Here is a 42,842-nt window from a genome sequence, read left to right as displayed (position 1 = left end):
GTGATCTTCGCAATCACCGGACTTACCATGACCGCTCCAGCCTCTCAGGCTTTTGCAGAACCTTCCGCACACTACCGTGAAAAGTAACGCAAAGCTCGGGCGTAACGCGCCGCGAGAATGCGGAGTACATCCTTTCCTCATCCTCCATCGTCATGCCCGCGAAGGCGGGCATCCAATAATCCGCGGCGTCTGAGCGTAAGCACTACCGTCTCTGGAATACCGGATCGTCCGCCGGAGCCTGTCATCGGGCGGCGCTACGCGCCGACCCGGTGGCGGACGATGACAGTGGAGAGCTGTTTGACATTTGAATCAGAGCCTCTCCTCCCGTCGTCCCGGGCTTGCCCCGGGACCCATAACCACAGGCCGTTGTCGTGTGCTCCGCCGCAACTGCTTGCTCGCGCCACAACACTTCCCTGTGGTTATGGGTCCCCGCCTTCGCGACGCCTTCGCGGGGACGACACCGTAGCGACGTTGGGAGAATCGTGGGATGGGTAGGGCGGCGCGAAACCCATCATTCACGCCGCGTGCACTATGGCGATGGGTTTCGCTCCGCTCTGCCCATCCTACGGCACGGCTCCCTCAGGCGCGCATCGCCTGCAGGCCCTTGAAGGTCAGGCGCTTGGGGTCCTTGACGCCGGCGAGGTAGAAGCGGCGGATGAAGGCAACGGCGGCGTCGCGGTCGCAATCTGTCAGCGCCACGAGGGCATCGACGGCAATTCGCTGGGCGTCCATGGGCTTCCTCTTGCTATCAGCAGCCACAGGCCGTGCAGCGTAGGGTATCTCGGTTAATCCGGGGTTAACCGTCGCAGCAGAATGGCTGATTCGGCGGGAAGCCCGAATCCGCAAAACTACCCATGGGGCGTTAAGGCGCAGGTTTCGCCGAGAACAGCGAGGATTGTCACGAATACTGCATCACGCCGTCATCCACCTTGCCATAGCGCAGGGAGACGATGTCGAGCGCATAGTTCTGGTAGAGCCGCCACGGCCGCTTCGAGCCCTGCTTCGGCAATTTTGCGATCGAGCGCTGGACATAGCCGGACGAGAAATCCAGCGCCGGCAGCGCCTCGATCGAGGGATCGAGATTATGCGCCACGCACTGCCGAAAGCCGTGCCGGTCCATGTAATTGATCAGACGGCAGGCATATTCGCAGGTGAGGTCGCATTTCAGCGTCCACGACGCGTTGGTGTAGCCGAGCGTCGCCGCGAGGTTCGGCACATCCGAATACATCATGCCCTTGTAGCTCAGCGTTTTCGCGAAATCGACGATGCGACCCTCGACGCTGACCTCGACGCCGCCGAGCACCTGCAGGACCAGCCCGGTAGCGGTGATGATGATGTCGGCCGGAAGCTCGCTGCCGTCCTTCAGGCGAATGCCGTTCCTGGTGAAGGTATCGATCTGGCTGGTGACGACGGAGGCGCGCTTCTCGCGGATCGATTTGAACAGGTCGCCGTCCGGCACGAGGCAGAGCCGCTGCTCCCACGGATTGTAGCGCGGCGTGAAATGCGTGCCGATGTCGTAATCCGGACCGAGCGCCATCTTGATGCCGCCGAGGATGAGCTGCTTGGCGCGCTCCGGCTTGCGGCGGCAGAGCTGGAAGAAATACATGCCGAGCAGCACGTTGCGCCAGCGGATCAGATGATAAGCGAGCCCCGCCGAGAGATTACGCCGGAGCTTGTTGGCGAGCGCATCCTCCGCCGGACGCGCCACCACGTAAGTCGGCGAGCGCTGCAGCATGGTGACATGCGCGGCCGTCTTGGCGAGCTCCGGCACCAGCGTCACCGCGGTCGCGCCTGAGCCGATCACGACCACGCGCTTGCCGGCGTAGTCGAGATGCTCGGGCCATTTCTGCGGATGAACGATCTGACCCTCGAAGTCGGCAACGCCTGCGAATTCCGGCGTGTAACCTTCCTCGTATCTGTAATAGCCCGAGCACATGAGGAGGAAATTGCAGGTGATGCGCACGATCTCGGCCGCGCCCTCGCCTGCCCTGCGCTCCGCCTCGACGGTCCAGCGCGCCTCGTCGGACGACCACGAGACACGCTTGACGCGATGGTTGAAGCGGATCTTGCGGTCGATCCCGTTCTGCGCCGCGGTCTCGCGTACATAGTTCAGGATGCGCGGCCCGTCCGCGATCGCCTTCGGTTCGGTCCACGGGCGGAACGAATAGCCGAGCGTGTACATGTCGCTGTCGGAGCGGATGCCGGGATAGCGGAACAGATCCCAGGTGCCGCCGATGCAGTCGCGGCCCTCGAGGATGACGTAGCTCTTGCTCGGGCACTTCTGCTGCAGATGATAGCCCGCCCCGATGCCGGACAGCCCGGCGCCGACGATCAGGACATCGAAATGCTCCATTGCCTCGGTCATGACGCTCTCCCTGCCGAAGTATTGAGCAGGCGGGAACCAATTTGCAACTCGCTTCGGTTGGCCGCGGCAAAGAAAAAGGCCCCGGACTGCGCCGGAGCCTTCCAATATCTCGCTCAGGAGAACCGGGGGTCAGTAGCGATAATGATCCGACTTGTACGGGCCTTCCTGCTTGACGCCGATATAGTCGGCCTGGTCCTTGCGCAGCTCGGTCAGCTTGACGCCGATCTTGGCGAGGTGCAGGCGGGCGACTTTCTCGTCCAGCGTCTTCGGCAGCACGTAGACCTTCTTCTCGTACTTGCCGTTCTTGTTGTTGGCGAACAGCTCGATCTGCGCCAGCGTCTGGTTGGTGAAGGAGGCCGACATCACGAAGGACGGATGGCCCATGGCGTTGCCGAGGTTTACGAGTCGACCTTCCGACAGCAGGATGATGCGGTGCTTGTCGGGGAATTCGATCTCGTCGACCTGCGGCTTGATGTTGGTCCATTTCAGATTGCGCAGCGACGCGATCTGGATCTCGTTGTCGAAGTGACCGATGTTGCAGACGATGGCACGATCCTTCATCGCGCGCATGTGCTCGATGGTGATGATGTCCTTGTTGCCGGTGGCGGTAACGAAGATGTCGGCGCGCGGCGCGGCATGTTCCATGGTCACGACCTCATAGCCTTCCATCGCCGCCTGCAGCGCGCAGATCGGATCGACCTCGGAGACCATCACGCGGCAGCCGGCCTGGCGCAGCGAAGCCGCCGAGCCCTTGCCGACGTCGCCGAAGCCCGCGACCATCGCGACCTTGCCCGACAACATCACGTCGGTGCCACGGCGGATGCCGTCGACCAGCGACTCGCGGCAGCCATAGAGGTTGTCGAACTTCGACTTGGTAACGCTGTCGTTGACGTTGATGGCCGGGAACAGCAGCGTGCCCTTGTTCGCCATTTCATAAAGGCGGTGGACGCCCGTCGTCGTCTCCTCGGAGACGCCCTTGATGTTCTTGGCGATCTCGGCGAACCAGCCCTTCGGCTTCTCCTTCAGAAGCCGCTTGATCAGCGCGTAGAAGATCTCCTCTTCCTCCGAGCCGGGCTTGTCGAGGAACGCAGTGTCGCCCTGCTCGGCGCGGTAGCCGGCATGCACCAGCATGGTGGCGTCGCCGCCGTCGTCGAGGATCATGTTGGGCGTGCCGCCGCCGTGCCAGTCGAACAGCTTGGCGGTGTAGTCCCAGTATTCGGTGAGGGTCTCGCCCTTCACCGCGAACACCGGAATGCCGGCAGCAGCGATCGCGGCCGCGGCGTGGTCCTGGGTCGAATAGATGTTGCAGGAGACCCAGCGGATGTCGGCGCCGAGCGCGGCCAGCGTCTCGATCAAGACAGCGGTCTGGATCGTCATGTGCAGGGAGCCGGCGATACGCGCGCCCTTCAGGGGCTGCTTGGGGCCGAACTCCTCGCGTGTCGCCATCAACCCGGGCATCTCGGTTTCTGCGAGCGAGATTTCCTTGCGGCCGAAGTCGGCGAGCGAGATGTCCTTGACGATATAGTCGGTGAAGCCAGGCTTTGTCGGGGCGTTCATCGCGAGATTCCTGTTGTTAAACTCGTCATTCCGGGGCGCCTCGAAGAGGCGAACCCGGAATCTCAAAATGATGGACAAGGATTCCGGGTTTGCTCGCTCTCGCGAGCGCCCCGGAATGACGTACGCTGCTTAGACTGCGCGCTTGAGCGGCTCGACGAGATCGGTCTTCTCCCAGGAGAAGCCGCCCTCATTGTCGGGCGTGCGGCCGAAATGACCGTAGGCCGAGGTCCGTGCGTAGATCGGACGGTTGAGGTCGAGATGGGTGCGGATGCCGCGCGGGGTCAGGTCCATCGCCTGCGCCACCGCCTTCTCGAGCTTGTCCTCCGGCACCTTACCGGTGCCATGGGTGTCGATGTAGATCGACAGCGGCCGCGCCACGCCGATCGCGTAAGCGAGCTGCAGGGTGCAGCGGTCGGCGAGACCGGCGGCGACGATGTTCTTGGCCACATAGCGCGCGGCATAGGCGGCCGAGCGGTCGACCTTGGTCGGATCCTTGCCGGAGAAAGCGCCGCCGCCATGCGGGGCCGCGCCGCCATAGGTGTCGACGATGATCTTGCGGCCGGTGAGACCGGAGTCACCATCGGGGCCGCCGATGAAGAACTTGCCGGTCGGGTTGATGTGCCAGATGGTCTTGCCGTTGATCCAATCCTTCGGCAGCGCCTCGCGCACATAGGGCTCGACGATGTCGCGAACCTGATTGGAGGAGAGGTCCTCGACCAGATGCTGGTGCGAGACCACGATCTCGCGCACGCCGACCGGCTTGCCGTTCTCGTACTGCACGGTCACCTGGCTCTTGGAGTCCGGCCCCAGCACCTTCTCGCGGCCGGAGTGACGCGCTTCGGAAATCAGCCGCAGGATCTTGTGGGCATAGAAGATCGGCGCCGGCATCAGGTCCGGCGTCTCATTAGTGGCGTAACCGAACATGATGCCCTGGTCGCCCGCGCCCTCTTCCTTGGCGTCGCCCGGCTGCTGCCCATCGACGCCCTGCGCGATATCGGCCGACTGCGGATGCAGGAGGATCTCGATGTCGCAGTTCTTCCAGTGGAAGCCCTCCTGCTCGTAGCCGATGTCCTTGATCGCCTCGCGGACGGTGCTTTCGATCTGGTCGTTGGTCACCGACTGGGGCCCGCGGGTTTCGCCGGCGATCACCACCTTGTTGGTCGTGGCGAGCGTTTCGCAGGCGGCGCGGATCTGCCACGGGTCGATGCCGGCTTTCGGCCCTTCCCGATAGAACAGATCGACGATCTCGTCCGAGATCCGGTCGCAGACCTTGTCTGGATGCCCTTCGGAGACCGACTCGCTGGTGAACAGATAAGACGCGCGCATCAAGCAAACCCCTTGTTATGTCGACTTCCGACGTTTGTGTGAGTGTGTTCCTGACATGTCAGTCCCGGCGACGCGAGATGACGTAGGATTCGTCGTAGAACCAAAGCCCATTATGTTTGCGCAGAACGTCGCGGGTGGCTTCGAGAGTTCGGCCGCTTTCCGCCAACTCCGCCAACCGGTCATCTTCAACCTGGGCGACATACACCGCCGCGTTCCACGCTGCAAAGGCAGTCGAGGTTCCGATCGAGCCGGTGACCTCGTTAGGCAAGGCTTCCATATCATAGCGGAAGATCGAGCGGTTATCCGCGTATGCGTTAAAGTTAAGGTCGCGCCCGGCCGATCCCAGCTCGTATTTGACCGCGCGCAAGATCTCATGGCGGCTGACGGCGAAAGGATTTTCTCCGGGCCACACGGCCTGGATAATTTCCAAGCCCGGATCGTGGCCATGAGAGTGGATACCGATCAAGCGCCCACCGGCGCGCAAGGCCCGCGCCAGCGGCGCGATGATGCGCTTGGCGCGGAAATTCACAGACGATTTTGCCCGGTATGGCTGGGATGCGATGACAAGGTCGAAATTGGCCTCGGTCTTGCCGGCCCGCGGAATGATCGAATCGAGCAGGAACCGTTGGTCCTCCCGGTAGAGCACCAAAACCACCGGGCGCTCATAGATGGGCATCCCGGATCGTGGGCTGACGCGGGCACGCCAATTCTGCTCGAGAAACGGGCCGAGTTCCGCGATCTGGGCCTCGAATTCGCCCGACGAGCCGCCCCGCAGCGGTACCTCGTGCCAGAGCGTGCTGGCGGCCGCCACCGGGGATTTGGGGGTCAGCCAGGGCGCCTCGTCATAATACATGTTGGTCAGCACGAACACGGTCGAAGGGTGCTCGAACAGCCGGTCCGGCACCTTGTCGAGGGTCAGCCGGACGTCCTCCAGACTGAGTTCCTTGCCAGCCACGTAGAACGGCAGATGAGGAAAGCGGCTATGCATGGCGCGCAGCACCCGCGCCAGCACCGTGCCATCGCCGACGCCGGCGTCGAATACCCGCAGCGCCGGCGGCCGGGGATGGATGGCGGAAAGCTCCAGCGCTACCCGCTGTGCGATCACCCGCTTCTCGCCGCAGGTATGGACGAACAGCAAATACCGCTGCCGGTTCTCGAAAAAACGGAAATTCTGTCGCGGATCGCGCTTCTCCAGCGGCACCACCAGCCCCCGCGGCGGCGCCACGCCGCCCGGCGTCGAGGTGGCAATGAAGGCCTGGATGCGGTCCAGCGTGTCGATAGTGATCTTTTTGCCCTCCCGCAGCCGGTGCACCAGCTTGCCGTCATTGACCGCACGCCGGCCGAACGTGGACTCGGCCATGTCGGCCCCCCGGCAGAAGTCAGTGATCTGGCTCAGGATTTGGTCGTTCTTCATTGGGCCAAAGAGTGGGACAGCAGTGGGCAGCGATAGAGCGTCATCTCCTCCTAGCACAAGTTTCCCACTCTTTGAACCCCCCTAGCCTCTCCCGCCACAGGGCAACTGGAATGCGCAATCGCGCGCAGCTCGGTCCGCTCAACACCGCGAGGTGGAGCAGATGCTGACCACCGCTACCAAGAGAGTTCTACCCTGCGGAGAAGTGATCTGCTTGACCCGTCATTGCGAGCCGACGGGTCGCAATGACAAGGGAGAAAGCGGTGCCCGCAATGACGTTGGGGATAGACTACCTCCCCCACACCTCTTCGGCGACTTCCACCGCGAGCCTGAGCTTCGCCCATTGCTCGTCTTCGGAGAGGATGTTGCCTTCCTCGGTCGAGGCGAAGCCGCATTGCGGCGAGAGCGCGAGCTGGTCGAGCGGCGCAAATTTGGAAGCTTCCTCCAGACGTCGCTTGATGGCGTCCCTGCTCTCGAGCTCGCCGAATTTGGAAGTAATGACGCCGACCACCACGATCTTGTTGCCCTTTGGCAAATAGCGCAGCGGCTCGAAACCGCCGGCACGGTCGGAATCATATTCGAGGAAATAGCCATCGTAGTTCGTGCCGCCGAGCAGCGTTTCCGCCACCGGCTCGTAGCCGCCGGACGAAATCCAGGTGGAGCGGAAATTGCCGCGGCAGACATGGGTCGAGATCACCATGTCGGACGGACGGTCCGCGATCGCGTAGTTGATGACGCGGGCGTAGATCTCCTGCAGGCCATCGGGATTGTCGCCGCGCTCGCGCGCCTTCTGCAATTCGTCCTGCGAGCAGAGATAGGCCCACACCGTGTCGTCGAACTGCAGATAGCGGCAGCCGGCGTCATAAAACGCCTTCACGGCCTTGCGGTAGGTCTTGCCGAGATCCTCGAAGAACGGTTCGAGGTCGGGATAGACCTCCTTCGAGATCAGGTTGCGGCCACCGCGGAAGTGCAGCACCGACGGCGCGGGGATCGTCATCTTCGCCGTGACATGAGCCTGGTCGGCGTATTTCTTCAGAAACCTGAAGTGATCGAGCATCGGATGGTCGTCGGGGAAATCCAATTTGTCGATCACGCGGATTGCGTCATGGCGCGTCTGCACGCCTGCGAACTGGATGCCGGCGTCCGGGTGGAACAGTTCGCAGCCGGTCAGCTTGGCGAGAAAGTCAAAGTGCCACCAGGAGCGACGGAATTCACCGTCGGTCGCGAGCTTCAGCCCGGTGGAGGCTTGGCGGTGCACGACCTTCTCGATCTCGATGTCCTCGATCTTGCGCAGATCCTCGGGCGTGATCTCGCCCTTTTCAAGCTTGGCGCGCGCCTCCTTGATCTTCGGTGGCCGCAGCAGGCTGCCGACCTCGTCGGCGCGGAAAGGAGGTTTTGTTCGTTGCATGGTTTCGACTCCCTAGGGACGGAATTAATGCGCTTTGGCGCGGGAGACCCCAAGATGCCGCTCGAGCACCGTGGGATCGGCTTTCAAGGCATCGCTTGCCGCATCGTGCACGATTGTGCCGCGTTCCAATATCACGACGCGGTCCGCGAGCCCCAGAACCTTTTGCGCGTGCTGTTCTACGATGATCGAGCAGATACCACCAGAGCGGGTGATCGTGCCGAGCGCTTTCAGCAATTCCTCAACGATGATCGGCGCCAGTCCCTCTGTCGGCTCGTCCAAGAGCAGCACCTTTGGGTTCAAGGTCAGCGCGCGGCCGATCGCCAACATCTGCTGCTCGCCACCGGAGAGCTGGTTGCCGAAATTGCCGCGCCGCTCCTTCAGCCGGGGGAACATCTGGTAGATCCTCTCCACCGTCCATGGTCCTGGCTGGGCCACTGCGGTCATGTTCTCCTCAACCGTGAGGGAGCGAAAGATATTGCGTTCCTGCGGCACCCAGCCGACCCCAGCGCGGGCCCGCTGATCCGGACGCAGCGCCGTGATGTCCTGCCCGGCCAGCGCAATGCGGCCGCCGAAACGGCGGGTGACGCCGACGATGGAATTGATTAGCGTGGTCTTGCCTGTGCCGTTGCGCCCGAGCAGCGCCAGCACCTGGCCTTCGGGGAGCGACAGCGTCATGCCCGGCAGCACCACCGCCTCGCCATAGCCAGCACGCAGGCCCTCGATCGCGAGCAGCTCAGGCATCGGCCGCCTCGCCGAGATAGACCGCCTTCACTTGCGGGTCGCGCGCCACGGCATCCGGCGGACCTTCGGTCAATAGCGCACCGTTGACCAGTACCGAAATGCGGTCGGCGAAGGAGAATACGAGATCCATGTCGTGCTCGATCAGGAGCACCGTTACCTCGCGCGGCAGCGCGGCGACAGTGGTCAGAATGTCGTGGCGCTCGATTTCGGGTACGCCGGCGGCCGGCTCGTCGAGCAGCAGCACGCGGGGTCTGGTGGCAATCGCGACCGCGATCTCGAGCAGGCGCTGCTTGCCATAGGGCAAAGTGACGGTGGGCTCGTTCATGACGTCGAGCAAATGAAACCGCGCCAGGATCTCGGCGATCTCGGCGTTGACGTCTACCCGCGTCCCCATCCGCCGCCACCAGTCGCCGCCGCGTCCCATCCGTTCGGAGACCGCGAGCCCAATGGTCTCCAGTGGGGTGAGATCGGGATAGAGCTGGTTGATCTGGAACGTACGCGACAGGCCACGCAGCACGCGCTTGTGCACCGGCAGGTTGGTGATGTCGTTGCCTTCGAGCAGGATGCGGCCGGCATTGGGCCGCAGGACCCCGGTGAGCAGGTTGATCACCGTGGTCTTGCCGGCCCCGTTCGGCCCGATCAAAGCGTGGCGGGCGCCCTGCTCGATCCGGAGCGAAAGGTCGCGCGTGACGCGCAAGCCGCCGAAGGTTTTTTCCAGTCCCCTGGTTTCCAGCGCGATCATCATGACGCATCGCTTTCGGGAACCACGACAACGGCCCGGCGACCGGTAAATTGCCGGATGATGAGGTTGGGCAGCCAAAGCGCCCAACGATGGATGCGGGCGCGGCCGACCAGAACGATCACGACCAGCACCAGCCCGATCCAGAACAGCCAGTATTGCGGCGTAATGGTCGAAAACAGCTCCTGCAGCATCTTGAACACGACGGCGCCGATCAGCCCGCCATAGAGATAGCCGGTGCCGCCGATGACCAGCATCAGCATCAAATCCGCCGAACGCTCGAACGAGAACACGTCGAGCGAAGCCAGCGCCGTGGTCTGCGTGAACAGCGCGCCGGCGACGCCGGCATAGAACGCCGAGACGGTATAGATCGCGATCAATCGGCGATTGACGGGAATACCGATCGCGGCGGCGCGCAGCGGGTTGTTCCTGATCGCGCGCAGCGACAGCCCGAACGGCGAATGCACGATCCGCCGCGCCAGCACGAACAGGAGGAACAGCACGATCAGCGAGTAGAAGAAGCCGGTCTGGCCGAAGATGTCGAACGCGAAGCGGCCGAGGATCGGCTGCATCTCGATGCCCTGCAATCCGTCGGTACCGCCGGTGATATCGGAGAAGCGTTCGGCGAGCGCCTCCAGGAGCAGCGCGATGCCGAGTGTGACCATCAGCCGCGTCAGATCGACGCCGCGGATGACAAGAAAGCTCGTGAAGAAGCCGAGCACCATGGCAGCAAGGCCTGCGACCACGAGCGCGACTACCGGCTCGCTGATGATACCGTGCAGCGCCAGCAGCCCCGCGGAATAGGCGCCGACGCCGAAGAATGCGGCATGCCCGAGCGAGACGATGCCGGCATAGCCAAGGATCAGGTCGAGCGACAGCGCGAACAAAGCGAGCCGCACGATCTCGGTCATGATCAGGTAGCGGGATGGAAACAGGAAGCCGCAGGCGACGACCACGATCCAGAAGGCAATCTCGCCCGGTCGCCAGCGGGCGCCGGCAACCACATGCGTGGAAACGTCGGGAAGCGTGCTCATCGCATCCCTCAGCGCGCGGCCGTGCGGCCGAACAGGCCGTTCGGACGCCAGATCAGGATCACGATCATGATCGTGTAGATCACGAAGGGTCCCATCTTCGGGACATAATATTTGCCGGCGACATCGCCGATTCCGAGCAAGAGCGAAGCCAGGAATGGCCCGGTGATCGAGGAGGAGCCGCCCACCGTCACCACGATCAGAAAGTAGATCATGAATTTGAGCGGGAAATAAGGATCAAGACCGAGGATCTCCGCGCTCAACGCGCCGCCGAGCCCGGCCAGCCCGCAACCGAAGGCGAAGGTGAAAGCGAAGACCTGCGGCACATTGATGCCGAGCCCGATCGCGGCACGGGGATCATCGACCGCCGCGCGCAGGCGGCTGCCGAAGCGCGTCCGCGCCAGGATCAATTGCAGCGCGACCGTGAGCAAACCGCAGATCACGATGATCATCAGCCGGTAGCGACCGATGCCGACCCCGAAGACATCGAACTGCCCCTCGAGGGCCGCCGGCAATTTGATGAAGACCCGCGACGAGCCCATGGTGTAGTCGACCGCCGCGATCGACATGAAAACGAGGCCGATGGAGAACAGCACCTGGTCGAGATGGCTGCGCGCGTAGAGATGACGGTACAGCGTTCGCTCAAGGACCACGCCAATCGCGCCACTGCCGACGAAGGCGAGCGGCAGCGCCGCAAAGAACGGCCAGCCGGAATTATTCACCAGCACCGCGCAGATGTAGCCGCCGGCCATCGCGAAGGCGCCGTGCGCGAGATTGACGAAATTCATCAGTCCGAGCGTCACCGCGAGCCCGCAGGCGAGCACGAACAGCAGCATGCCGTAGGCAACGCCGTCGAACAGGATGGTGAAGAGCGAGGTCATTTCATCCCCGATCAGCCAATATTGAAGAGTGGCCCACGTCTAGCGACCGCGTCATGGCCGGGCCTGTCCCGGCCATCCGCGTCTTTCTCGCTGCAGAGAACAGCGTGGATGCCCGGGACAAGCCCGGGCATGACGCGGAGAGAACGCGGCGCGCACCCGATAATGACGAGCGCGGAGTCACTTCTTGGTCTTGCCGGGGTCCTTCACGGCTTCGAAGGTCGCGAATTCGACGTTGTAGAGTTCGCCGTCAACCTTCTCGACCTTGCGGATATAGATGTTCTGCACGATGTCGCGCGTCTCAGGGTCGATCGAGATCGGCCCCCGCGGGCTCTCCCACTTCATCCCCTTCATCGCCGCGATCAGCTTGTCGCCGGTCACGTCGCCGCCGGTCTTCTTCAGGGCTTCGTAGATCAGATGGATTCCATCATAGCCGCCCACCGCCATGAAGCCGGGACGATTGTTGAACGCCTTCTTGTAGGCGGCCACGAATTCCTTGTTGGTCTGCGAAGGATGTGCGGCGGAATAGAGATGCGCGGTGACCGCGCCGAGCGCGGCATCGCCCATATTATTGAGGAGATCGTCGTCCATGACGTCACCTGGGCCGATCACCCTGATGCCGCTCTTGTCCAGCCCGCGCTCGGCATATTGCTTCATGAAGTTGCCGCCCTGCCCGGCCGGCACGAACACGAACATGGCGTCCGGCTTGGAATCCTTCATCCGTTGCAGGAATGGCGCGAAGTCGGGATTGGCGAGCGGCACCTTGACCTCTTCGACGATCTCGCCGCCGCCGGCCACGAAATGCTCCTTGAAGGAAGCGAGCGCGTCGTTGCCGGGCGCGTAATCCGAGGTCAGCGTGGCCACCTTCTTGATGCCGTTCTTGACCGCCCAATCGCCGATGATGGTGGAAGACTGCGGCAGCGTGAAGCTGGTGCGGACGATATAGGGCGAGCGCTCGGTAATGATCGAGGTGCCGGCCGCCATCACGATTTCCGGAACTTTCGCCTGGGTCGCCAGGGGCGCCGCGGCGAGCGCGGCCGGGGTGACGCCGAAACCGGCAATGATGTTGACCTTCTCGTTGACGATCAGCTCCTGGGCGAGCCGCTTGGCGTTGTCGGGAACCGCGGCATCGTCCCTCAGGATGATCTCGATCTTCTTGCCGGCGACCGTGTCCCCCTTCTGCTGCATGTAGAGCTTGATCGCGTTGTCGATCTGTTTGCCGGTCGAGGCTTGCCCGCCGGTCATCGGCACGATCAGGCCGACCTTGACCGTTTCCTCCGCCCGGACGGGCACGACGGCCGCTGCGGCGGCAATGGCGCCTGCAGCCAGCAGCAATTGACGGCGAATGAACATGAACGCCTCTCCCCCTCATCGTTCTTGCAGATCGAACCGAGTCCCCGGCCCTGCCTCACCATAGCCCAGATTGTTCGGCGGTGTAGCGCGGCGAATGGCGTCGTCCGGCACCGGTTTGTCAAGCCGACGATGGCGCCCGTGCGCTGACTGCTGACAGCTTAGGGTTCTATAATACCTCCAACAAGACCTGATAAGGCTATCTTACCATTTCGAAACTAGGGTCTGCCGACCCGCGCCAAAGGTTGGCGCAATTCGATCCAAATCCTCAAGCCCACGACACCCCTGCATCGCGATGCCGACCAGTGCCCGCCCTCTCGCAACCCTTTTCGCCCTCGCCCTGACAGGCTGCGCCTTGGGCGGATGCGGTACCGTCAACGAGAAGCTGTCTGCCGGCGCGGCGGACTTCATTCCGGCCTGGGCGGGCGGGCTGCCCGCCGACGCCCCACCTCGGCCGGGGACCGCCAAATATGACGAATTCATGCGCGAGCGAGAACGCAAGCGGATGATGCCTGCGGCTGAGCGAGGCGACGAAAATAAGCCGGCACCGACCTCGCAGGACACCGCTCATTGAGGACTGACGAGCGCTACTGCGCTCAGTCGACGAACACCACCGTCTTGCGGCCGTTGGGGATCACGCGGTCCTCGAGATGGTAGCGGATCGCGCGGGCCAGCACCCGGCGCTCGATATCGCGGCCCTTGCGGACGAGATCGTCGGGCGTATCGCGGTGGCTGATGCGCTCGACGTCCTGGTCGATGATCGGCCCTTCGTCGAGGTCGCCGGTGACGTAATGCGCGGTGGCGCCGATCAGTTTGACGCCGCGCTCATGGGCCTGGTGGTAGGGGCGCGCACCCTTGAAGCCCGGCAGGAACGAATGGTGGATATTGATGCAGCGGCCGGCGAGCTTTGCCGACAATTCGTCCGACAGGATCTGCATGTAGCGCGCGAGCACGACGAGGTCGGTATTGGTGTCCTCCGCGAGCTTCCAGACCGCGGCTTCCTGCTCGCGTTTGGTCTCCCTGGTCACGGGCAGGTAGTGGAACGGGATATCACCGAAATCGAGGTGGTTGTAGGTCTCGCGGGGGTGGTTGGAGACGATCGCGGTCGGGATCATCTGCAATTCGCCGGTGCGCCAGCGATAGAGGATATCGACCAGGCAGTGATCGGACTTGGAGACCAGCAGCATCACACGGCGGCGGCTTGCGCGGTCGCGCATCTGCCAAACCATGCCGAAACGCTCGGCGATTGCGGCAAAGCCGGTCTGCAGCGCCGACAATTCGACCGCGAGGTCGGCGGCGGTGAAGACCACCCGCATGAAGAATTTCTTGGTTTCGATATCGTCGAACTGTTGGGCGTCCAGGATGTTCTGACCATTATGCGCGAGAAAGGTCGAGACCGCCGAGACGATACCGGGGCGGTCGGGGCAGGACAGAGTCAGGACAAATTGGGGGTCGGACATGGCGATGGATCGAGACTTGGCTGATTGGGGTTTGGCCGATGAGGGCTTGATTGATTAAGGCTTGGGCAGCCGCAGGAACCGCGGATTTGCGGACCCTGCTGTACCACCGCCGTCGCCCTTGCGCCAATCCCGCAGCAGGGGCCAAATTAAACTCTACGAGAGGCACATCATGGCTGACCGGCTGAACGGCTACCGCATCCTGATCCTGGAGACACGCGAGGAGGCGCAATTCTCCCGGCTGCTCACCGAACAGGGAGCCGACGTGCTGCAATGTCCGATGTTCGCGATCCACGATGCGCCGGATCCGGCGCCGATCGAAGCCTGGATCAGGCGCTGTATCGAAAAGCCATTCGATGATCTGGTGCTGATGACCGGCGAGGGCCTGCGGCGCTTGATGAAGGTCGTGCGCCGCGTCGGCGTCGAGCAGGAATTCATTGCAGCGCTGAGCAAGGCCCGCAAATTCGCCCGTGGCCCAAAGCCCGGCCGTGCGTTGCGCGAGATCGGGCTCGAGCCGCAGGTGACGACGGAGAAACCGACCTCGGAGGGCGTCATCGAGATGCTGTCCCGGATCGACCTGAAGGGCCATCGCCTCGGCCTCCAGCTCTATCCGGACAAGGATCACAGCGCATTGATCGGCGCGATCAAAGCCCAGGGCGCGGAGGTCGATACCGTGCTGCCCTATGTCTACGATCCCAAGGCTGCCGACGCCAACATCGTCGCCGCCATCGACGAGATGGCGGAGGGCCGGATCGATGCGATCGCGTTGACCAATCTCGGCCAGGTGCGCCGGCTGTTCGAAGCCGCGCGGGCGCGCGGCTCTGAGGACAGGTTGCGTCAGGGCCTAGACCGAACCTCGATCGCCTCGGTGGGGCCGGCGGTCTCGGGCGAACTCGCCTCGCACGGCCTGCGCACCGACATCGCGCCGGCGAACGACGCCTACTTCATGAAGCCGCTGATCTCGGCGATGGCGGTGGCACTCGGAAAACATCCGCCCCGGGTGGGGACGAGGTAACCACTCTCTTCTCCGTCATTGCGAGGAGCAAAGCGACGAAGCAATCCATGCCCCCGCACGTGGCGAGATGGATTGCTTCGCGGAGCCTGTCATCGGGCGCGCGTTCGCGCGACCCGTTGGCTCGCAATGACGGGCTGTGAGGCTGGGGCGCTATTCCGCCGCCTGCAGGGTCTCGCTCAGGTATGCCCGATAGGCGAGCCTGATGCCGTCTTCCAGCGAAGTCCTTGCTTGCCAGCCAAGCGCGGCCAGCCGGCTGACGTCGAGCAATTTGCGCGGCGTGCCGTCGGGCCGCGAGGTGTCATAGCTGATCTCGCCGTCATAGCCGACCGCCGCCGCGACGACGCGGGCGAATTCCGCGATCGTGATGTCCTTGCCCGTGCCGATATTGACCAAGCCGCTGTCGGAATAGACCTTCATCAGGTGGATGCAGGCGTCGGCGAGATCGTCGACATAGAGGAATTCGCGCCGCGGCGTGCCGGTGCCCCAGACCGCAACACTCTTCGCCCCCGACGCTTTCGCCTCATGGAAACGGCGGATCAAGGCCGCGACGACGTGGCTGTATTCGGGGTGATAATTATCACCGCGACCATACAGATTGGTGGGCATCACGCTGATGAAATCCGCGCCGTACTGGCTGCGATAGGTTTCCGCCATCTTGATGCCCGCGATCTTGGCAATCGCATAGGGCTCATTGGTCGGCTCCAGCGGCCCCGTCAGCATCGAGTCCTCGCGCAGCGGCTGTGGCGCCAAGCGAGGATAGATGCAGGAGGAGCCGAAGAACATCAGCTTCTCGGTTCCGTTGACGTGAGCCGCGTGGATCACGTTGGTTGCGATCGCCAGATTGTCGTAGAGGAACTCGGCGCGCAGCAGGTCGTTGGCGGCGATGCCACCGACTTTCGCCGCCGCCAGGAACACCACCTGCGGCCGCCTGGCGGCAAACCACCGGTTGACCGCGGCCTGGTCGCGCAGATCGACTTCGCCGTGCGGCACCGTCAGAACCTCGACATCCTCCTGTGCAAGCCGTCGCACCAGCGACGAGCCGACCATGCCACGATGGCCGGCGACAAAGACCGTCTTGCCTTTCAGCTCAAACGGCGTGCTTGCCATTGGCAGCCTCCTGCCTGGCCTCGGCGAGGTCGCTCGCGACCATCTCTTTCACGAGCTGGGCAAAGCTGGTCTTCGGCTTCCAGCCGAGCTTCTCGCGCGCCTTGCTGGCGTCGCCGATCAAGAGGTCGACCTCGGTCGGCCGGAAATAAGTCGGGTCGATACGGACCACGGTCTTGCCGGATTTTGTGTCGACCCCGATCTCGTCAACGCCCTTCCCGCGCCACTCGATTCCGCGGCCGGCTTCGGCAAACGCAAGTTCCACGAATTCGCGCACCGAGCGCGTCTCGCCAGTCGCCAGCACGAAATCGTCAGGAGCATCCGCCTGCAGGATCCTGTGCATACCCTCGACATAATCCCGCGCATGACCCCAGTCGCGCTTGGCCTCAAGATTGCCGAGATAGAGCGTGTCCTCGAGCCCGACCTCGATGCGGGCGACGCCGCGGGTGATCTTGCGGGTAACGAAGGTCTCGCCGCGAATCGGGCTCTCATGGTTGAACAGGATGCCGTTCGAAGCGTACATACCGTAGGCCTCGCGGTAGTTCACCGTGATCCAGTAGCCGTAAAGCTTCGCCACGCCATAAGGCGAACGCGGATAGAACGGCGTGGTTTCCCGCTGCGGCACTTCCTGAACCAGGCCGTAAAGCTCCGATGTCGAGGCCTGATAGAACCGCGTCTCCTTCTCCATGTTGAGGATGCGGATCGCCTCCAAGAGGCGCAGCACGCCGATGGCATCGGCATTCGCCGTATATTCCGGGCTTTCGAAACTGACCCCGACATGGCTTTGCGCGGCGAGGTTATAGATCTCGGTCGGCCTGATCTGCTGCATCAGCCGGATCAGGTTGGTCGAGTCCGTCATATCGCCATAGTGCAGCAGGAACGGCACGTTGCCGACATGGGGATCCTGGTAGAGATGATCGACGCGCGCCGTATTGAACGACGACGAGCGACGCTTGATGCCATGGACGGTGTAGCCAAGGCCGAGCAGATATTCAGCGAGGTAAGCGCCGTCCTGACCGGTGGCGCCCGTGATCAGCGCGACACGTCGCTTGGAGTCCTGAACCGGCATGTCCTCTCCGAGGGCGCGGAACTGCGCCAGGTTGCGAATGGTCCGGTCTGTAGCATCCGGCCTCCGCGAAGTCTAATGCCATAACCCCGTTTGGATTCAGGACGTTAGGCGCGAGCTTTCGGTCAAGCACTGCGCCGGGCCAGCCGGCTGGACTATTCGCCGTAGTGGCGGAGACGTTCGAGGTCAACGATGGTCACGCCGCCATATTCCAGCCGGAGGAGCCCCTCCTTCTCCAGCCGCTTCAGGCACTGGTTCGCATTCTGCCGCGAGATGCCGGAAAGCGCTCCGATTTCCTCCTGCGTGATCTCGAGATGGCGCGACAGCTCGGGGTAGAGAATTGGATTGAACAGGGAGGCGATGGAACGCGCCAGTCGCGCGGTCGCATCCAGGGTACGGCCATATTCCAGCAGCGCAATGAACTGGCCAAGCCGCTCGTTGAGCTGCGCCACCAGGAAACGGTTGAACGCCACGCTGTTCTCGAACAGCCAGACGAAGGTCTTGCGGTCCATCATGGCCAGCCGCGTGTCACGCAGCGCCACCACATCGTAACGCCGCGCTTCGTTCTTCAGCACCGACCCCTCGCCGAACCAGGCGCCGGCGGTCAATCCGGCGAAGCTTGCGGCCTTGCCGCCGCGGGAGACGATGCCCATCCGCGCCAGCCCCGTCACCACGCCGGTCCAATAGTCAAAACGGTCGCCGCGCATGAAGATGAATTCATTGGTGCCATAGGATTTCTCGGTAATGCCGCTGCGCGCGACCTCGATCTCGCGGTCATCCAGCTCACGCGACCAGGCCGCGATGCGCTTCAGGTAATCGGCAGCAATCATGATCCCGTTGACTGTCGTCCGTCTGATTATGTTGCGTCGCAACAATACACAGGCCGAACGAAATTTGGCGGCCAATTGTCGGGCACAAGACATTTCACCGTATCGCTTTGCCCTATGGAGGGCTACCGGCGCAATGTCATCTGCACGACGCGCGTGGAAGCGGACGGGGCAAAGTGCCGGCTGCGGCGTTACCGCGCACGAACGGTGGGGTCTGCAGCGGAACGAGGCACCATTAGTCGGATGGCTTAGCCGGAACGGCCGATGTAAGATTATCGCTGTCTTTGCAACAAGAGACAAAGAGCGCGTGAAGCGCCGCTTCTGGAGGGAATAGGTGGATTACACGTTGGAGGTGCGCGGGGTGTCGCTGCGCTTTGGTGGCGTCCGTGCGCTGACCGAAGTGAGCTTTGGCATCAAGCCCGGCGAATTGTTCTCCATCATCGGCCCCAACGGCGCCGGCAAGACCTCGATCGTCAACTGCATTTCCGGCCGCTACAAGCCGACCGAAGGTCAGCTTTTCTATCGCGGCAAGGATATCACGGGTCTCAATCCGAACGCCCGGCCCTCGCTCGGCATCGGCCGCACCTTCCAGAATCTCGCGCTGTTCCATCACATGAGCGTGCTCGACAACATCATGGTCGGCCGCCATCACCTGCTGAAGAACAATTTCATCACTGGATCGCTGTACTGGCTGACCGGCGCGCGGCGCGAGGAACTCGATCATCGCCGCAAGGTCGAGGAGATCATCGATTTCCTCGACCTGCAGTCAGTGCGCAAGGCGACCGCCGGCACGCTTCCCTACGGCCTGCGCAAGCGCGTGGAACTTGCCCGCGCGATGGCGCTCGAACCGCAATTGATCCTGCTGGACGAGCCGATGGCCGGCATGAACTTCGAAGAGAAGGAGGACATGACGCGCTACATCGTCGATCTCAACGAAGAGTTCGGCATGACCGTCGTGATGATCGAGCACGACATGGGCGTGGTGATGGACATCTCCCACCGCGTCATGGTGCTCGATTTCGGCCGCAAGATCGCCGAGGGCGATCCGGCGACCGTGCTCGCCGATCCCCATGTCAAGCGCGCCTATCTCGGCGAAGAGGATGAGGCGTTGGTCGATCCTGATCACGTGCCGCTAGCGCGGGAGAGCGTGGCATGATGGACTATGCCGGACGCGCCGCGCAGGCCGACACCTTCCCGAAGATATTACGGCTGAATGCGAGGGAGCATGGCCGCGAGATTGCGCTGCGCGAGAAGGATCTCGGCCTGTGGCGCGAATTCACCTGGGACGATTACCAGGCCCGCGTGCGCGATTTCGCGCTCGGCATGATCGAACTGGGGCTGGGCCACGGCGACGTGATCGGCATCATCGGCGACAACCGTCCGGACTGGGTGGCCGCCGAGATCGCCACCCACGCGATCGGCGGCATGAGCCTTGGACTTTACCGCGACGTGCTCGATGAGGAAGCGGCCTACCTGCTGAACTATGGCGAGGCGAAGCTGGTGTTCGCCGAGGACGAGGAGCAGGTCGACAAGCTCTTGGGGCTCGCCGACCGCGCGCCGCACTTGAAGCACATCATCTATTCCGATCCGCGCGGCATGCGGAAATATGACGACCCGCGCCTGATGGAAGCGAGCAAGCTTGCCGGCTTCGGCCGCGAGCGCGCCGCGTCCGAGCCGGGCCTCTATGATACGCTGGTCGATGCCACTGGCGGCGAGGATGTCGCGATCCTCTGCACGACATCCGGCACGACGGCCAATCCGAAGCTGGCGATGCTTGCGGCCGGCCGCGTGCTCAAGCACTGCGCGACCTATCTCTCCTTCGATCCGAAGGGACCGGACGATGAGTATGTGTCGGTGCTGCCGCTGCCCTGGATCATGGAGCAGGTCTACGCGCTCGGCAAAGGTCTGCTCTGCCGGATGAAGGTCAACTTCGTCGAAGAGCCCGACACCATGATGCACGATTTCCGCGAAATCGCGCCGACCTTCGTGCTGTTCGCGCCTCGGGTATGGGAGGCGATCGCGGCAGACGTGCGCGCCGACGTGATGGACTCGTCGCCGTTGAAGCAAAGGCTCTACGAGCTCGGTATGAAGACGGGACTTGCCGCGCTCGAGCAGGGCAAGCGCTCGGTGGTCGCCGACCAGCTTCTATTCCGCGCGCTCCGCGACCGGCTCGGGTTCACGCGGCTGCGTTCGGCGGCCACCGGCGGCGCCGCGCTCGGCCCCGACACCTTCAAATTCTTCCGGGCAATGGGCGTGCCGTTGCGTACGCTCTATGGCCAGACCGAATTGCTCGGCGCCTATACGCTGCATCCGCCCGGCGCAGTCGATCCCGATACCACGGGCATCGCGATGGCCGAGACGATCGAGATCCGGGTCGACAATCCCGATGTCAACGGCGTCGGCGAGATCGTGGTGCGCCACCCCAACATGTTCTTAGGGTATTACAAGAACGCGGAGGCATCTGTGGCGGACATCCAGGATGGCTGGATGCGCTCCGGTGATGCCGGCTATTTCAACGATAACAACCAGCTCGTGGTGATCGACCGTATCAAGGATCTCGCCGAGACCTCGCGCGGCGATCGCTTCTCGCCACAATATATCGAAAACAAGCTGAAGTTCTCGCCCTATATCGCGGAAGCGGTGGTGCTCGGCGCCGGCCGCGACGCGCTCGCCTCCATGATCTGTATCCGCTACTCCATCATCTCGAAATGGGCGGAGAAGAGCCGGATCTCGTTCACGACTTATAGCGACCTCTCCTCGCGTCCCGAGGTCTATGCGCTGTTGCGGAAGGAAGTCGAGACCGTCAACGCCTCGCTGCCGCCGGCCCAACGGGTTTCCCGCTTCCTGCTGCTCTATAAGGAACTCGACGCCGACGACGGCGAACTGACCCGCACCCGAAAAGTGCGCCGTGGCGTCATCAACGAGAAATACGCCGACATCATCGACGCGATCTATCGCGGCGACGCGAACATTCCGGTCGACACCGTGATCCGCTTCCAGGATGGCACGACCCAGCGCGTGCGGACCACGCTGAAGGTGGTGAACATGGTGGCTGCGGCGACTGCGGAGGCTGCGGAATGACTCGTTCACTTATCGCCACATATTCGATCGTCATGCGCGGGCTCGACCCGCGCATCCATCATCTTGGAAAGCGTCTCTTTGAGCGATGGATTGCCGGGTCAAGCCCGGCAATGACGAATCTGGCATTCACATGAACACCCAATTCCTGCTCCAGCTCCTGATCAACGGCCTCGTGGTCGGTACGCTCTACGGCGTGGTCGCGATGTCGTTCGTGCTGATCTACAAGGCGACGCAGGTCGTGAACTTCGCGCAAGGCGAACTGCTATTGATCGGCGCCTGGGTGTGCTGGGCACTGCTCGCCAAATACCAGGTGCCGTTCTGGCTCGGCATGCCGCTCACGCTGGTGTTCATGTTCATCTTCGGCATTGCGATCCAGATCGTGATTCTGCGGCCAATGATCGGCGAGCCAATCATCTCCGTCATCATGGTGACGATCGGGCTCTCCACGGTGTTCCAGGCCGCGCTGAAATGGATGTTCGGCGTCAATCCGCAGCCGTTCCCGCGTGTGTTCCAGAGCCAATCTGTCCACCTGTTCGGCCTCCAGATCCAGACCGTCTACGTGATGAGTCTCGTGGTTTCCATCGCGATGATGATCGGCATGGCCTGGTTCTTCCGCGCCTCCAAATACGGCTTGGCGATGCGGGCCACCGCCTACAATCAGCAGGTCGCGCAGTCGCTCGGCATTTCCGTGAAAAGCGTGTTCGCGATGGCCTGGGCGATTTCGGCGACCGTATCGGCGGTCGCGGGCGTCGTCGTGGCCGTCGTCAACGGCGTCTCTTCCGGCCTCTCCGCCTACGGCATCAAGGTATTTCCGGCGGCGATCCTCGGCGGGCTCGATTCGGTCGGCGGCGCAGTGCTCGGCGGCATCATCATCGGGCTGCTCGAGAATGTCGCGCAATATGTCGACAGCCAGTACCTGCACTGGGGTAATCTCTACGAGATCGCGCCGTTCTACGTCTTGATCATCATCCTCATGATCAAGCCCTACGGCCTGTTCGGCACCAAAGACATTGAGCGGGTCTGACCATGGCGACGCGTTCCCTAATCCCCTCCGGCGACTTCCGCACCACCTATGCGGCCGATACCACGATCTTTCCGACCATCACCAGCCGCAATTTCGCGATCGCCGGCATCGTGCTGGCTTGCCTTGCGCCTTATGTCTTCTCGAACTACTGGCTCAGCATCTCGATCCAGATCGGCATCTTCGCGATCGCGGCGCTCGGCCTCAACGTGCTGGTCGGCTTCACCGGGCAGATCTCGATCGGCCACGCAGCATTCTTCCTGCTTGGCGCGTTCACTTCAGCCTATATCTCGAACAACGCGCCGATCCCGGTGTTCTTCGCCATTCCACTTGCGGGTCTCGTCACCGCGCTGGTCGGCCTGATCTTCGGCGTGCCGGCGGCACGGCTCAAGGGGCTTTATCTCGCCATCGCCACGCTCGCCGCACAATACATCCTGCTCGATTTCTTCTCCCGCGCCGAATGGTTCTCCGGCGGCTCGGTGCCGGCGAGCGCCGAGCCATTTTCGATGTTCGGCTACACACTGCGCGGCGACCGCCAGTATTTTTATGTCGTGCTGGCTTACCTCATCGTCAGCTATCTTCTGGTCACCAATCTGATGCGCACGCGCGACGGCCGCGCGCTGATCGCGATCCGCGACCATTATCTTTCCGCTGAGATCATGGGCATCAACCTCACCAAATACCGAACGCTGTCGTTCGGTATTGCCGCGTTCTTCGCCGGCATCGCCGGCGCGCTCTATGCGCACTATCAGCTTGTCGTCTCGCAGGAAGGCTTCGGCATCGAGCGCTCCGTGCTGTTCCTGGCCATGGTTATCATCGGCGGCACCGGCTCGGTGATGGGCACGCTGATGGGCACGGCCTTTGTGGTGCTGCTGCCGGAGGCAATGGAGTGGCTCAGCCTGCAATTGAAGGGGAGCGCGATCGACAGGGCGCTGGAGCTCAACAACAACATCACGTTCCTGCGCGAGATCGCGATCGGGCTGATCATCATCGCGTTCCTGATGTTCGAGCCGGACGGGCTCGCGCACCGCTGGCGGCAGATCAAGGCATATTGGAAACTTTACCCGTTCTCGCATTAAGGTCGGGCAAGAATTACAAACCTATCAACGAATAACAGGAGGAAAGACCATGACGATTAGATCCCTTTTGAGCACGGCCTCGTTGGCACTGCTGATCGGCGGCGCATCGGTGGCTGCGCAGGCCCAGATTGCGATCGGCCACCTCGCCGATTATTCCGGCGGCACCTCTGATGTCGGCACGCCCTACGGCCAGGCCGTCGCTGACACCTTCGCCTGGGTCAACAAGAACGGCGGCATCGGCGGCAAGAAGCTCAATGTCGATACCAATGACTACGGCTATCAGGTGCCGCGCGCGATCGCGCTTTACAAGAAATGGTCGGCGCCCGACAGCAAGGTCGCGGCGATCATGGGCTGGGGCACCGCCGATACGGAGGCGCTGACCGGTTTCCTCGCCCAGGACAAGATCCCCGATATCTCCGGCTCCTATGCGGCAGCGTTGACTGATCCGGTAGGCAGCAGCGGCAAGGCCAAGCCCGCGCCCTATAATTTCTTCTATGGTCCGAGCTATTCGGATTCGCTGCGCGCCATGCTGATCTGGGCGGCGGATGATTGGAAAGCCAAGGGCAAGCCGGGCAAGCCCAAATTCGTCCATATGGGCGCCAACCACCCCTATCCGAACGCACCAAAGGCGGCCGGCGAAGCGATGGCCACCGAGCTCGGCTTCGAGGTGTTGCCGCCGCTGGTGTTCGCGCTCACCCCCGGCGACTACTCGGCGCAATGCCTCAGCCTGAAGAGCTCCGGCGCCAATTACGCCTATCTCGGCAATACGGCGGCCTCCAACATCTCCGTGCTGAAAGCCTGCAAGGCGGCCGGCGCCGACGTGCAGTTCCTCGGCAACGTCTGGGGCATGGATGAGAACGCGGCCAAGACCGCCGGCGATGCCGCCGACGGCGTGATCTTCCCGCTGCGCACCGCGGTCGGCTGGGGCGGCGATGCGCCCGGCATGAAGACGGTGATGGAAATCTCCAAGATGTCGGATCCCTCCGGCAAGATCTACCGTCCCGTGCACTACATCGCCGCGGTCTGCTCCGCTCTCTACATGAAGGAGGCCATCGAATGGGCCGACAAGAATGGCGGTGCAACCGGCGAGAACGTCGCGAAAGGCTTCCACCAGAAGAAGGACTGGGTGCCATCAGGCATGGAGGGCGTCTGCAACGCCTCGACCTGGACCGAGAAGGACCATCGCCCGACCACGAAGGTCGATCTCTACCGCTCCAAAGTCACAGGCTCGACTGACGGCGATCTCAACGACCTGATGGGCAAGGGCGTGATCAAGCTTGAGAAGGTCAAGACCGTGGAGCTGCCGCGCAAGCCGGAATGGCTGGGGTGGTAAACTTCATCCCCCATAAGCGAGCGTCATCCCCCGCGCAGGCGGGGGATCCAGTACGCCGTGGCATCGGATCTGATCGCAGGCGTCTCTGGAATACTGGGTCACCCGCCTTCGCGGGTGACGACAGTCTGAGGTGATCCCAATATGACCCAAACCGTCGAAGCAAATCACCCGGCACCGACTGCGGTCCCTGCGCCGCCCCTCCTCAGCGTCAACAACATCGAGGTCGTCTACGACGACGTCATCCTGGTGCTGCGAGGACTGAGCCTCGAGGTGCCCGCGGGTTCGATCGTGTCGCTGCTGGGGGCCAACGGCGCGGGCAAGTCGACCACGCTGAAGGCGATCTCGGGGCTGCTCAAGACCGAAGACGGCGAGGTGACGCGCGGCGAGATCATCTTCGACGGCGAGCGCATCAACGGCATCGATCCCGATAAGATCGTCCGCCGCGGCATCTTTCAAGTCATGGAGGGGCGCCGCATCATCGCCGACATGACGTCGCTGGAGAATCTGCGGCTTGGCGCCTTCACCCGCAGCGACGGCGAGGTCAATGCCGACATCGACATGGTCTTCAACTATTTCCCGCGCCTGAAGGAGCGCACGGGGCTCGCCGGCTATCTCTCCGGCGGCGAACAGCAGATGCTGGCGATCGGCCGCGCGCTGATGGCGCGCCCAAAGATGATCCTGATGGACGAGCCGTCCATGGGCCTGTCGCCGCTGCTGGTCAAGGAAGTGTTCGCCATCATCAAGGAGATCAACCGCGACCTCGGCGTTACCATCCTTCTGGTCGAGCAGAATGCGCGCGCGGCGCTTTCAGTGGCGAGCCACGGCTACATCATGGAACAGGGCAAGGTGGTGCTCGACGGAACCGCCGACGAATTGCGCGACAACGAGGACGTCAAGGAATTCTACCTCGGCGGCGCCGGCGACCAGCGCAAGAGTTTCAAGAACCTCAAGAGCTTCAAGCGGCGGAAGCGGTGGCTGTGAGTGTAGCCGGGTGCCTATTGCAGCACCTGCTCCGCTTCCGTAACCGCGCAAAGAACATGATAGAACGAAGACGCAGGGATGGTGTCGACCAGCGACTTGCCGTCGCGGTCGAACTGATCGTACCAGCCGCCCGCAACAGGGTGGCTCAGATAATGCCGCTCCAGGCGCGCCAATGCGGCGCGCGCCTCGTCGGCGGCAGCCGCCTCGCCGGCTTCGGCCTGCGCGATCCAGGCCTTGGCGATCTCGCTCTGCGGCCACAGGCGCCGAGAGTGACGCCGGATACGGCCCTCGACACTACCCTGGTCGGTGAGGCAGCCGGTCGCCTCGTCGCGGTAGCGCAGCGCCGACGCCAGCAATTCGCCGCGATAGCGCCCCGTCGGACAGCCCGTGATCCGTTCAAATCCCTTCAAGAGCCAGACCCATTCGGCCAAATGTCCGGGTTCGACGCTAACGGGCGGAATTTTGGACCAGTCGTCTTCAAAATATTCGCCAAGCACCTGGGTCTGCTTGTCATAGAGATTGGCAAGGAACAGCGCGAAAAACTCGCCGGCGCGTTGCTGGAACGCCAGATCATGCGTCGCGTCGAATACGGCGATCATCGCCTCGAACAGATGCATCTGCGGATTTTGCCGCCGCGGCAGGGACGCCGGCGCCCCCTCGAGAAAGCCGCCATTCGGCGAGCGCAGGTGCCCGTCGAGATAGGCGAGCAGCGCATCGATCTCCGAGCGCACCTGCGCGTCGCGATCAAGTCCGTAGACCGTGGCGAGCGCGAGCAGCACGAAGGCGTGGTCGTAGGTGTCGCGCCGCGCGTCCAGCACCCCGCCGTCGGCCGTCAACCTGTGGACAAAGCCTGGGCGGCCGTCCGGCGCCTTCGCCTTCGTCAACAGGTGATCGAGCCCCTTCAGGGCGATCTCGCGGCCTTCGGCGTACCAGCCCATCTGCGCGGCTTTGGCGTAGCAGTAGATCTGCCGGGCCTGAACGAATATGCGCCGCGGCGTCAGCCGATCGGCGCGGCCGTCGGGGTCGAGCCGGTCGACGAAGCCGCCTGCCGCACCGTCCCAGCCTGCCGTGCACCACAACGGCAGGCAGTGCTCGATGACGCGACGCTTCAGCCTGCCGACGACGTCGGCATCGGAAGGGCCGCTCGCCGCGGCGGTCTGCATGTCTGCCATAGCACTTCCCGGAGCATCGCCAGTTCGGCGGGAAGCCGTCTGATAGCACGTCGAAAGCGGAGCGCAATTGGCGCGAACCCGTGAGGATCACCCATGACGGATCACTATGACGCCCGCGAAACCCGCGATCCCGCCCAGCGCGAGGCGGAACTGTTCGCCCGCCTGCCGGAGGTCCTGCGGCGGGCCATGGCGGCTCCGGCCTATGCCGACCGCCTCAAAGACGTCGATCCCGCCACCATCACCAGCCGCGCCGCGCTGGCGCGCCTGCCGGTGCTGCGGAAGTCGGAACTCCCGGCCCTGCACAGGGCCGCCCCGCCCTTCGGCGGTTTCGTTGCCGGGCCGCCTGGATCGTTTGCGCGCCTGTTTACGTCGCCCGGACCGATCTTCGAGCCCGAGGCCGCCCAGGGCGACGCCTGGCGCGGGGCGCGGGCGCTGTTCGCGGCAGGCTTTCGTCCGGGCGACGTGGTGCTCAACACCTTCAGCTATCACCTCACCCCGGGCGGCTTCATCTTCGATACCTCCGCCCGGGCGCTCGGCTGCGCCGTGATCCCCGCGGGCCCCGGGAATACCGAGCAGCAATTCGAGCTGATCGAGGCCTACCGGCCGATCGGCTACAGTGGCACGCCCGATTTCCTGAAGATCCTGCTCGACGCAGCCGCGAGTGCCAGACGCGATGTGTCCTCGATCAAGCGGGCGCTGGTGTCGGGGGCGGCTTTTCCGAAGTCGCTGCAGGAGGAGATCAAGTCAGGCGGCATCGAGGCCTATCAGGCGTTCGGCACCGCCGATCTGGGCATGGTCGCATTCGAGACCGAGGCCCGCGACGGCATGGTGGTGAACGAGGAGCTGATCCTCGAGATCGTCAGGCCCGGCACCGGCGACCCCGTCGCGGAGGGGGACGTCGGCGAGATCGTGGTCACCTCCCTCGACCCGCACCACCCCTGGATCCGCCTCGCACTCGGCGATCTTACCGCGGAGCTGCCCGGCGCAAGCCCGTGCGGGCGCACCAACATGCGGATCAAGGGCTGGATGGGGCGCGCCGACCAAACGACCAAGGTCAAAGGCATGTTCGTGCGACCCGAACAGATCGCCGAGATCGGCAAGCGTCATCCGGAGCTCGGGCGGCTGCGCCTGGTCGTGACACGTTCCGGCGAGACCGACGTGATGACGCTGAAGGCAGAAGCAGTCGCGGCAAGCGCAGCCTTTCAGAGCGAGCTCGCGGCGACCCTGCGGACCGTGACCAAGCTCGGCGGCAATGTCGAATTAGTTCCCATTCGAACCCTTCCCAATGATGGAAGGGTTATTGCTGATGAACGCTGAGCGGATTGCGCTCACGTTGTTAAGTAAATTGGGTTCGTTCTGGCAAAAAGACTACGGCTGATTGTTGCTCCGGACTCTGCAAGCATCACTCCACCGGCAGCTGGCAAGCGAGCGGCCCGGCACACACGCCGCCCATCACCTTTTGCAGTGCTCGTCTGCGTCTCGTATGGGAATAACGTTCGTAGCGGTCGAGTGACGCCAGCCGACGCAACTTCTGCGTGTTTAACGACTCAATTTCGCGCCCCAGTACCATTTCTCTGCGGATCGCTTGGATCTTGAGAAGCTCGAATTGTGCGTTTGCGAACTCCACGGCCGACTCCCAATGCTTGTCGCAAGCGCCCTCGATCGTAAGCGCGCGCGCAATCGCATGGACCTTCGGCGAAGTGGCTAGACCACGCGGCGACGGGCACGACAAACCATGTCGGAACGCGTTACGGCTCGATACCAGCTTGCCCACGGCGGTCTTCGGGCCGGTGCTGCGCTTGGCATTGGCGCGGTTAGCCGCAATCTGCTTTTCCGTCGCCATGACTACCCCCTAACGGTCTTGTCCGCAGTGACCCGAGCAGGCGAAGATACATTGTCATTGATTGCCGTTCGCCGCTTCGCTTTTTCGGCTTTTCTTTTGCGCCGCTCATGCTCTTTGATGATGCCATTTCGGAGCGTCTCTCGGCTCGCAACCATACGATCTAGCGTTTGCAAGCCGAGACTGCGAATGTGCATTGCGTTGGCCTCGATTTGTTCAGAGGCGATTCCAAGCTGTGCCAGGAGTTTTTCCGCGCGGCGGACCTTTTCTGGAACGCCGCTGTAATAATTCTGAGCGGTCTCCAACGCATTTTCGAGATTTTCACCGTACTGAGGGGCCAATAACATGGCCAACGATTGCACCCTCGCACTTTCGATCAGTGCGGCCTGACTGCGTTTCAGTCTTCGCTCTTCCCAGATTTTATCTGTCAGGTCTTGAACCCTAATCCTATCAAAAATGCTCTTGGGATCCATTTCGCGCTCAACAGCGGCGCGCAACCTTTCATATTCGCTGGCGTCCTCGCTCCTTAAAAGTGCCGGTTTGCCAAGCAGATTTTCGAAGGGTTCGTCGATCGTGAGTCTCTCTCTTTTTATGGTCATCGGTTGCCCCCGCTCTGTTTCCAAGCAAGAATCGCGCTTGATTTCCTTTCAAATTCGCGGCGAGAGTAAGGCAAAAAATGGGGAAAGAAAAATCCAGAGGGCGGGAGTAGCTTGATGATGGTCATGCCCCGAGACGCTGTATCGTTCGGTCTCGATACATGGGTGTTGATGGACCACGCGCTTCGCCTTGGCAAACGCTCTGTCTACGACTGGTCATTTGAACTGAACAAGGATTCCATCGCCCTTTGCGAAGCCAACGAAAAATCGTCTAAAGCTGGCAGGATCCGGCTGTGTTTGAATTGGCCTACTAAGGATCAGAATCCTCCGACTGGGTTCGTAACTGTTTCACACCCTAACTGGCAAACTCTACCGCGCTTTGTACTAGTGGCCGGTATACCCAACAAGGACGGCGGATTGTTGTGGCGATTTTTGTGTCCGATTACGCGAAAGCTAGAGCAGGTCGTTTACTTCGATGAAAAGTCGCAACTGTTTGTCTCACGCGCAGCGCTCGGGCGCGAACAGCGAAAGTCGGATTTCCGCCGAATCGAGCGGAATTTGAGCCATCTTCTGAAACTCGAGCACAAGCACGGCGACCTTCAGGAAAAGCCTGCCGGGATGAGTGATCTCGCATTTCGGATGCTCAAGGAGGCGGCCGATTCGCTAAACTATGATTTTCTGCTTGCGGCGAGCGGCGTGCCAGAACCAGTATTAAATGATGATGGCTGGTTCGACGTCGTTGCGATGTCGAAGAAACCTGTCCGAAAAGCTTCGGTTGGAGGTAGCATATATTACCGTGACAAATCAGGTGCCCTCAAAATGAATGCCAGATCCAAAAAGCGCCTTGGTATATCGTGACGGTTTCGCGGGCGAGTTCCCCGCGCTGAGCCTTAGGTAGCGAGCTGACGAGCGGCATCCAAGGCACTATCGCCATGCTGAGCCCCCACTTTACTGACGCGACTGCAAACTCGACCGATTGAATTTTAATGCCGCTCCCGCTGCTCAGCTACGACCAGCTCCTCACGGCAAACTTTTTCGATTTCCGCCAGATCGTCTTGTGCAAGCTTCCAAAGCACATCGGGCGCAATGTGATCGTAAGCATGACGAAGAACATTACCGATCCCTGCTACTTTTGGCCACGGAATTTCGGTTCGTCGCTCCTTTATGTCGTCCGTGAGATGGCGACTCGCTTCGGAAATGATTTCAATTCCGCGCTCAACCAGCCAGCGCTTTTCCCAATTTTGTTCGAAAGCTTCGAGCGTCACGCCATCCAATACGCGACGAATGCGTTCGATTGCTTCAATGATATCAGCGAGACGTGGCGCGACGGTTCGTTCGGTCATCAAAAAATCAGCACGGCGGCGTCTTCGATCCGCTTTCTTAACCGGGGATGCAAACTGTTGCGCGTCATGATATCAGTCTTGCCGCCGAGGATGCTGGCGGCACGCTCCTTCACGTCCATCAGCTCGAACAGACCGAGCTTGCCTTTTTCATGATCAAAAAAAAGGTCGACGTCGGAATCGTTCCTGGCCTCGTCACGCGCGGTCGAGCCGAACATATAGAGATGTTTGACGCCTAACCGCTTTAAATCGGCTTCGTGCTGCTGCAATCGGCTTATGGCTTCGTCGGGTTTCATGATACAAGTATAGCAAACTGGACCCTTCGCTTCCACGACTTTCGCCTGACCGTCCTAGCGGTGAATCCGTCCGCGGGCGCTTGATCGTCGTAGCTCAAGTCCGACGCGACATTCCCCGGATCGGTTTATGTGCGGGGCTTTTCTTTTCCCGATTTTCGAAGCCTGACACCGGCACCACCGCCGTTCTCGTCGATGAACTCGACGCCGGCAGCTTCCAAGGCTCGGCGAACGGCGAGGTCGTTGGCGGCTGTCATAGAAGTCTCAGCATCAGTTAGCTCGGCGCGGCGGATGGTCGTTAGCCCAACTGAAGACGCGCGCGCGAGATCTTCCGCGCTCCAACGGATCAGAGCACGGCCGGCTCGCAGCTGAGCGCTGGTCAACGACGTTCGTTCAGGGGTTGACTTAATCATTCTATATGGTATTTTTCATTCCATAAGGATCTAAAACATCCAAAGTGAGTTTTTGGCCAGGTTAATTGGAGAAAGCCATGAGTCCCCCAAATTACGCAATATCTCAGTCGGACCGCCGCGCCTTCATCGGCGGCTCGGACGCCCGTATCATCATGGGCGATGACGAAACTGCCCTGCTCCGCCTTTGGCGGGAAAAACGTGGCGAGGCGGAGCCGGAAGACCTCACGAACAACCTGATTGTCCAGCTTGGCACCGTGACCGAGCATCTCAACCGGCACTGGTATGAGCGGAACACCGGGCAAGTTGTGATCAAGGTGCAGCGGCAGGTGTTTCATCCGGTGAAGCGCTGGATGGCGGCCACTCTCGATGGGATGGTCGAGGGGACCGGCGCCGTCTTCGAGGCCAAGTTCATGCTGCCATGGTCGTTTTCGGAGGAAGGGGCCGCCGAGAAGCACATGGCGCAGCTACAGCACAACATGTGGGTCACGGCCTCCCGGACGGCGGTGCTGTCAATCATTACCGGCGGCGGCAAATGGGTCGAAATGTCCATTCACGCCGATCCGCTGTACCAGCATCTTCTGATCACGGCCGAGAAGAAGTTTTGGCGTTGCGTGCAAAACGGCGAAACCCCTCGCCTCTTTGGCGTCGAGCCGCCGCGCCCGCGCTTGGAAGCGGTCCGGGTGGTCGATATGAGCGCCTCCAACTCCTGGGCGGAATTCGCCGCCGTGTACCGCCGAACCAGACCAGCATTCCAGGAGCACGAAGCCGCGAAGGCGGACCTCAAGAAATTGGTGCCAGAAGATGCCAAGGAAGCTGTCGGGCACGGAATTCGGGCCAAGCGGTCGAAAAGCGGTGCGGTCAGCTTCGACGTAATGGACGTGGAGGTGGTCGATGCACCGCTCTAGCGAAACCATCGGCGCGATCGCCGCGGCCTTGGCCAAGGCCCAAGGCGAGCTCACCAATCCCGAGAAATCTCTGAGTGCCACAATCCGGTCCCCATTTCCACGTGAGGGGGATCGGACCTTCCGCTATGCCTCATTGGCAAGTGGCCTCGATATTGTCCGCAAGAGCCTGGGCCAGCACGAAATCGCCACGATCCAGACCACGGCGATCGACCAACCCTCCGGGCAAATCCAGCTCACGACCCTTCTCGCACATGCCTCCGGCGAATGGATCGCATCGGACTGGCCGGTCTGCGCGGTCAGCGAGATGGCTGCACCCCATCGCATGGGGGCAGCCCTCACCTACGCCCGCCGTTACGCATTGTTCGCACTGGTGGGCATTGCGGGCGAAGACGACCTCGATGCTCCGGATGTTCTCGAAGAGCCATCTCCGACCATCAACACGCCGCCCGGCGCCAGTCACAGCGGCCATACTAGCGGGCGTCCCGCCAACGGGACCGTCCATGGGCCACGACATGCAAAGCCCGAGCTCCCGCCCGCGCAATCAGCTGGCTTGCGGGATGAACTACTCGCGGAAATGGCGGACCTCAAGGACGGCGAAGCGCTTGCTGCGTGGGCGCATCGACGTCTGCCGGCCAAAAACGCGCTAGCGCCAGATGACGCCCGCATCATCGATACCGCCGCCCAAAGAATTTTGGAGATCTGTCGCGAACCCGAACTCGATCGGACGCACGAAATCCCCGCCCTGGCGTCAGCAATATCACAAACGACAGACGTCGTGATGATGCCCGGGGGACATAGTGCCCAGCCCGTGGCCCCTCGTATGGTGTCGCCTTTGACCAAACCATCCCGGATACGCAATAAAGCCCATCTCGCCTTTGTCGCGTCGCACCCATGCCTGATCTGCCAGCGCACGCCATGCGACGCGCACCATCTTAAATTTGCGCAACCAAAGGCACTAGGCCGCAAGGTAAGCGACGAATTCACCGTCCCGCTATGCCGCGAGCACCACCACGAACTGCATCGGCGCGGCAACGAAGCCGCCTGGTGGGCGAACCTGCAGATCGCTCCTCTCAAGATCGCGAAGGAGCTATGGCAAACGAGCCCCGTTCACGGGGCTCCGCGGCCGGTCACATCGGCGGCCGTTGATTAGCGCGCGGATAGCTTTGCGGCTTGCCGACTGCGAGCTCGCCGGCACATCCAACTACCTTTGCAGGCTAAGGCTCCAGAATGGAGAACATGAATGAGTGACCCCCAAATCGTTTGTCCAAGGTGCAGCACGCCGATCAAATTGACTGATACCCTGGCGGCACCACTGATCGCGAAAACCCGCAAGCAGTTCGAACAACAATTGGCACAAAAGGATGCAGATTTCGCAAAGCGCGAGGCGACTTTGCGCAAATCACAGAAGGCTCTCGCCAAGGCCCGCGCAGCGATCGACGACGAAGTCGCCAAAAGATTACAGATGGAACGTATGTTGATCGCGGAATCTGAGAAGAAAAAGGCCCGCATCGCACTTGCCGCCGACCTGAAACAGCGCGATCGGCGGCTCGCGGAGCTTCAGGGCAACCTTAACGCCAACAATGCAAAATTGGCCGAAGCCCAACAGGCCCACGCCGACGTGCTGCGCAAGTCCCGCGAACTCGACGACGCAAAACGCGAACTCGATCTTTCCGTGCAGAAGAAAGTGCAGGAATCGCTTGCCGCCGTGCGCGACCAGGCCAAAGTCGAAGCGGAAGATAGCCTGAGGGCTAAGCTCTCGGAAAGAGAAGCCCAGATCTCTGGGATGCAGCGTCGGATCGAGGAGTTGAGTCGAAAGGCCGAACAGAAATCCCAGCAGTTACAGGGCGAGGCGTCAGAACGTGAGCTCGAATCCCTGCTACGCAATCGTTTTCCCCAAGACATGATTGAGCCGGTGCCCAAAGGTGAGTTCGGCGGCGACATCATTCAACGGGTTCAAGGTCCTGGCGGTCTACTCTGCGGTACCATATTGTGGGAATCCAAACGCACCAAAGCTTGGAGCGATGTCTGGATCACCAAGCTGCGGGACGACCAACGTACCGCAAAAGCCGAAATTGCACTGATCGTTTCCACCGTGTTGCCTAAAGGCATCGAAACGTTCGACCTCATCGAGAACATTTGGGTGACCACGCTGCGCTTTGCGATCCCGCTTGCGATCGCTTTACGCCAATCGCTGATTGATCTGGCAAGTAGCAAGCGAGCCGCGGAAGGCCAGCGAACCAAAATGGAAATGGTTTACCAGTATCTAACCGGACCACGCTTTCGGCATCGTATCGAGGCGATCATCGAGAAATTCACCGATATGCAAGTCGATCTTGATCGCGAGCGAAAAACGACGATGCGAATGTGGGCCAAGCGCGAGGAGCAGCTGAAAGGCGTACTCGATTCTAGCGCAGGACTGTATGGAGACCTGCAAGGCATCGCGGGCCGCGCCATGTCGGAAATTGAGGGCCTTCGCCCACTTATGATCGAGAGCAAATCAAGCGATCAGTGAAATAGGGTAGAATTCGTGGCAAGTTTCGGATGTTGAGGCAAAAGCTTCTGGAATATTATCGTCAGCAAGCGATCGAGCATAGCCCATCAGATCAATCTAGCTGGGATTCCGCCCAAGCTTGAACACGCGGCGACCTACCATATCCGGCAAAACACGCAAGCTTGGCGGACAGATGCGACGTGGGCAACTGAAATCGAAGCGCGCCTTCCTCGGCTCGGGAGCCGTCCAGCCGAGGACTCCTTCAGTACCTCATCGGATGCAAAGCGGCAGCCTGGGATTGAGGGACGCGAGCTTTTCGGGCCGCGAGCTTCAACCTCGACAACTATGTTCAAGAATTGCTACTTCGCTTCTGAATTGGCTCCATCGCCAGCAGACAGCATAAGCGCTCTTCTGCGTTCTTTGGAACTGATACCCCAACGCCAACCTGCACATTTACAATGGACGATATGGCCATCGAGAGACCAGCAGTTTTCTTTGATCGTGACGGTGTCCTCAATGAGGATGCCGGGTACCTGTTTGAGATCACCAAATTGCGATGGGTGGAGGGAGCACGCGAGGCGGTAAAGATGGTAAATGATGCCGGATACTTTGCCTTCGTGGTTACCAATCAATCAGGCGTCGCCAGAGGGCTGTATGAAGAGACCGACGTCAACGCACTACATGATTGGATGGCGGAGGAGCTGGCAAAGACTGGAGCCCATATAGACGCATTTGAGTACTGCCCTTATCATCCAGAAGCCACAGTAGAACAGTATCGTCGCATAAGTGATAGACGAAAACCGGGCGCGGGTATGATTACCGATCTTTTGAAGCGCTTTCCGGTGGATGTCTCTCGCAGCATTCTGATCGGCGACAGTCCAACTGATCTGGAGGCCGCTCGGCTAGCCGGAGTAAGAGGGCATCTATTTGCGGGAGGCAATCTCGCACAATTCGTAGCGCCGCTCTTGAATTTCGACCGACAGTAAGCAGCTAACGCTTCACCGGACTTCCATCCGCACCAATCGTTGTCCAGGCTCGTACTTCAGAATATCTTTGGGGCCCGGGTGCCGTGTCAGCTCCGCACCAATTAAGACGTAGAGGTCGTCGGTATGCTTGCAGCGCCATTCGCCACGGCCGGATAATGGCAGATCGATCTTCTCGCCGAACGCACTCACCCAGCCAACTTGGCGCGCCGGCGTTCCGACCATCATTGACCAGTCCTTCGAGCTCTTGGTCAGCGTGGCACCCGCAGCGAGAAACGTCCCGACGCCGCAAGTAACGTCCGGAACCACGGTGGAGTTCGCACCCAAGGTGGTCCCGGTTTTCACCAGTGTCTTCTTGAACACCGCGTGGCGATTGATTGCGGCACGGGGAAAGGAGATGTGGGTGAACACCATATAGGGCGCGCAGAACACGAAGTCCTCGAGCTCGACATGGGAGAAGATCGAGACCGAATTGCCAAGCCGGCACGCATTGCCGACGATGGCGTTGCGCTCGACATAGGTGTTCTGGCCAAGGCTGCAGTTCTCGCCGATCACCGCACCTGGTGCGACATGCGAGAAGTACCAGACCTTCGTGAAGTCACCGACCTTCGCGCAATCCTCGACCACCGCGGTCGGATGAATAAACGGTGCCGAACCCTCGCCTTGCGTCGTCTTCATTTAGGATGCTCGCCCCTCTTTGCACTCTAACGCACCACGTGAGCGACGCTACTTGTCCGGTACCCCCGCCCACCGCTGATTGGGTCGTATAAAAGAAAAAAGCTCGACCAATCAAGGTGAAAAGCTCTGGTTCCGCGCGAGAAGGCTCCAAATCGATACAAGAAAAAGCGTCAAGGCGCTCTGCGACCAGCCGCTCCGCTCTTGTCGAATTGCCATCACCGAGTGCTTCCAAGCTTGCACCGATCAAGGCGACAGTGCCGCATATTTGAACGATTCTCACCTGGAAAGAATTGTTTACTGGATGGCGACGGTGCTACCTGACGGTGGTGATCGGCTGGGGAAGCGCATCCATGTTCCAGGCCAAACGCCTCTTCTTGGCGGGGCGAAGCGACCTTGCCTGGCAGCAATGCGCGCTGCTTCTCTTCGCTGTCCTCTTTTCCGCCAGTCCACTTGCAGTCCTCGCGCACGGATTGTTCGCGGCCGGCTCGTGGTTCACCGGCCTTCTGATGGTCGGATCGACGGCAGCTCTGCTCGCGCTCGGGCGATGGCGGGAGTTCGAGATCGATACGCGCGACGCGATCTTTTGCTGCCTGCTGCTGGCGATCAGCATATCTCTGGCGTGGAATGGAATCGGCCCCGATCGGAAGGAATTCTACCTCCTGACGCTCGCGCTCACCGCGTATCCGGCGGCGCGGCTGTGTCCAGCGAACCTGTTGTCGGGCAGGTTTATCCTCCTCATCGCAGCGGTCGTGGCGGCAGGAACGCTGGTAACAATTCCTTCGCTGATCGAGCAGTGGGGCGATCCGGACCACCCGAAAGTCGTGGTGTTCGGTCTCTATGATGCAGCCCCAGCCCAGTTCACAATGCTGCTGGGTTTTCTGCTACTGATTGTGACGACCCGGCGGCTGACCGGGCGCCGGACAATCCTCGTCGCGGCACTATCAGCAGTGCCCGCATTCGTCTTCGCAGCATGCCAGGTGAGGTTTACATTCGTCGCGATCGCCGCAGCGATGCTGGTCGCGGTCGGCGTTGCAAATCAGGTGCGACAGCGCGTCTACATCCTGATGATTCTGGGCGCCGTCTTGGTCGCAGGCTTCGCCGGCAGCGCGGCGCGTTGGGGAATAACGAAGCTCTACGTTCATTATGCCATCGAGAGCACCACAACGTCCTTGGACCCAGGATGCGCGGCGGTCGACACCCGAAACTCGATCGATATCCGTAAGCAGCTCTATATCGATGCGCTTAGGCTTCTGGCCAGGGGCGACCTATTCGGTATTGGTTTTGAGCGCTTCCCGACAATGTCGTGCATTCCCGGGACGCAGGTCCATAGCGCGCCGCTGCAGGTCGCCGTCGAGTTCGGTCCGCTCGCCGGCGCGTTGCTTGTGATCCTAATTGCGAAATGCATCGGCATCCGGATGTGTCGGCTTGGACGGATCACCCCGGAGGCCCGATTCGTCCTGGCCGGGGTCGTCTTCGCCACCATTCTCAGCCTGGCGCACGGACGGATCAGCCGCGAGGTTCCTTTATTCCTGCTGTTGGGCCACGCCGCTGCGGTGAGCAGCCGCGGCCATCGCTTTGCTATGGATTGGATGCGAGACAGTCTCAAGGGCTATTCGATGCCTTCAGATCCGTGGAGTTTTGACGTCGTCGACCCGTCGGCGCCTGCGGGACCAAGCGAGCGCGAAAACCTCTCTTCCGTGGTTAGCCAAATTGGGGCGCACAACGGTTCGCGTTGATGTGTTTGTAGACCCAAGGCAATGCGCCGACCTGCTCAACTTCCGTTCGCAGCAATGGATAAAATCTGCGAGATCGCCCACTATCGAACAGATATTTCGTATTCCCGCGACGGCCTCTCACCTCAAGATCATGCGCTTCCCTTCCGTTTTGCTGCCGGTGAGTCGCCAGTCTTACGGAGTCAGTGCAATTGCAATCCGCTAACCGAATACACGGCACCGAGGACAAGCATGGCCATCCCAACAGGAAGCAGCACCATTCGCGTGATTTCAGATCGCGAAGTCACTGGCCTCCTGCATCGCGTAAACGACTTTCGTTATAGGTTAAGCTAAGTACCGGATCAACTATACCAGATCACTTAGCGCCATTCGCCTGCCTTTCAACTTTTGTTCAGCTGCGCTTTTCAGGCCCCTCCATCAGGGCCTCTTGGCAGTGGGAGAGATTGAGAGGTGCATCGGAAACTGCAAACTTTCGAAGGAATACCGCCACCACAAATGGGTTCCCCCAGGCGAAGCTCGGCAGTCGCATCGAAGGCGTGCTCCGAGAGGCTATCGCTGTAAAAGCGATGTGGTCGTGCGCAGCTCGACCATTGAGCCTACTGCAGCCAACCCAGCAACCACCACCTTAGTATGTTGTCATTCGGCGCGCAATTTTTGGACGTCGATTTGATGGTATGTCGCGCAGCGCTATCTCACTGAGCGGCAGAGTGGCGAGGAAGATGACGTGCTGCGCGTCCGCCTGGCATCACTTGCGATCGGCACGTAGTAAAATGCCGGGACCCGCGTCTACAACAAGCACCACGGTAATGCCCGGCCGTAGCGATCTACATCGGTCGTGGCTCGCGCTACGGCACCCGGTTCGTCATCGGCGAGGCGGCAGCGTGCGAGGAGCACCTGCCGAACGTCACAGAGCTCGTTTGCGCTCCAACCCCGGCGCGGCTCCCATGAGCAGAACCCGTGGACCGTTTTTCGCACGAGATCGAGGTCTACTCCTTCCCCAAGGATGGGGATCGACAGCTCTCGGCTTCGGCGGGATCGGCGACCAATCAAGAGATCCGCCAAGGGATGTCATCGAAAGCAGCCCTTTCCAGGAGACGGAGCTGCTCGTCCTACGGAACACTACGTCGCCACCGTGCATCCGCGGAGCACACAACCCCGAGAATTTGCTTATTGATTGGCGGTCACCTCCTTGAAAGGCGATCACCTTCGGTTGGGCTGAGAAACGTTCAGAAACTTGGAATGAACAGGCGGGACGTTCTCCTGGCTCTTGGGGCGGCGGCAGCGGGCGCGGCATGCTCCTATTTCACCATGGCGCATCCGCTACGGCGTGGCACCTACCTACAGATGGGAACCAGCATCACGGCCGGCGTTACGTCAGAGGCCGGCAGGACTCCTGCACTTGTTGGCGAACAACTTGGTATGCTCGGCATCAATGCAGGAGTCTCAGGCGCCTGCGTTGGTCGCCATACCTTGCCTGGCAGGGATCATCGATCGCTTTTTGCTCTAGTTGATGCCGTGACATCCGGAGACTGGTCTCGCCAAGCGGTGGAGACAGATCCGACCATAAAGGCCAATATATCGATCCTCGCCAAAACAGACCTCTCGAAGGTCGCGATTCTTGGTCTCGAGTATGGGCCGAACGACTATGCCTATGGCTGCCCGATCGGAGACCTTGCAAGCGTTGACTGCCAAACCTTTACGGGCGCCCTGAACTACTCGCTGTCCAAGCTCTCAGCTGCTTTTCCGAAGTTGCGGATGTTCCTGATCACGCCGCCCTGGCTTCTCAATCCAAAAGAGCTGGATAGCGACACCGAACCAAACGGGATCGGCCTGTTACTGAAGCACTACGTCGATGCCATGATCCAGGTCGCCGAACGGCACCACATTCCATGCCTGGATATGTGGCGCACGCTTGGCATCAACATCGACAACTACAAGACCCTCACCGTTGATGGGGACTCATCCTATGACGAGTGCGCTGTCCGCAGGGCCGACGTCATAGCCTCATTCGTCGAGGCAACATTCTAGCGCAGCCACCGCTCGATCTTCGGCCATAGATGGATGGGCGGCTTGCTAAGTGTGCGAGGCGGACAACTTTATCACTGACTGCCAAATGATCGCCTGCGGCGCCCGTTCGTCCACGGTATCGTTGGACAATGTAGATGCCACCGCTCAATGCGTGCGGCGAGGTAACCTTGATCCCCGGTCAGAGATCATACGAATGGTGTGCTACCGCCCGCAATGGCTGTGTTCTCCGCCTGCGGGTGGATGTGGCTTGCACTAAGACGAATTTACTGCAGTAGATAACTGCGCTGCTTCGACTAGATTAGCCAAACCCGAAGCGCGATTCTGTACTTCAATCTTTGCTCTTGCGGGTGGAGCAACTTTTCTAGTTTAAATCCATTGCTCTGGGTCGAAGTTGTCAGCACGATGAACTGGATTGGTCTATTTGCGATTCTTGCATTGGCGGCCCTACTATTGGCCCTGTTGCGTCTAGCGGAACTATACTCGAGCCATAGCCTGCACCTGGATCGGCCCTGGGTTCTGAACGTTTGGACGAGTACGACGTTAACTTGTGAGGAGTAGGCTCATGCCTCACAGGCAAAGTTCCTGGCTTCGCTCGATCGCAGTCGGAATCAGCATCTTCGTTGTATGGTTCGCGATCGGCGTCCTTTTTTATCAGGAAGGCCCTGAGGACAAGCCGCCGGTAGTCTCCTTGCTGACCGGTAGTAGGTAGCAATGACAAACTCGGCGCGGCTGGAGCCGACGAGGACTAAGCGCTCACAAGGTCTTAGGAGGAGCGCTGACCTATGTTGAACGTGCATACCGTCCGTTTGCTCCCGGTTGCGAGACTGGCCGACGCCGCTGCTTGCCGGAGTCAAGCGTTTTGCCCGAGGCCCCTCGTTTCAGCCTTTCTCGCACCTTAAATTTCTATAAGTCCTCTACCACCTGCAAGCGTCAGTACGCCAAGATGAGTCTGCTCGGCAAACTCGCCTGAGAGGATCCGGTCACGGAGTTCAGCAGGGGTGACCGAGATGACTGCAACACCGGGCTCCTCCCTGAAATCGGGCGACCGTTCTCCAGTCCTGATAAAGAAAGAATATGTGAAATTACTAATCCGACTGCTGCAAGTGGCTGCCTTTCCAATCGCCTCGATCGATTTGGTCGAGTAGCCGGTTTCCTCTGACAGCTCGCGAATAATCGCGAGCGCTGGATCCTCATCTTCATCGAGAAGACCGGCCGGCAGCTCAAGAGAGAAACTTTCAATTGCTGGTCGGTATTGACGAACCAGGAGAATGCGCCCGTCAGCCGTTACTGCTAACGCGACAACATAATGAGGTTGCCCTATTGCGAAGTAGTTTTCGATTCCGAGTTCAGGAGCAAACTGCACCTCTCGGTCGATCACTTCGAGCCAAGGAGAAATCTTGGTCCGTTTACTTCTCAGCACCCTCGGCCAATCGTCCATCCAGTCCCCGAACGCTAGTCGTATCTCGTCTCGTCTAAATAGGTTGAACTATTTTCTGAAAAATTCGACAAGTCTCGGAAGAACCAAGCAGACGCGATAGGTTACCAGCTAAGTCGCTTCACTAACTAGCAGCAGCTTACGATCGGGATGCGGCTGCCCGGCAACGCCCACAACACCACTTTATTGAGGCATAAGCGCTTAAGCTGCCGAGCTCTTATGTTTTGAATCGCAAATTATAATCCATAAGCAATCTACGACTCTAGCGCAAGTCCGGCGATTTCCACTGCGCATCCAAAGGCGCGATGGGTGCGCAAGCGAACCAACAAAACGCACGATCGTCAGCGTGCTGCCTGCTCAATATAGGGCCGAGCGTCTCTACTACGCAAAGGTCTCCTCTCCCGGCTCAATTGTGCAAGGGGTCGACTTGCCAGCCCTTTAAGGACGCGAGAGCGGTCGCTGGTCGCCAATCAGCTCAAATCTTCTGATTGTATTCGCCAACCTCCGGATGGGTGCGCAGCACCGCATCGACGGTCTCGAACATGTCGCGCATGCGCTGCTCGCTGACGGGGCTTTCGACCACCACCACGAGCTCGGGCTTGTTGGAGGAGGCGCGCACCAGGCCCCAGCTGCCGTCCGCCACCGTGACGCGGACGCCGTTGACGGTGACGAGATCGCGGATCGCCTGGCCGCCGAGCTTGGCGCCCTCCTTCTGCAAGCCCTCGAAGTGCTTCACCACGGCGTCGACGACGCCGTATTTGGCCTCATCGGCGCAATGCGGCGACATCGTCGGCGACGACCAGGTCTTGGGCAGCGCCTCCTTCAGGTCGGCCATCGACTTGCCGGGCGCGCGGTCGAGCATGTCGCAGATCGCGATCGCCGAGACCAGGCCGTCGTCATAGCCGCGGCCGAACGGCGTGTTGAAGAAGAAGTGGCCGGACTTCTCGAAGCCGGCGAGCGCGCCGAGCTCGTTGGTGCGGCGCTTCATGTAGGAATGGCCGGTCTTCCAATACGCAGTCTTCGCACCCTGTCTTTGCAGCACGGGATCGGTGATGAACAGCCCGGTCGATTTCACGTCGACCACGAATTGCGCGTCCTTGTGGATCGCCGACATGTCGCGCGCCAGCATCACGCCGACCTTGTCGGCGAAGATCTCCTCGCCGGT

Annotated in this window: 40 protein-coding genes; 16 read left to right on the top strand and 24 right to left on the bottom strand. The window is 61.1% G+C overall.

What is annotated here, in order from left to right; translation table 11 throughout:
* Positions 1–579 precede the first annotated feature (579 nt).
* From ACZXDY_RS32275 to ACZXDY_RS32225, 11 genes are all read right to left on the bottom strand, one after another.
* Positions 580–732 (bottom strand): hypothetical protein, encoded by a 153-nt coding sequence (locus tag ACZXDY_RS32275; protein ID WP_196237300.1) that lies wholly within the window; start codon positions 730–732, stop codon positions 580–582.
* Between the two features lie 166 nt (positions 733–898).
* Positions 899–2,365, bottom strand: a complete 1,467-nt coding sequence (locus ACZXDY_RS32270; RefSeq protein ID WP_464348299.1) for a flavin-containing monooxygenase — start codon at positions 2,363–2,365, stop codon at positions 899–901.
* A 129-nt stretch (positions 2,366–2,494) separates the two neighbouring features.
* Positions 2,495–3,922, bottom strand: coding sequence for an adenosylhomocysteinase (ahcY, locus tag ACZXDY_RS32265; RefSeq protein ID WP_028164938.1), 1,428 nt, complete (start codon positions 3,920–3,922; stop codon positions 2,495–2,497).
* A 129-nt stretch (positions 3,923–4,051) separates the two neighbouring features.
* Positions 4,052–5,248, bottom strand: coding sequence for a methionine adenosyltransferase (metK, locus tag ACZXDY_RS32260; RefSeq protein ID WP_028164937.1), 1,197 nt, complete (start codon positions 5,246–5,248; stop codon positions 4,052–4,054).
* Between the two features lie 58 nt (positions 5,249–5,306).
* Complete coding sequence (locus ACZXDY_RS32255) at positions 5,307–6,662, bottom strand: hypothetical protein (protein WP_464348298.1); 1,356 nt, start codon at positions 6,660–6,662, stop codon at positions 5,307–5,309.
* A 286-nt stretch (positions 6,663–6,948) separates the two neighbouring features.
* Positions 6,949–8,067: a cobalamin-independent methionine synthase II family protein gene (locus ACZXDY_RS32250; protein ID WP_028164935.1), complete on the bottom strand. Its 1,119-nt coding sequence runs from the start codon at positions 8,065–8,067 to the stop codon at positions 6,949–6,951.
* Positions 8,068–8,091: 24 nt separating this feature from the next.
* Positions 8,092–8,808 carry an ABC transporter ATP-binding protein gene (locus tag ACZXDY_RS32245; protein ID WP_464348297.1) on the bottom strand — a complete coding sequence of 239 codons (717 nt, stop codon included), beginning with the start codon at positions 8,806–8,808 and terminating at the stop codon, positions 8,092–8,094.
* Positions 8,801–9,553 (bottom strand): ABC transporter ATP-binding protein, encoded by a 753-nt coding sequence (locus ACZXDY_RS32240; protein WP_464348296.1) that lies wholly within the window; start codon positions 9,551–9,553, stop codon positions 8,801–8,803. The genes ACZXDY_RS32245 and ACZXDY_RS32240 overlap by 8 nt, the downstream gene beginning before the upstream one ends.
* Positions 9,550–10,581: a branched-chain amino acid ABC transporter permease gene (locus tag ACZXDY_RS32235; protein WP_464348295.1), complete on the bottom strand. Its 1,032-nt coding sequence runs from the start codon at positions 10,579–10,581 to the stop codon at positions 9,550–9,552. The genes ACZXDY_RS32240 and ACZXDY_RS32235 overlap by 4 nt, the downstream gene beginning before the upstream one ends.
* Before the next feature lie 8 nt (positions 10,582–10,589).
* Positions 10,590–11,459: a branched-chain amino acid ABC transporter permease gene (locus ACZXDY_RS32230; RefSeq protein ID WP_028164931.1), complete on the bottom strand. Its 870-nt coding sequence runs from the start codon at positions 11,457–11,459 to the stop codon at positions 10,590–10,592.
* A gap of 177 nt (positions 11,460–11,636) precedes the next feature.
* Positions 11,637–12,809 (bottom strand): ABC transporter substrate-binding protein, encoded by a 1,173-nt coding sequence (locus ACZXDY_RS32225; RefSeq protein WP_464348294.1) that lies wholly within the window; start codon positions 12,807–12,809, stop codon positions 11,637–11,639.
* 292 nt (positions 12,810–13,101) lie between these two features.
* Here ACZXDY_RS32225 and ACZXDY_RS32220 point away from each other — a divergent pair, with 292 nt between their 5' ends.
* The gene (locus tag ACZXDY_RS32220) at positions 13,102–13,380 is read left to right on the top strand and encodes a hypothetical protein (protein ID WP_464348293.1); all 279 of its coding nucleotides are present in this window, start codon (positions 13,102–13,104) and stop codon (positions 13,378–13,380) included.
* Between the two features lie 22 nt (positions 13,381–13,402).
* On the opposite strand, the gene purU is transcribed toward ACZXDY_RS32220, so the two are convergent.
* On the bottom strand, positions 13,403–14,266 hold the full coding sequence (purU, locus tag ACZXDY_RS32215) for a formyltetrahydrofolate deformylase (RefSeq protein WP_464348292.1): 864 nt from the start codon (positions 14,264–14,266) through the stop codon (positions 13,403–13,405).
* A 169-nt stretch (positions 14,267–14,435) separates the two neighbouring features.
* Here purU and ACZXDY_RS32210 point away from each other — a divergent pair, with 169 nt between their 5' ends.
* Positions 14,436–15,278: a uroporphyrinogen-III synthase gene (locus ACZXDY_RS32210; RefSeq protein WP_464348291.1), complete on the top strand. Its 843-nt coding sequence runs from the start codon at positions 14,436–14,438 to the stop codon at positions 15,276–15,278.
* Positions 15,279–15,428: 150 nt separating this feature from the next.
* Here the strand turns inward: ACZXDY_RS32210 and ACZXDY_RS32205 are convergent, their stop codons facing one another.
* The 3 genes from ACZXDY_RS32205 to ACZXDY_RS32195 all read right to left on the bottom strand — a co-directional run bounded on the left by ACZXDY_RS32205 (position 15,429) and on the right by ACZXDY_RS32195 (position 18,278).
* A complete protein-coding gene (locus tag ACZXDY_RS32205) occupies positions 15,429–16,385 on the bottom strand; it encodes a GDP-L-fucose synthase family protein (protein ID WP_028164926.1) in 957 nt (318 codons plus the stop codon).
* Positions 16,366–17,451, bottom strand: coding sequence for a GDP-mannose 4,6-dehydratase (gmd, locus tag ACZXDY_RS32200; RefSeq protein ID WP_463331264.1), 1,086 nt, complete (start codon positions 17,449–17,451; stop codon positions 16,366–16,368). Before gmd ends, ACZXDY_RS32205 begins: the two co-directional genes overlap by 20 nt.
* A 152-nt stretch (positions 17,452–17,603) precedes the next feature.
* Positions 17,604–18,278 carry a Crp/Fnr family transcriptional regulator gene (locus ACZXDY_RS32195; RefSeq protein WP_028167639.1) on the bottom strand — a complete coding sequence of 225 codons (675 nt, stop codon included), beginning with the start codon at positions 18,276–18,278 and terminating at the stop codon, positions 17,604–17,606.
* 331 nt (positions 18,279–18,609) lie between these two features.
* On the opposite strand from ACZXDY_RS32195, the gene ACZXDY_RS32190 reads away from it, so the two are divergent.
* The 6 genes from ACZXDY_RS32190 to ACZXDY_RS32165 all read left to right on the top strand — a co-directional run bounded on the left by ACZXDY_RS32190 (position 18,610) and on the right by ACZXDY_RS32165 (position 25,770).
* Positions 18,610–19,431: an ABC transporter ATP-binding protein gene (locus tag ACZXDY_RS32190; RefSeq protein ID WP_464348290.1), complete on the top strand. Its 822-nt coding sequence runs from the start codon at positions 18,610–18,612 to the stop codon at positions 19,429–19,431.
* Positions 19,428–21,356, top strand: a complete 1,929-nt coding sequence (locus tag ACZXDY_RS32185; RefSeq protein WP_464348289.1) for an AMP-binding protein — start codon at positions 19,428–19,430, stop codon at positions 21,354–21,356. Before ACZXDY_RS32190 ends, ACZXDY_RS32185 begins: the two co-directional genes overlap by 4 nt.
* Positions 21,357–21,486: 130 nt before the next feature.
* Positions 21,487–22,380, top strand: coding sequence for a branched-chain amino acid ABC transporter permease (locus tag ACZXDY_RS32180; protein ID WP_028167636.1), 894 nt, complete (start codon positions 21,487–21,489; stop codon positions 22,378–22,380).
* Positions 22,381–22,382: 2 nt separating this feature from the next.
* The gene (locus ACZXDY_RS32175) at positions 22,383–23,456 is read left to right on the top strand and encodes a branched-chain amino acid ABC transporter permease (RefSeq protein ID WP_130227079.1); all 1,074 of its coding nucleotides are present in this window, start codon (positions 22,383–22,385) and stop codon (positions 23,454–23,456) included.
* Positions 23,457–23,505: 49 nt separating this feature from the next.
* Positions 23,506–24,789, top strand: coding sequence for an ABC transporter substrate-binding protein (locus ACZXDY_RS32170; RefSeq protein WP_028167634.1), 1,284 nt, complete (start codon positions 23,506–23,508; stop codon positions 24,787–24,789).
* A 141-nt stretch (positions 24,790–24,930) separates the two neighbouring features.
* Positions 24,931–25,770: an ABC transporter ATP-binding protein gene (locus ACZXDY_RS32165; RefSeq protein ID WP_464348288.1), complete on the top strand. Its 840-nt coding sequence runs from the start codon at positions 24,931–24,933 to the stop codon at positions 25,768–25,770.
* A gap of 14 nt (positions 25,771–25,784) precedes the next feature.
* Here ACZXDY_RS32165 and ACZXDY_RS32160 read toward each other — a convergent pair whose 3' ends face one another.
* Positions 25,785–26,933 (bottom strand): AGE family epimerase/isomerase, encoded by a 1,149-nt coding sequence (locus ACZXDY_RS32160; RefSeq protein ID WP_464348300.1) that lies wholly within the window; start codon positions 26,931–26,933, stop codon positions 25,785–25,787.
* 102 nt (positions 26,934–27,035) lie between these two features.
* Between ACZXDY_RS32160 and ACZXDY_RS32155 the strand changes: the two genes are divergently transcribed.
* A complete protein-coding gene (locus tag ACZXDY_RS32155; protein ID WP_464348287.1) occupies positions 27,036–28,259 on the top strand; it encodes a phenylacetate--CoA ligase family protein in 1,224 nt (407 codons plus the stop codon).
* 85 nt (positions 28,260–28,344) lie between these two features.
* Here ACZXDY_RS32155 and ACZXDY_RS32150 read toward each other — a convergent pair whose 3' ends face one another.
* Positions 28,345–28,785 carry a hypothetical protein gene (locus tag ACZXDY_RS32150; protein WP_464348286.1) on the bottom strand — a complete coding sequence of 147 codons (441 nt, stop codon included), beginning with the start codon at positions 28,783–28,785 and terminating at the stop codon, positions 28,345–28,347.
* A gap of 2 nt (positions 28,786–28,787) precedes the next feature.
* Positions 28,788–29,381 (bottom strand): hypothetical protein, encoded by a 594-nt coding sequence (locus tag ACZXDY_RS32145; RefSeq protein WP_464348285.1) that lies wholly within the window; start codon positions 29,379–29,381, stop codon positions 28,788–28,790.
* A gap of 114 nt (positions 29,382–29,495) precedes the next feature.
* Between ACZXDY_RS32145 and ACZXDY_RS32140 the strand changes: the two genes are divergently transcribed.
* Positions 29,496–30,236, top strand: coding sequence for a hypothetical protein (locus ACZXDY_RS32140; RefSeq protein WP_464348284.1), 741 nt, complete (start codon positions 29,496–29,498; stop codon positions 30,234–30,236).
* A 125-nt stretch (positions 30,237–30,361) separates the two neighbouring features.
* On the opposite strand, the gene ACZXDY_RS32135 is transcribed toward ACZXDY_RS32140, so the two are convergent.
* The 3 genes from ACZXDY_RS32135 to ACZXDY_RS32125 all read right to left on the bottom strand — a co-directional run bounded on the left by ACZXDY_RS32135 (position 30,362) and on the right by ACZXDY_RS32125 (position 31,268).
* A complete protein-coding gene (locus tag ACZXDY_RS32135; protein ID WP_464348283.1) occupies positions 30,362–30,721 on the bottom strand; it encodes a HepT-like ribonuclease domain-containing protein in 360 nt (119 codons plus the stop codon).
* Entirely contained in the window at positions 30,721–31,014 is a 294-nt protein-coding gene (locus ACZXDY_RS32130; RefSeq protein ID WP_464348282.1) for a nucleotidyltransferase family protein, read from the bottom strand. Before ACZXDY_RS32130 ends, ACZXDY_RS32135 begins: the two co-directional genes overlap by 1 nt.
* Positions 31,015–31,139: 125 nt before the next feature.
* Complete coding sequence (locus ACZXDY_RS32125) at positions 31,140–31,268, bottom strand: hypothetical protein (protein ID WP_464348281.1); 129 nt, start codon at positions 31,266–31,268, stop codon at positions 31,140–31,142.
* Between the two features lie 233 nt (positions 31,269–31,501).
* Here ACZXDY_RS32125 and ACZXDY_RS32120 point away from each other — a divergent pair, with 233 nt between their 5' ends.
* From ACZXDY_RS32120 to ACZXDY_RS32105, 4 genes are all read left to right on the top strand, one after another.
* Complete coding sequence (locus tag ACZXDY_RS32120; RefSeq protein WP_464348280.1) at positions 31,502–32,329, top strand: YqaJ viral recombinase family protein; 828 nt, start codon at positions 31,502–31,504, stop codon at positions 32,327–32,329.
* On the top strand, positions 32,316–33,479 hold the full coding sequence (locus ACZXDY_RS32115; protein WP_464348279.1) for an ERF family protein: 1,164 nt from the start codon (positions 32,316–32,318) through the stop codon (positions 33,477–33,479). The genes ACZXDY_RS32120 and ACZXDY_RS32115 overlap by 14 nt, the downstream gene beginning before the upstream one ends.
* A gap of 90 nt (positions 33,480–33,569) precedes the next feature.
* Positions 33,570–34,841 carry a DUF2130 domain-containing protein gene (locus ACZXDY_RS32110; RefSeq protein WP_464348278.1) on the top strand — a complete coding sequence of 424 codons (1,272 nt, stop codon included), beginning with the start codon at positions 33,570–33,572 and terminating at the stop codon, positions 34,839–34,841.
* 437 nt (positions 34,842–35,278) lie between these two features.
* Entirely contained in the window at positions 35,279–35,806 is a 528-nt protein-coding gene (locus ACZXDY_RS32105; RefSeq protein WP_464348277.1) for a D-glycero-alpha-D-manno-heptose-1,7-bisphosphate 7-phosphatase, read from the top strand.
* A 12-nt stretch (positions 35,807–35,818) separates the two neighbouring features.
* Here the strand turns inward: ACZXDY_RS32105 and ACZXDY_RS32100 are convergent, their stop codons facing one another.
* Entirely contained in the window at positions 35,819–36,481 is a 663-nt protein-coding gene (locus tag ACZXDY_RS32100) for an acyltransferase (protein ID WP_464348276.1), read from the bottom strand.
* A 350-nt stretch (positions 36,482–36,831) separates the two neighbouring features.
* Between ACZXDY_RS32100 and ACZXDY_RS32095 the strand changes: the two genes are divergently transcribed.
* A complete protein-coding gene (locus tag ACZXDY_RS32095) occupies positions 36,832–38,217 on the top strand; it encodes an O-antigen ligase family protein (protein ID WP_464348275.1) in 1,386 nt (461 codons plus the stop codon).
* Between the two features lie 1,236 nt (positions 38,218–39,453).
* Positions 39,454–40,242, top strand: coding sequence for an SGNH/GDSL hydrolase family protein (locus tag ACZXDY_RS32090; RefSeq protein ID WP_464348274.1), 789 nt, complete (start codon positions 39,454–39,456; stop codon positions 40,240–40,242).
* An 895-nt stretch (positions 40,243–41,137) separates the two neighbouring features.
* Here the strand turns inward: ACZXDY_RS32090 and ACZXDY_RS32085 are convergent.
* Both ACZXDY_RS32085 and ACZXDY_RS32080 read right to left on the bottom strand, forming a co-directional pair.
* Positions 41,138–41,680, bottom strand: coding sequence for an NUDIX hydrolase (locus ACZXDY_RS32085; protein ID WP_464348273.1), 543 nt, complete (start codon positions 41,678–41,680; stop codon positions 41,138–41,140).
* 472 nt (positions 41,681–42,152) lie between these two features.
* Positions 42,153–42,842: phosphohexomutase domain-containing protein (locus ACZXDY_RS32080; protein WP_464348272.1), on the bottom strand; the 690-nt coding region annotated here is incomplete at its 5' end.

The organism is Bradyrhizobium sp. LeoB3, assembly GCF_055456055.1.
This window is presented reverse-complemented; position numbering and strand designations above follow the sequence as displayed.

What these genes read in the sequence shown, in the direction of transcription:
- ACZXDY_RS32275 (WP_196237300.1), bottom strand. Translation starts at nt 732, where the DNA reads ATGGACGCCCAGCGAATTGCCGTCGATGCCCTCGTGGCGCTGACAGAT.
- ACZXDY_RS32270 (WP_464348299.1), bottom strand. Translation starts at nt 2,365, where the DNA reads ATGACCGAGGCAATGGAGCATTTCGATGTCCTGATCGTCGGCGCCGGG.
- ahcY (WP_028164938.1), bottom strand. Translation starts at nt 3,922, where the DNA reads ATGAACGCCCCGACAAAGCCTGGCTTCACCGACTATATCGTCAAGGAC.
- metK (WP_028164937.1), bottom strand. Translation starts at nt 5,248, where the DNA reads ATGCGCGCGTCTTATCTGTTCACCAGCGAGTCGGTCTCCGAAGGGCAT.
- ACZXDY_RS32255 (WP_464348298.1), bottom strand. Translation starts at nt 6,662, where the DNA reads ATGAAGAACGACCAAATCCTGAGCCAGATCACTGACTTCTGCCGGGGG.
- ACZXDY_RS32250 (WP_028164935.1), bottom strand. Translation starts at nt 8,067, where the DNA reads ATGCAACGAACAAAACCTCCTTTCCGCGCCGACGAGGTCGGCAGCCTG.
- ACZXDY_RS32245 (WP_464348297.1), bottom strand. Translation starts at nt 8,808, where the DNA reads ATGCCTGAGCTGCTCGCGATCGAGGGCCTGCGTGCTGGCTATGGCGAG.
- ACZXDY_RS32240 (WP_464348296.1), bottom strand. Translation starts at nt 9,553, where the DNA reads ATGATGATCGCGCTGGAAACCAGGGGACTGGAAAAAACCTTCGGCGGC.
- ACZXDY_RS32235 (WP_464348295.1), bottom strand. Translation starts at nt 10,581, where the DNA reads ATGAGCACGCTTCCCGACGTTTCCACGCATGTGGTTGCCGGCGCCCGC.
- ACZXDY_RS32230 (WP_028164931.1), bottom strand. Translation starts at nt 11,459, where the DNA reads ATGACCTCGCTCTTCACCATCCTGTTCGACGGCGTTGCCTACGGCATG.
- ACZXDY_RS32225 (WP_464348294.1), bottom strand. Translation starts at nt 12,809, where the DNA reads ATGTTCATTCGCCGTCAATTGCTGCTGGCTGCAGGCGCCATTGCCGCC.
- ACZXDY_RS32220 (WP_464348293.1), top strand. Translation starts at nt 13,102, where the DNA reads ATGCCGACCAGTGCCCGCCCTCTCGCAACCCTTTTCGCCCTCGCCCTG.
- purU (WP_464348292.1), bottom strand. Translation starts at nt 14,266, where the DNA reads ATGTCCGACCCCCAATTTGTCCTGACTCTGTCCTGCCCCGACCGCCCC.
- ACZXDY_RS32210 (WP_464348291.1), top strand. Translation starts at nt 14,436, where the DNA reads ATGGCTGACCGGCTGAACGGCTACCGCATCCTGATCCTGGAGACACGC.
- ACZXDY_RS32205 (WP_028164926.1), bottom strand. Translation starts at nt 16,385, where the DNA reads ATGGCAAGCACGCCGTTTGAGCTGAAAGGCAAGACGGTCTTTGTCGCC.
- gmd (WP_463331264.1), bottom strand. Translation starts at nt 17,451, where the DNA reads ATGCCGGTTCAGGACTCCAAGCGACGTGTCGCGCTGATCACGGGCGCC.
- ACZXDY_RS32195 (WP_028167639.1), bottom strand. Translation starts at nt 18,278, where the DNA reads ATGATTGCTGCCGATTACCTGAAGCGCATCGCGGCCTGGTCGCGTGAG.
- ACZXDY_RS32185 (WP_464348289.1), top strand. Translation starts at nt 19,428, where the DNA reads ATGATGGACTATGCCGGACGCGCCGCGCAGGCCGACACCTTCCCGAAG.
- ACZXDY_RS32180 (WP_028167636.1), top strand. Translation starts at nt 21,487, where the DNA reads ATGAACACCCAATTCCTGCTCCAGCTCCTGATCAACGGCCTCGTGGTC.
- ACZXDY_RS32175 (WP_130227079.1), top strand. Translation starts at nt 22,383, where the DNA reads ATGGCGACGCGTTCCCTAATCCCCTCCGGCGACTTCCGCACCACCTAT.
- ACZXDY_RS32170 (WP_028167634.1), top strand. Translation starts at nt 23,506, where the DNA reads ATGACGATTAGATCCCTTTTGAGCACGGCCTCGTTGGCACTGCTGATC.
- ACZXDY_RS32165 (WP_464348288.1), top strand. Translation starts at nt 24,931, where the DNA reads ATGACCCAAACCGTCGAAGCAAATCACCCGGCACCGACTGCGGTCCCT.
- ACZXDY_RS32160 (WP_464348300.1), bottom strand. Translation starts at nt 26,933, where the DNA reads ATGCAGACCGCCGCGGCGAGCGGCCCTTCCGATGCCGACGTCGTCGGC.
- ACZXDY_RS32155 (WP_464348287.1), top strand. Translation starts at nt 27,036, where the DNA reads ATGACGGATCACTATGACGCCCGCGAAACCCGCGATCCCGCCCAGCGC.
- ACZXDY_RS32150 (WP_464348286.1), bottom strand. Translation starts at nt 28,785, where the DNA reads ATGGCGACGGAAAAGCAGATTGCGGCTAACCGCGCCAATGCCAAGCGC.
- ACZXDY_RS32145 (WP_464348285.1), bottom strand. Translation starts at nt 29,381, where the DNA reads ATGACCATAAAAAGAGAGAGACTCACGATCGACGAACCCTTCGAAAAT.
- ACZXDY_RS32140 (WP_464348284.1), top strand. Translation starts at nt 29,496, where the DNA reads ATGATGGTCATGCCCCGAGACGCTGTATCGTTCGGTCTCGATACATGG.
- ACZXDY_RS32135 (WP_464348283.1), bottom strand. Translation starts at nt 30,721, where the DNA reads ATGACCGAACGAACCGTCGCGCCACGTCTCGCTGATATCATTGAAGCA.
- ACZXDY_RS32130 (WP_464348282.1), bottom strand. Translation starts at nt 31,014, where the DNA reads ATGAAACCCGACGAAGCCATAAGCCGATTGCAGCAGCACGAAGCCGAT.
- ACZXDY_RS32125 (WP_464348281.1), bottom strand. Translation starts at nt 31,268, where the DNA reads ATGACAGCCGCCAACGACCTCGCCGTTCGCCGAGCCTTGGAAGCTGCC.
- ACZXDY_RS32120 (WP_464348280.1), top strand. Translation starts at nt 31,502, where the DNA reads ATGAGTCCCCCAAATTACGCAATATCTCAGTCGGACCGCCGCGCCTTC.
- ACZXDY_RS32115 (WP_464348279.1), top strand. Translation starts at nt 32,316, where the DNA reads ATGCACCGCTCTAGCGAAACCATCGGCGCGATCGCCGCGGCCTTGGCC.
- ACZXDY_RS32110 (WP_464348278.1), top strand. Translation starts at nt 33,570, where the DNA reads ATGAGTGACCCCCAAATCGTTTGTCCAAGGTGCAGCACGCCGATCAAA.
- ACZXDY_RS32105 (WP_464348277.1), top strand. Translation starts at nt 35,279, where the DNA reads ATGGACGATATGGCCATCGAGAGACCAGCAGTTTTCTTTGATCGTGAC.
- ACZXDY_RS32100 (WP_464348276.1), bottom strand. Translation starts at nt 36,481, where the DNA reads ATGAAGACGACGCAAGGCGAGGGTTCGGCACCGTTTATTCATCCGACC.
- ACZXDY_RS32095 (WP_464348275.1), top strand. Translation starts at nt 36,832, where the DNA reads ATGTTCCAGGCCAAACGCCTCTTCTTGGCGGGGCGAAGCGACCTTGCC.
- ACZXDY_RS32090 (WP_464348274.1), top strand. Translation starts at nt 39,454, where the DNA reads ATGAACAGGCGGGACGTTCTCCTGGCTCTTGGGGCGGCGGCAGCGGGC.
- ACZXDY_RS32085 (WP_464348273.1), bottom strand. Translation starts at nt 41,680, where the DNA reads ATGGACGATTGGCCGAGGGTGCTGAGAAGTAAACGGACCAAGATTTCT.